The sequence below is a fragment of the Streptomyces sp. NPDC088400 genome (assembly GCF_044753355.1).
GTDB lineage: Bacteria > Actinomycetota > Actinomycetes > Streptomycetales > Streptomycetaceae > Streptomyces.
Genome location: NZ_JBIVMZ010000009.1, coordinates 1 through 57,671, shown reverse-complemented (window position 1 = coordinate 57,671; position 57,671 = coordinate 1). Strand labels below are relative to the sequence as shown.

Annotated in this window: 43 protein-coding genes and 1 other RNA gene (1 of these 44 running past the window's edge); 19 read left to right on the top strand and 25 right to left on the bottom strand. The window is 70.1% G+C overall.

The window, feature by feature from the left end:
* A protein-coding gene (locus ACIQD6_RS22820) for a SufS family cysteine desulfurase (protein ID WP_401885056.1) crosses the window boundary here: on the top strand, positions 1-187 show its 3' end. The gene continues 1,181 nt to the left of window position 1, outside the view; the window shows 187 of its 1,368 coding nt (coding positions 1,182-1,368); its start codon lies off the left edge, out of view; its stop codon occupies positions 185-187.
* An 88-nt stretch (positions 188-275) separates the two neighbouring features.
* Here ACIQD6_RS22820 and ACIQD6_RS22815 read toward each other — a convergent pair whose 3' ends face one another.
* From ACIQD6_RS22815 to ACIQD6_RS22800, 4 genes are all read right to left on the bottom strand, one after another.
* Positions 276-1,469 carry an acyltransferase gene (locus tag ACIQD6_RS22815; protein ID WP_401885054.1) on the bottom strand — a complete coding sequence of 398 codons (1,194 nt, stop codon included), beginning with the start codon at positions 1,467-1,469 and terminating at the stop codon, positions 276-278.
* Positions 1,466-3,643: a bifunctional polysaccharide deacetylase/glycosyltransferase family 2 protein gene (locus ACIQD6_RS22810; protein ID WP_401885559.1), complete on the bottom strand. Its 2,178-nt coding sequence runs from the start codon at positions 3,641-3,643 to the stop codon at positions 1,466-1,468. Before ACIQD6_RS22810 ends, ACIQD6_RS22815 begins: the two co-directional genes overlap by 4 nt.
* Before the next feature lie 234 nt (positions 3,644-3,877).
* The gene (locus ACIQD6_RS22805; RefSeq protein ID WP_401885053.1) at positions 3,878-4,369 is read right to left on the bottom strand and encodes a hypothetical protein; all 492 of its coding nucleotides are present in this window, start codon (positions 4,367-4,369) and stop codon (positions 3,878-3,880) included.
* 474 nt (positions 4,370-4,843) lie between these two features.
* Positions 4,844-5,809 (bottom strand): LysR family transcriptional regulator, encoded by a 966-nt coding sequence (locus ACIQD6_RS22800; protein ID WP_401885051.1) that lies wholly within the window; start codon positions 5,807-5,809, stop codon positions 4,844-4,846.
* 103 nt (positions 5,810-5,912) lie between these two features.
* On the opposite strand from ACIQD6_RS22800, the gene ACIQD6_RS22795 reads away from it, so the two are divergent.
* Positions 5,913-6,992 carry an MFS transporter gene (locus ACIQD6_RS22795; protein WP_401885050.1) on the top strand — a complete coding sequence of 360 codons (1,080 nt, stop codon included), beginning with the start codon at positions 5,913-5,915 and terminating at the stop codon, positions 6,990-6,992.
* Complete coding sequence (locus ACIQD6_RS22790) at positions 6,989-7,342, top strand: hypothetical protein (protein ID WP_401885049.1); 354 nt, start codon at positions 6,989-6,991, stop codon at positions 7,340-7,342. The genes ACIQD6_RS22795 and ACIQD6_RS22790 overlap by 4 nt, the downstream gene beginning before the upstream one ends.
* A gap of 63 nt (positions 7,343-7,405) precedes the next feature.
* Here the strand turns inward: ACIQD6_RS22790 and ssrA are convergent.
* The 5 genes from ssrA to ftsE form a co-directional block, all read right to left on the bottom strand.
* Positions 7,406-7,798, bottom strand: a transfer-messenger RNA (tmRNA) gene (gene ssrA, locus ACIQD6_RS22785).
* 158 nt (positions 7,799-7,956) lie between these two features.
* On the bottom strand, positions 7,957-8,436 hold the full coding sequence (gene smpB, locus ACIQD6_RS22780) for an SsrA-binding protein SmpB (protein WP_401885047.1): 480 nt from the start codon (positions 8,434-8,436) through the stop codon (positions 7,957-7,959).
* Positions 8,437-8,495: 59 nt separating this feature from the next.
* Positions 8,496-9,818 (bottom strand): S41 family peptidase, encoded by a 1,323-nt coding sequence (locus ACIQD6_RS22775; protein WP_401885046.1) that lies wholly within the window; start codon positions 9,816-9,818, stop codon positions 8,496-8,498.
* A gap of 67 nt (positions 9,819-9,885) precedes the next feature.
* Positions 9,886-10,803 (bottom strand): permease-like cell division protein FtsX, encoded by a 918-nt coding sequence (gene ftsX, locus ACIQD6_RS22770; RefSeq protein WP_401885045.1) that lies wholly within the window; start codon positions 10,801-10,803, stop codon positions 9,886-9,888.
* Between the two features lie 31 nt (positions 10,804-10,834).
* Positions 10,835-11,524 (bottom strand): cell division ATP-binding protein FtsE, encoded by a 690-nt coding sequence (gene ftsE, locus ACIQD6_RS22765; RefSeq protein WP_046503740.1) that lies wholly within the window; start codon positions 11,522-11,524, stop codon positions 10,835-10,837.
* Between the two features lie 296 nt (positions 11,525-11,820).
* On the opposite strand from ftsE, the gene ACIQD6_RS22760 reads away from it, so the two are divergent.
* Positions 11,821-12,015 (top strand): hypothetical protein, encoded by a 195-nt coding sequence (locus ACIQD6_RS22760; protein WP_401885043.1) that lies wholly within the window; start codon positions 11,821-11,823, stop codon positions 12,013-12,015.
* 148 nt (positions 12,016-12,163) lie between these two features.
* Here ACIQD6_RS22760 and ACIQD6_RS22755 read toward each other — a convergent pair whose 3' ends face one another.
* The 4 genes from ACIQD6_RS22755 to ACIQD6_RS22740 form a co-directional block, all read right to left on the bottom strand.
* The gene (locus tag ACIQD6_RS22755) at positions 12,164-12,838 is read right to left on the bottom strand and encodes a hypothetical protein (RefSeq protein WP_401885041.1); all 675 of its coding nucleotides are present in this window, start codon (positions 12,836-12,838) and stop codon (positions 12,164-12,166) included.
* Positions 12,839-13,108: 270 nt separating this feature from the next.
* A complete protein-coding gene (prfB, locus tag ACIQD6_RS22750; RefSeq protein ID WP_401885039.1) occupies positions 13,109-14,215 on the bottom strand; it encodes a peptide chain release factor 2 in 1,107 nt (368 codons plus the stop codon).
* Positions 14,216-14,927: 712 nt separating this feature from the next.
* Positions 14,928-16,169 carry a serine/threonine-protein kinase gene (locus ACIQD6_RS22745; RefSeq protein ID WP_401885038.1) on the bottom strand — a complete coding sequence of 414 codons (1,242 nt, stop codon included), beginning with the start codon at positions 16,167-16,169 and terminating at the stop codon, positions 14,928-14,930.
* Between the two features lie 165 nt (positions 16,170-16,334).
* Positions 16,335-18,071, bottom strand: coding sequence for a serine/threonine-protein kinase (locus tag ACIQD6_RS22740; RefSeq protein ID WP_401885036.1), 1,737 nt, complete (start codon positions 18,069-18,071; stop codon positions 16,335-16,337).
* Positions 18,072-18,711: 640 nt separating this feature from the next.
* On the opposite strand from ACIQD6_RS22740, the gene ACIQD6_RS22735 reads away from it, so the two are divergent.
* The 4 genes from ACIQD6_RS22735 to ACIQD6_RS22720 all read left to right on the top strand — a co-directional run bounded on the left by ACIQD6_RS22735 (position 18,712) and on the right by ACIQD6_RS22720 (position 26,649).
* On the top strand, positions 18,712-22,692 hold the full coding sequence (locus ACIQD6_RS22735) for an FHA domain-containing protein (RefSeq protein WP_401885557.1): 3,981 nt from the start codon (positions 18,712-18,714) through the stop codon (positions 22,690-22,692).
* A gap of 195 nt (positions 22,693-22,887) precedes the next feature.
* On the top strand, positions 22,888-24,303 hold the full coding sequence (locus ACIQD6_RS22730; protein ID WP_401885035.1) for an ABC transporter substrate-binding protein: 1,416 nt from the start codon (positions 22,888-22,890) through the stop codon (positions 24,301-24,303).
* Between the two features lie 4 nt (positions 24,304-24,307).
* Positions 24,308-25,660: a carbohydrate ABC transporter permease gene (locus tag ACIQD6_RS22725; RefSeq protein WP_401885033.1), complete on the top strand. Its 1,353-nt coding sequence runs from the start codon at positions 24,308-24,310 to the stop codon at positions 25,658-25,660.
* Complete coding sequence (locus ACIQD6_RS22720) at positions 25,657-26,649, top strand: carbohydrate ABC transporter permease (protein ID WP_401885031.1); 993 nt, start codon at positions 25,657-25,659, stop codon at positions 26,647-26,649. The genes ACIQD6_RS22725 and ACIQD6_RS22720 overlap by 4 nt, the downstream gene beginning before the upstream one ends.
* Positions 26,650-26,745: 96 nt before the next feature.
* Here the strand turns inward: ACIQD6_RS22720 and ACIQD6_RS22715 are convergent, their stop codons facing one another.
* On the bottom strand, positions 26,746-27,411 hold the full coding sequence (locus ACIQD6_RS22715) for a TetR/AcrR family transcriptional regulator (protein WP_401885030.1): 666 nt from the start codon (positions 27,409-27,411) through the stop codon (positions 26,746-26,748).
* Between the two features lie 172 nt (positions 27,412-27,583).
* Here ACIQD6_RS22715 and ACIQD6_RS22710 point away from each other — a divergent pair, with 172 nt between their 5' ends.
* Positions 27,584-28,582, top strand: coding sequence for an ABC transporter permease (locus tag ACIQD6_RS22710; protein ID WP_401885029.1), 999 nt, complete (start codon positions 27,584-27,586; stop codon positions 28,580-28,582).
* 16 nt (positions 28,583-28,598) lie between these two features.
* Positions 28,599-29,375: an ABC transporter ATP-binding protein gene (locus ACIQD6_RS22705; RefSeq protein ID WP_401885555.1), complete on the top strand. Its 777-nt coding sequence runs from the start codon at positions 28,599-28,601 to the stop codon at positions 29,373-29,375.
* Between the two features lie 91 nt (positions 29,376-29,466).
* Here the strand turns inward: ACIQD6_RS22705 and ACIQD6_RS22700 are convergent, their stop codons facing one another.
* On the bottom strand, positions 29,467-34,470 hold the full coding sequence (locus ACIQD6_RS22700; RefSeq protein ID WP_401885027.1) for an NAD-glutamate dehydrogenase: 5,004 nt from the start codon (positions 34,468-34,470) through the stop codon (positions 29,467-29,469).
* A 424-nt stretch (positions 34,471-34,894) separates the two neighbouring features.
* Here ACIQD6_RS22700 and ACIQD6_RS22695 point away from each other — a divergent pair, with 424 nt between their 5' ends.
* Positions 34,895-35,446 (top strand): DJ-1/PfpI family protein, encoded by a 552-nt coding sequence (locus ACIQD6_RS22695; protein ID WP_401885025.1) that lies wholly within the window; start codon positions 34,895-34,897, stop codon positions 35,444-35,446.
* A gap of 388 nt (positions 35,447-35,834) precedes the next feature.
* On the opposite strand, the gene ACIQD6_RS22690 is transcribed toward ACIQD6_RS22695, so the two are convergent.
* Both ACIQD6_RS22690 and ACIQD6_RS22685 read right to left on the bottom strand, forming a co-directional pair.
* Entirely contained in the window at positions 35,835-36,512 is a 678-nt protein-coding gene (locus tag ACIQD6_RS22690) for an HAD family hydrolase (protein WP_401885024.1), read from the bottom strand.
* A gap of 123 nt (positions 36,513-36,635) precedes the next feature.
* A complete protein-coding gene (locus ACIQD6_RS22685) occupies positions 36,636-37,139 on the bottom strand; it encodes a DUF6912 family protein (protein WP_401885022.1) in 504 nt (167 codons plus the stop codon).
* Between the two features lie 436 nt (positions 37,140-37,575).
* On the opposite strand from ACIQD6_RS22685, the gene ACIQD6_RS22680 reads away from it, so the two are divergent.
* Positions 37,576-38,007 carry an Rv3235 family protein gene (locus tag ACIQD6_RS22680; protein ID WP_401885553.1) on the top strand — a complete coding sequence of 144 codons (432 nt, stop codon included), beginning with the start codon at positions 37,576-37,578 and terminating at the stop codon, positions 38,005-38,007.
* Positions 38,008-38,141: 134 nt separating this feature from the next.
* Here ACIQD6_RS22680 and secA read toward each other — a convergent pair whose 3' ends face one another.
* On the bottom strand, positions 38,142-40,955 hold the full coding sequence (secA, locus tag ACIQD6_RS22675) for a preprotein translocase subunit SecA (RefSeq protein ID WP_401885020.1): 2,814 nt from the start codon (positions 40,953-40,955) through the stop codon (positions 38,142-38,144).
* A gap of 240 nt (positions 40,956-41,195) precedes the next feature.
* Here secA and ACIQD6_RS22670 point away from each other — a divergent pair, with 240 nt between their 5' ends.
* Positions 41,196-41,810, top strand: coding sequence for a GNAT family N-acetyltransferase (locus ACIQD6_RS22670; RefSeq protein WP_401885019.1), 615 nt, complete (start codon positions 41,196-41,198; stop codon positions 41,808-41,810).
* A 30-nt stretch (positions 41,811-41,840) separates the two neighbouring features.
* Positions 41,841-43,040 carry a winged helix-turn-helix domain-containing protein gene (locus ACIQD6_RS22665; protein WP_401885018.1) on the top strand — a complete coding sequence of 400 codons (1,200 nt, stop codon included), beginning with the start codon at positions 41,841-41,843 and terminating at the stop codon, positions 43,038-43,040.
* A gap of 116 nt (positions 43,041-43,156) precedes the next feature.
* Here ACIQD6_RS22665 and ACIQD6_RS22660 read toward each other — a convergent pair whose 3' ends face one another.
* From ACIQD6_RS22660 to mtnA, 7 genes are all read right to left on the bottom strand, one after another.
* Positions 43,157-43,918 (bottom strand): response regulator, encoded by a 762-nt coding sequence (locus ACIQD6_RS22660; protein WP_401885016.1) that lies wholly within the window; start codon positions 43,916-43,918, stop codon positions 43,157-43,159.
* Positions 43,919-44,160: 242 nt separating this feature from the next.
* Positions 44,161-44,853 carry a ribosome hibernation-promoting factor, HPF/YfiA family gene (hpf, locus tag ACIQD6_RS22655; protein WP_401885015.1) on the bottom strand — a complete coding sequence of 231 codons (693 nt, stop codon included), beginning with the start codon at positions 44,851-44,853 and terminating at the stop codon, positions 44,161-44,163.
* A gap of 315 nt (positions 44,854-45,168) precedes the next feature.
* Positions 45,169-45,891 carry a ComF family protein gene (locus ACIQD6_RS22650; protein ID WP_401885014.1) on the bottom strand — a complete coding sequence of 241 codons (723 nt, stop codon included), beginning with the start codon at positions 45,889-45,891 and terminating at the stop codon, positions 45,169-45,171.
* Positions 45,892-46,061: 170 nt separating this feature from the next.
* On the bottom strand, positions 46,062-47,939 hold the full coding sequence (locus tag ACIQD6_RS22645; protein WP_401885013.1) for an LpqB family beta-propeller domain-containing protein: 1,878 nt from the start codon (positions 47,937-47,939) through the stop codon (positions 46,062-46,064).
* A complete protein-coding gene (gene mtrB, locus ACIQD6_RS22640; protein ID WP_401885011.1) occupies positions 47,929-49,968 on the bottom strand; it encodes an MtrAB system histidine kinase MtrB in 2,040 nt (679 codons plus the stop codon). Before mtrB ends, ACIQD6_RS22645 begins: the two co-directional genes overlap by 11 nt.
* 1 nt (position 49,969) lies before the next feature.
* Entirely contained in the window at positions 49,970-50,647 is a 678-nt protein-coding gene (mtrA, locus tag ACIQD6_RS22635) for a two-component system response regulator MtrA (protein WP_401885010.1), read from the bottom strand.
* A 7-nt stretch (positions 50,648-50,654) separates the two neighbouring features.
* Positions 50,655-51,812, bottom strand: coding sequence for an S-methyl-5-thioribose-1-phosphate isomerase (gene mtnA / locus ACIQD6_RS22630; RefSeq protein WP_401885009.1), 1,158 nt, complete (start codon positions 51,810-51,812; stop codon positions 50,655-50,657).
* 194 nt (positions 51,813-52,006) lie between these two features.
* On the opposite strand from mtnA, the gene ACIQD6_RS22625 reads away from it, so the two are divergent.
* From ACIQD6_RS22625 to ACIQD6_RS22605, 5 genes are read left to right on the top strand one after another with little or no spacing between them, the layout of a single operon-like run.
* Positions 52,007-53,242 carry a glycerophosphoryl diester phosphodiesterase membrane domain-containing protein gene (locus ACIQD6_RS22625; RefSeq protein WP_401885008.1) on the top strand — a complete coding sequence of 412 codons (1,236 nt, stop codon included), beginning with the start codon at positions 52,007-52,009 and terminating at the stop codon, positions 53,240-53,242.
* Positions 53,243-53,246: 4 nt separating this feature from the next.
* Positions 53,247-53,933 carry a DUF4129 domain-containing protein gene (locus ACIQD6_RS22620; protein WP_401885006.1) on the top strand — a complete coding sequence of 229 codons (687 nt, stop codon included), beginning with the start codon at positions 53,247-53,249 and terminating at the stop codon, positions 53,931-53,933.
* Positions 53,930-55,165, top strand: coding sequence for a DUF4350 domain-containing protein (locus tag ACIQD6_RS22615; protein ID WP_401885005.1), 1,236 nt, complete (start codon positions 53,930-53,932; stop codon positions 55,163-55,165). The genes ACIQD6_RS22620 and ACIQD6_RS22615 overlap by 4 nt, the downstream gene beginning before the upstream one ends.
* Positions 55,162-56,145, top strand: coding sequence for an AAA family ATPase (locus tag ACIQD6_RS22610; RefSeq protein WP_401885004.1), 984 nt, complete (start codon positions 55,162-55,164; stop codon positions 56,143-56,145). The genes ACIQD6_RS22615 and ACIQD6_RS22610 overlap by 4 nt, the downstream gene beginning before the upstream one ends.
* 11 nt (positions 56,146-56,156) lie before the next feature.
* Positions 56,157-57,467, top strand: coding sequence for a DUF58 domain-containing protein (locus tag ACIQD6_RS22605; protein WP_401885002.1), 1,311 nt, complete (start codon positions 56,157-56,159; stop codon positions 57,465-57,467).
* Positions 57,468-57,671 lie beyond the last annotated feature (204 nt).

The window sequence follows — 57,671 nt, the reverse complement described above, 5'->3', positions numbered from 1 at the left end:
GGAGATCGCCGAGTGGCTCGACCAGGACGGAATCGCCATCCGGGCCGGTCACCACTGCGCGCAGCCCGCGCTGCGGCACTACGGACTGGAGAGTGCGGCGCGGGCCTCGCTCGCCCTCTACAACACCCCCGAGGACGTCGACCGGCTCGTCCAGTCACTGATGCGCCTGCGGGAGACCGCCGCCTGATCCCTGTCCCTTCCGAGGGGCCGGCTGCGGTGGTGCCTGACGGTGCCACCGCAGCCGGCCCCCGGAATCCGTTACGCGCTTACCCCGCCTACCGGCCGTTCGGCCACAGCCGTGGCCGGCGCCCGGCCCCCACGTCTTCGGCCCAGCCCATCACGAGGATCATCAGCGCGAGCAGGGGCCAGACGAGGACCAGCGTCAAGACCGGGTACGCCGCGTCCAGTTCCGTACCGAAGGCGTCGATGCCCGGCAGGTACCAGAGCTCGTCGATGATCGGGACCGTCGCCATGATCAGCAGGTTGTGCCAGAGATAGATCGTCACCGCGCGGTTGTTGGCGAGAGTGATCACCGAGTCGAACCGCGCCAGCCTGCCCGGGAGTTCCCGCCAGGACGGGGCGTACTGGAACAGGAGCACACAGAAACCGAGCGACCAGGTCGCCTGCGCGAGCGGGATCTCGTCCAGGTTCCAGCCCTCGTCGGTGAGATGACCCGAGGCCCACCACAGACCGAAGGCCATGGTGAAGAACACCAGGCAGACCGTGACATAGCGCGGGACCTTCTGGAGCATGCCGTCGTGGTGGGCGAAACCCAGCACCCAACAGGCGCCGAAGACCCCGAAGTCGGTGAGAGCCTCCCCCGTCTCGCCGGGGACCTCCACCAGGCCCGTGCCGAGGACGGCCGTCAGGAGGACCGGGAAGGCCAGCGTCGCCCACGGCACCCTGCGGAACGCCCACAGCAGCAGCGGCGAGGCCAGTACGAACCAGAGGTAGGCGCGGATGTACCAGAGCGGGCCCGCCGCCTGGTCCGCCCAGGACGAGTCCAGCAGACCGCCCGCGTCACCGCTCTCGGCGGGGTAGGGCGGGGCGCCGAACGGGACGAGGTAGTTGGCCAGTTCGGCGAACCACCACAGGCCCTCGTCCCTGGCCGGCCGCCAGCCCATCACGAACATCATCGGTACGACGACCAGCGCGAACGCCCACATCGGCGGCAGCAGTCGGCGCAGCCGGCTCCGTAGGACGCCCGGCGCCGGCCGCTGGGAGAGCGACCGGGCCATCAGCGATCCGGCCAGCGCGAACATCACGCCCATGGACGGGAAGAGGAATGTCAGCCAGGCCCAGCCGAACATGTGGAACACCACGACGCGGACCAGCGCGACCGTGCGCAGCAGGTCGAGGTAACGGTTCCGGCCGGACGGAGCCCGCGTGACAGGTGTGGCTGATGTGGTGGACGTACTCGCCCCCACGCCCTCGCCCGCGCCCGTATCCACGGAATGAGACGACGTCACGCGACCGGCCTCCGATCGGTGTCCGCGCCCGTACGGGGACCGACACCGGCACCCACACCGGCACTCGCGTCCGCGCCACGCCCCCGCGGCGCCGGGATCGAGCCCGGTGCCTCCACCACGCCCGTACGGCGCAGCTTCTGCCACCGCAGCCGGCCGCCGGTGAGCGCCGTGATCCAGGACTGGAGCAGCACCACGTACATGAGCTGCCGGTACAGGATCTGCTGGAGGGGCAGCGAGATCAGATGCCTCATCCGTTCCCGGTCGAGCCGGAAGGCGTACGCCGCGCAGACCGCCTGGACGAGCAGGACGCCGAACCAGGCCACGATCGTCTTCTGCGTGGGGCCGAAGACCAGGCCGTACAGCAGGAATACGTCGATCAGCGGCGCCAGCAGGGGTGCCAGCACCATGAACAGCGAGACCAGCGGCAGACCGACCCGGCCGAAGCGACCGGAGGGGCCGCGTTCGACGAGCGCCCGGCGATGCTTCCAGATCGCCTGCATCGTGCCGTAACTCCAGCGGTAACGCTGCGACCACAACTGCCGTACGGACTCGGGCGCCTCCGTCCAGGCGCGGGCGCGTTCCGCGTACACGACGTGCCAGCCGTCGCGGTGCATGGCCATGGTGATGTCGGTGTCCTCCGCGAGGGTGTCGTCACTCATCCCGCCGACGCGTTCCAGCGCCTGGCGCCGGAAGGCACCGACCGCGCCGGGGATGGTGGGCATGCACCGCAGCACGTCGTACATGCGGCGGTCCAGGTTGAAGCCCATGACGTACTCGATGTGCTGCCAGGAACCGATGAGGCGGTCGCGGTTGCCGACCTTGGCGTTGCCCGCGACCGCGCCGACGCGCGGGTCGCCGAAGGGCTGCACCAACTCGCGCACGGTGGACCGTTCGAAGACGGTGTCGCCGTCCATCATCACGACGATGTCGTGACGGGCGTGGGCGATGCCGTTGTTGAGGGCGGCGGGCTTGCCCTGATTCTCCTGGCGTACGACACGGACGTTCGGCAGCCGGAGCGCGTCGACGATGTCCGCGGTCCCGTCGGTCGACCCGTCGTCGATGACGACGATCTCGATGGGATGGTCGCTGTCCATCAGCGAGCGCACCGTGTTGGTGATGCACTCGCGCTCGTTGTACGCGGGCACCAGCACCGTCACCGGTTCGGTGACGGCTTCGCCCCAGCGGAAGTCACGGCGGCGCACCTTGCGCGCGTGCGCGAAGGACAGGACCAGCATCAGGCCGAACCGTACGAGGACGAGCACACCGATCACGGACAGCCCGACCACCAGGACACCGGTGATGTTGTCCGAGAGGGTCACGGCGCCGACCCATGCCTTGCCCTTCCAGAGTTCCGGTCCGGTGACCCGGGTGTGGGCGCTGGGCGCGCCGAGCGCTTCGGTGAGGTTGGTGAACGTGAATCCCTTGGCCCGCATTTCCGGCAGGTACCGGTCCAGCGCGGCGACGGTCTGCGAGCGGTCGCCTCCGGAGTCGTGCATCAGCACGATCGATCCCTGGTCGCCTTTGGGCGTGGCCCGCTCGACGATCGCGGCGACGCCGGGCCGCTTCCAGTCCTCGCTGTCGATGGTGTCGAGCACCGTGATGTAGCCGAGGCCGCCCAGGTAACGGGCGACCGGCCAGGACTTGTTGTCCATGGCGTCGGCGAAGGAGGAGTACGGCGGCCGGAAGAGCGACGTGCGGATGTCCGCCGCGCCCGCGAGTGCCAGCTGGTTCTGCGAGAGCTCCCAGTCGATACGGGAACTGGTCTGGTAGGAGAGGTCGGGATGGTTGAAGGTGTGCAGGCCGACCTCGTGCCCCTCGTCCACCATCCGTTTCACCAGCGCCGGATAGCGGGAGGCCATGGTGCCCGTGACGAAGAAGACGCCGTGTGCGTCGTACTTCTTCAGCTTGTCGAGGACCTTGGGCGTCCACTCCGGGTCGGGACCGTCGTCGAAGGTGAGGACGAGTCTGCGGTCCGGGATGTCCAGCGACTTGGCGGGGGTCGCGGCGCGCGCGTCGATGACCGGGCCGCCGTCGAGGATCCGGTCGGGCACCTGGTCGGTGGCGGCCGGGGGGCGTACGCGGTGGTCGGCGAGGATCTCGCTGTGCACATAGCCGCGCAGCATCAGCATCGCGAGCAGCGCGACGAGGATGAGTGAGGGCAGCAGATAACGCATGGGCAGCTTGCGCCGTTTGACGCTCCCGCTCTTGCCCCGGCGCGAGCCCTTCCGACCGCTCCCACTTCTCACGCCGCTTCCGCCGCTTCCGCCGCTCACGCCGCTTCCGCCGCTCACGCCGCTTCCGCCGCTCACGCCGCTTCCGTCGCTTACGGCACTTCCGCCGCTTGCGCGTCGGCCTTCAAGGTCCTGCCCGTCGTCGCGCCGACGGGCACGTCTGCCGGTGGATGTCATCTACCGCGCGCCTTCCGCGGCCATCGTCCGGCCGCCTTCCTGGACCGGCGTGGTCGCCACGGGCCCGGTGGGCTCGGCGGGCGGCGGGCTCGGCTCGGAGGGCGGGTCCGTCGTCCCGCCACCGGTACCACCGGTAGTGGCCGTGCCGCCGGTTCCTCCGGCGCCGCCTGTCCCCGTTCCTCCACTCGCGTCGCCGCCGGACGGGGACGACGATCCGGGCCCGGGGGTACTGCCGCCGGTGCCGGCCGTACTGCCCGTACCGGCCGAGGAGTTGGGCGGCTTCACCGAACTCGACGCCCCCGTACCGGGCTTGCCCGTGGTGCCACCGGAGCCGCCGGAACCGCTGCCCGAGGGCTGCCGCACGGTGACGGCGCCGTTCGCGTCCGTCGGCGAGGGCGTGACATCCGTCGCGCCGGGCGTCGCGGATGTGGTTGCGCCGACCGTAGGGGTTGGCTGAACCACCACCTTGTCCGCGCTCTCCTTCTCTGCCACCCCGGGTATCCGAAGCCAGGGAGCGCTGGAGTTTCCGCCGACCAGGGCGGCTATCACCGCCATCGCGTAGCAGGCACAGGCGAGGGACACGGCCCAGCCGGCCCGACGGAGTTTTTTACTCCGGCGACCGCTTGAATCAACAAAAACTGGACCATCGGGCGCATGTGAACCAATTTTCTGCACAGAATCCGCCTCCGAGACGGGAGAATCTCCCGCCGGGAGTTCGGAGAGCTGTCGCCCCAGCCCGTCGAGCTCGAACGTGACATCGTTCGGCTCATGTATATGCCCGGTACGGGCATCTTCTCGCCATTTTTCCATTGCAGTACGCACATCCCCCACCACTGAACGTCATGAGTGCGCGCATGGCCGGCTGCTTTTCTCCCTCGGCCGGGTCCCCACCCGGACCGAGCGCCCCCCTACCACACCGCACTCGGAAGGCGAATGTAGCGCACGCCGGTGCGTCCGAATGAACCTTCACGAGTTATCGCCCATCGCCGTGGCGACAGTGGTAGGGAGCCAACTGCCAAGGGGGCGTTCCAGCCAACCTTCACTTTTCGCCAGAGTGGCCGCAGCGGCACGCAGAGCGTCCACTCCAGGGTGATTCAGCCCCTTGCGCCACACTAGCCACACGGGTGACAGAGGTACGGGGTCCACCAGCGGACACAGCACCGCACCCGGCAATACCGGAAAATTCACCACAGCCAGGACGGGTGTTCGTTTCTTCGCCATGACCCGCCCGAACTCCTCCGCCCCCGCCGCCATCGGCGCCGGCGGGGCGATCTCGACGGAGCGGCCCGCGAAGAGCTGCCGCGCCAGCTCCGTCCACTCCGGCGTCGCCGGATTGCCCGCCCCCGCGTAGACGGTCTCCCCGGCGAGCGCGCCGAGCGGCACTTCGGTGCGGGCGGCCAGCGGATGATCGTACGGAAGCAGCACGGCCATCGGCTCGTACCGTACGAACTGGTACGACAGACCGGAGCGCAGCGCGGGCGTGAGACCGTCGACGTAGCCGAAGGAAGCGTCGATCCGCCCGGCGAGGATGCTCGTGGCGGCCCCGGTGAGACCGCTCTCGAAGCGGGCCATCAGCTCGTGGCGCGGGGCGAGTTCACGGGCGAGGGCCAGCACGCGACCGGACGTCATCCCTTCACTGTTGAGGTCGACGAGCAGCGGCCGCGCCTCCCCCGCAAAGGCTGCCAGCAGTTCGTCCTGAGCCGCCAGCACCCGCCGGGCGTACGGCAGGAGCCGTTCACCGTCGGGCGTCAGCGTCACCTGCCGGGTGGTCCGTACGAACAAGTCGGCGCCCAACATCCGCTCCAGCCGCCGGATATCGCGACTGAGAGCCTGCTGAGCGACGTAGAGCCGAGCGGCGGCCCGGGTGAAGTGCAGGTCTTCGGCGACGGCCAGGAAGGAACGGAGCAGCCGGGGATCGATGTCTCGGGGCATGCCGTATTCAACCGGGGGCGGCCCGCGTTTCACAACACCCATGCGTGAATGGCCTCTGATCAGGTGTTGGACCGGACACGGAGAGTGCCACGAGGGTGAGGACATGCCGCATTCACCCGACGCCCCCTCGCCGCTGATGACCGTCACAGGTCACACCCTGGTCCTGGCCCAGAGGCACGCCCCGGACAAGGGCTCCAGCCGAAGCACAGGCTCCGACGCAGACTCCGGTACGACCCCCGGCACGGACACCCCCGCCGGCCCCAACGGCCGCCGCACGAGCCCCGGTCGGCCCACGAGCCCCGGCTCCCGCACTCGCGCTGCCCCTTACAGGCGGCTCTTCGCGATCCCCGGCACCCGCGCCTTCACCGCCGGAAATCTCCTCGCCCGGCTCCCGATGGGGATGTTCGGCGTGAGCGCTGTGATCATGATCGCCGGGTCGCGCGGCTCGTACGCCCTGGCCGGCGCCGTCACCGCCACCGGCCTCGCCGCCACCGCCCTGGTCGCGCCCTGGACCGCCCGCTTGGTCGACCGGTACGGACAACGGCGTGTCGCCGTCCCGGCCACCGCGATCGCCGTGCTGGGTTCGCTCGCCCTGCTGCTGTGCGTACGGTACGGGGCGCCCGACTGGGCCCTCTTCGTGTCCTACGCCGCCACCGCCACCACCCCCAACACCGGCGGCATGTCCCGCGCCCGCTGGGCCCATCTGCACCGCGAGCGCACCCCCGAGAACGCGGCGGCCCTGCACACCGCCAACTCCTTCGAACAGGCCGCCGACGAACTCTGCTTCATGCTGGGCCCGGTGCTCGCCGCCCTCCTGTGCACCACGCTCTTCCCGGAGGCGGGCACCCTGACCGGCGCGATCCTGCTGCTGACCGGCGTACTGATCTTCGCCGCGCAGCGCTCCACCGAACCGCCCGCCACCGGCCGTACGGACCTGGCGCGCACCCCGGTCCTCTCCCCGCGATGGCCGCGCTCCTCACCGTCTTCCTCGCCACGGGCGCGGTCTTCGGCTCGACGGAGGTCGTCACGCTCGCCTTCGCCGACGACCGCGGGCATCAGGCGTGGGCGGGGCCGGTCCTCGCGCTCCAGGCCGCGGGGTCGTGCGCGGCAGGGCTGTTCCTCGGTTCCCTGCGACCTGCCCGACGCCTCGCTCACCGGCTGGTGTTCTGCGTCGCCGCGATGACGGCGCTGCTGACCCTGCCGCTGCTCGCCGCCTCCACGGACCTGGGCCCGGGCACACTGGCGCTGCTCGCCGGCGGGCTGCTGGTCGCGGGCGCCGCGACGGCGCCGATCATGGTGACGGGCATGACACTCGTCCAACGCCTCACCCCCGAGGGACGGCTGAACGAGGGGATGACCCTGGCGGTCACCGCCCTGCTCGCCGGCATCGCGGCGGGAGCGGCGACCGGCGGCCGGACCGTGGAGTACACCGACCCCGCCCACGGATACGCCGTACCACTCTGTGCGGCGGCACTCGCCCTGCTGACGGCGGTCGCCGCCGCGCGCCCGATTCGTGGGGCGGTCCCCGCCTGACGGCACTACGGCACGACGAAGGCCCCGCTGCCGGAGCAGCGGGGCCTTCGCCTCACATGGGAATTGTGGAGATGGCGGGAATCGAACCCGCGTCCAACGGTGCGGAACCAGGGCTTCTCCGAGTGCAGTCCGCTGCGATTTTCTCGGCCCCGGAGATCACACGGACAAGTCTCCGACGGGCTCAGTCACTGTTTGATTTCCTTCTGTGCCCCGTGACCGGGCTCAGAAGTTTAGTTCCCTAGTTGATGCCAGGATCCGGGTCGGGAACAGCCCCGGGCTGACACTCCATATGGAGCTTTCGTCTAGCTGCTAATTAGGCAGCGAGAGCGAAGGCTTCGGAGGAATCGCGCTTAGAAGTGGCGATTATTGTTTGCGACATATGGTTAACGAGATCATTGCCGCTTCCTCGACTCGCTTCCCCTGCTTCGACATCCGCTGTCGAAACCGATCATCCCCATGTTGATTTTTCAAATGCCAGCTTCCGGGCGTGTACCCGCTGTGGGGTACGGGACCCATCGTACGTGACCAACGCACGACGGTGCCAGCCTATTCCGCCGGGGCGGGTGCCGACCGGCCTGAGCGGGCGGCGACGGGGCGGGCGGGACTCCGGCGGGTCAGGCCCGTTCCCGCCGCTTCGCCGCCGAGATCGCCCGGTCCGTCTCGCGCCGGTCCTGCTTCTCCCGCAGCGTCTGACGCTTGTCGTACTCCTTCTTGCCCCTCGCCAGCGCGATCTCGATCTTCGCCCGGCCGTCCTTGAAGTACAGCGCCAGGGGCACGATCGTGTGACCCGTCTCCTGCGACTTCGACTCCAGCTTGTCGATCTCCATGCGGTGCATCAGCAGCTTGCGCTTACGCCGGGCGGTGTGGTTGGTCCATGTGCCCTGGCTGTACTCGGGCACATGGACGTTGTGCAGCCACGCCTCGTGCCCGTCGATCTGGACGAAGCCGTCCACCAGTGAGGCCCGCCCCTGACGCAGGGACTTCACTTCGGTACCCGTCAGCACGAGACCACACTCGTAGGTGTCGATAATGAGGTAGTCGTGCCGCGCCTTCTTGTTCTGCGCGATCAGTTTGCGCCCTTTTTCCTTAGCCATAGTCCCGCCATTTTCGCACCCCGGCGCAACTCCTTTACGCCTGTCCTTACGGTGCTGCCCTACGGCGTGCCGCCCAGCCCGCTCAGTACCGTCCTGGCCCGCTCCTGGGCGCGCTCGCTCACCTGCAGATCCGGCGTGACGCCCCGGCCGTCCACACCGTGCCCGGAAGGCGTGCGGTAGTGGCCGACGGTCAGCTCGGCGACGGAACCGTCGGCCAGGGTGCTCGGCATCTGGACCGAGCCCTTGCCGAAGGTGCGCGTACCGACGGTGACGGCGCGGCCACGGTCCTGGAGGGCTCCGGTGACCAGCTCGGCGGCACTCATCGTGCCGCCGTCGACCAGCACCACCACGGGCCGGCCGGTGTCACCGCCCGCGTCCGCGTAGAGGGCGCGCTGCTCGCCTCGTATGTCGTACGTGGCGACCAGGCCGCCGTCCAGGAAGGCCGAGGTGGCCTTGACGGCCTCGGTGACCAGTCCGCCCGCGTTGCCCCGCAGGTCGAGCAGGACACCGGCGCCCTTCGGGGCCTCCCGGACCGCGTCCCGGACCCGCTCGCCCGAGCCCTTCGTGAACGACTCGACCTTGATCCGCAGCGCCCCGCCCTCAATCGTGTCGACCGACACGGACTCGGTGGCGAGCCGGGCCCGGCGCAGGCTCTCCGTCCAGCGGTGCCCGTCGCGCTCCAGGCCCACGGCGACAGACGTACCGACGACGGAGGCCCCGGCCGGAGTGCTCCCGCCACCGGTGCCGCTCCTGGCGCCGTCTTTCCCGTCGCTTCTCTTGCCGCTCTTCGCGGTGGCGTCCTCGCCGCTCTTCGCGGTGACGTTCTTGTCACTCTCCGCGGTGACCTTGTCGTCCTTCGCGGTGACCTTCTCGTCGTCGCCACGCAGCAGCGCCATGACCTCCGTGACGGGCCGCCGGGAGACGCCCGCCCCGTCGACGTCCCGGATGATGTCACCGGGCCCGATACCGGCCTTCGCCGCGGGGCCGTCGGGCGCGACCCGGGTCACCTGGATCAGTCCGCCGGCGGCCCGCCGGGCCCAGAGCCCGACTCCGGTGTACTCACCGTCGAGGGCCTGCTCGAACTCCTCGTACTCCTTCTTGTCGTACACCGCGCCCCAGCGGTCACCGCTGCGGCTGACGACTTCCTCCGCCGCTTCCGTGGCGGACTTGCCGTCGGCCACGGCCTCGGCCGCCGCTCTCGCGACTTCGTCGCGGTCGGCCGTCGAGGCCACGGACCGGGTCGGTCCGTCGGACGGCGTATCCCCTTCGCGCGGCAGGGAGTTGGTGGCGACACCCGTGGCGAGCACGCTCGCGAAAAGCAAAGTCAGGGCCGCCCCGCGGCCTGGACCGCGGGACATTCGGTGCGACTCGGAGCCCGACATGGCGTTGAGTCTAGGACAACCCCGGGCGACCCAACGGTACTTGTCGGCACCACGCCAAGGGCACTTGTCACACCCTGAGGTACTTGCGCAGCGCGAGGAAAGCGGCCACGGCCGGCATCAGCAGACCGATCGCGATCACCAGCGGCAGCTTGGCGAGCACCGCGTCCCAGCCGATGAAGTTGACCAACTCCATCTTGTCGGCGAGGGCGAGACCGTTGTCGATCAGGAAGTACCGCCCCAGGAGCAGCATGCCGCAGGCGACCACACCGCCGATCAGTCCGGCGAACGCGGCCTCCATGATGAACGGCATCTGGATATAGAAACTGGACGCGCCGACGAGCCGCATGATCCCGGTCTCACGTCGGCGGCTGAACGCCGATACGCGAACCGTGTTCACGATCAGCATCAGCGCAATGACCAGCATCAGCGCCATCACACAGAGCGCGGCGATATTCATGCCGTTCATCAGATCGAAGAGGTTCTGCAGGATATTCCGCTGGTCCTGGACGGACTCGACACCGTCCCGGCCCGCGAAGGCGGTCGCCACCACCTTGTACTTCTCGGGGTCCTTGAGCTTGACACGGAAGGACTCCGGCATCTGGTCCGGCGTGATCGTGCTGGCGATCGGGGAATCGCCGTACCGCTCCTTGTAGTGCTTGAACGCCTCGTCGGACGTCTCGTGGTGGACGGTGTCGACGATGTCCATCTTGTCCAGATCGGTTTGGATCTGCTTCTTCTGCTCGCCCGTGACCGCGCCCTTGGTGCACTTGGGCGCGGTGGTCGCGTCGTTCTTGCTGCAGAGGAAGATGGAGACGTTGACCTTGTCGTACCAGTAGTCCTTCATCACGCTGACCTGCTCGCGCATGAGCAGCGCGCCGCCGAACAGGGCGAGCGAGAGGGCCACGGACACGATGACCGCGAAGGTCATCGTGAGATTTCGGCGGAGACCGACGCCGATCTCCGACAGGACGAACTGGGCGCGCATGGCGTCCTTTCAGCTTTCGGTACTTCGATGCTCAGTGCTGGTAGCCGTAGACGCCGCGCGCCTGGTCGCGCACCAGACGGCCCTTTTCGAGCTCGATCACGCGCTTGCGCATCTGGTCGACGATGTTCTGGTCGTGAGTCGCCATCACCACGGTGGTGCCGGTGCGGTTGATGCGGTCCAGCAGCTTCATGATGCCGACCGAGGTCTGCGGGTCGAGGTTGCCGGTCGGCTCGTCCGCGATCAGCAGCAGCGGGCGGTTGACGAAGGCCCGCGCGATCGCGACGCGCTGCTGTTCACCACCGGACAGCTCGCCGGGCATCCGGTCCTCCTTGCCGCCGAGGCCGACAAGATCGAGGACCTGGGGGACGGACTTGCGGATCTCGCCGCGGGACTTCCCGATGACCTCCTGCGCGAACGCCACGTTCTCCGCCACGGTCTTGTTCGGCAGCAGCCGGAAGTCCTGGAAGACCGTGCCGAGCTGGCGGCGCATCTGCGGCACCTTCCAGTTGGACAGGCGCGCGAGGTCCTTGCCGAGGACATGCACCATGCCGTGGCTGGTGCGCTCCTCACGGAGGAGCAGCCTCAGGAAAGTCGACTTACCGGAACCGGAGGAGCCGACCAGGAAGACGAACTCCCCCTTCTCGATCTCAAGGGAGACATCACGCAGGGCGGGGCGGTTCTGCTTCGGATAAGTCTTGGAGACGTTGTCGAATCGGATCACTGATGCACACCACGGTCGGCCGGGAGTAGGTGAGCGAGACCTTACGCGAACCCGACTGACCCGCGCAGTCCGCATCCGCCACCGAGGCCGGTTCCGGAACGGGCCGACGCCCCGTCTTGGGCGATTTATCACAGATCGGCCGGGGCCGCCACCCGTGACGGTCTTGGCGGAATCCGGTCGGCCGCGCCGAAAGCGTGGGGAACTGGCAAAGTAGAAGGGGGAACGGTCGTGTTCCCCGGAGCGTTGAGCGGAGTAACACTGACAGCGGCTCCGCCGCGCGGTGAGGAGGAATGCGCATGACCTACGACCGATTGGTGTGCGCCAACTGCGCGGGACCTGTCAGTGAGGGCAGGTGCGCCGTATGCCGTGCCAACAGGGAGCGCCTCCAGCACCAGGGCCCCTTGGGGGGTCTGAGCCCGGTGGCTCTGCTGACCCTGCTGGTGCTGCTCGTGGCGGCGATGGCGCTGGTGGCAGCGCACCAGCCCGCCTGACAGCCGGCCCTCACCCGGGCACACCGAAGGGCCCGGACGCTTTCCGCGTCCGGGCCCTTCTACGTACCCGAAGTACATGACGTACCTGATGTACGTGTGTGTCCCGCGCGCCGCCCGTACTCAGACGCCGCGCGGGTCCCGCCGCTGACTACGCGACGGTACGGCCACCGGCCAGACGCGGCAGCATCCGGAAGCCGATGCCACCGGCGATCATGGTCGCGGCACCGATGAGCAGGAACGCCGTCTCGGGGGCGCCGGTCTCGGCGAGCTCCTCCTTGGCGGCACCCTGCTCCACCGGCTGCGAACCGGCCGAGTCGGTGTCGGTGTTGTCGGCGCACTCGGCACCGTCCAGGTCGACGGTGCAGGTGCTCGCACCGTCGTCACCGTTGCCGCCACCGGTACCGCCACCGTTGCCGGGGTCGGTCGTGGAGGGGCTGGACGGGTCCTCCGAGGGCTCGCCCGGCTCCCCGGTCGGCTCCTCGGTCGTCGGAGGAGTGGGCTCCTCAGTCGTCGGAGGAGTGGGCTCCTCCGTCGGGGGGGTCGGCTCCTCGGTCGGAGGAGTGGGCTCCTCGGTCGGCGGGGTCGGCTCCTCAGTGGGCGGGGTCGGCTCCTCGGTCGGAGGGGTCGGCACCTCGGTCGGCGGAGTCGGCGTCTCGTCACCGATACCGAGACCGACGTCGGCGTTGATGCCGTCCTCGGAGATACCGAGACCGACGTCGATGCCGGTGGCCTGAGCGGCACCCGCAGCGGTCAGCGAGGCACCCGCGGCGATCACCGCGCAGGCGGCGATACGCGCTACGCGGATGCGCGTCTTCTTGGTCATCTGCTTGCTACCCCCAGTAGCTCATACGTCAATTGGTGCAGCGTCCGGGGCAGCGGCCGCTGGGGGCCCTGTCACTCCGCCCCCGATCTCACGCGCCCCATCAATTACGCATGCCGCGTCAGCTTTCCGACTTTTCATATACGCGTCAAGGTCATTGCGCGCGCAATGACCGGTATCACGCCGGTTGTCCGGCATGCGGGGATGCAACTGTGACATAAAAGGGAACTGCCGCCCCTCGGACGGCAGTTCCCTTGTCGACAAAGCGTGAATTTACTTGTCCTGCTGCTTGCGCCAGCGAATTCCGGCTTCCAGGAATCCGTCGATCTCGCCGTCGAGCACGCCCTGGGGATTGCCCACTTCGAAGTCCGTCCGCAGATCCTTGACCATCTGGTACGGGTGCAGAACGTACGAACGCATCTGGTTGCCCCAGGAGTTGCCGCCGTCCCCCTTGAGCGCGTCCATCTTGGCCTGCTCCTCCTGGCGGCGGCGTTCGAGCAACTTCGCCTGGAGAACGTTCATGGCGCTCGCCTTGTTCTGGATCTGGGAGCGCTCGTTCTGGCAGGAGACCACGATGCCGGTCGGCACGTGCGTGATCCGGACCGCGGAGTCGGTGGTGTTGACGCCCTGCCCGCCGGGGCCCGAGGCGCGGTAGACATCCACGCGCAGCTCGGACTCGTCGATCTCGACATGGTCACTGGACTCGACGACCGGAAGCACCTCGACACCCGCGAAGGAAGTCTGCCGGCGGCCCTGGTTGTCGAACGGCGAGATACGGACCAGACGGTGCGTGCCCTGCTCCACGGAGAGCGTTCCGTACGCGTAGGGAACCTTGACCACAAAGGTGGTCGACTTGATGCCGGCCTCTTCCGCGTACGACGTCTCGTACACCTCGGTGCCGTAGTTGTGCCGCTCGGCCCAGCGCAGATACATCCGCTGAAGCTGCTCGGCGAAGTCCGCGGCATCGACGCCGCCCGCCTCGGCCCGGATATTCACCAGCGCCTCACGCGAGTCGTACTCGCCGGACAGGAGTGTACGGACCTCCATCTCGTCCAGCGCCTTACGCACCGACTCCAGCTCCGACTCGGCCTCGGCACGGGTATCGGCGTCGTCCTCGGCCTCGGCCAGCTCGAAGAGCACCTCAAGATCGTCAATGCGCCCGCGCAGCGCCTCCGCCTTACGGACCTCGGCCTGGAGGTGCGAAAGCTTGCTCGTAATCTTCTGCGCCGCGTCCGGATCGTCCCAGAGGGACGGGGCCGCGGCCTGCTCCTCGAGCACAGCGATGTCTGCCCTCAGCTTGTCGAGGTCCAGGACGGCCTCGATCGACCCCATGGTCGAGGAGAGGGACTTCAGCTCTTCGGATACATCGACGACTGCCACGGGTCCAGCGTAACGGCTGAGCGCGGGAACCCTCCCCCGGCCATTTTTTTTGGGGCTCGGTTCGCCTCCGGGGCCGGGTGGGACGGGCGTGGAGCGGGCTGAAGTTCAACAGACTCGGTGCGAAGGCCGACGTCTCCGCACCGCCGCGCGCTGCCTTCTTTTTCAGGGCTCGGTTCGCCTCCGGGGCGCCGCAAGCCGCTGTCGACGGTCGACCGTGCTCGCCCCCTCGTTCCTCGGGGCGTGCGCGCGCTCTCCCTTACGACAGCGGCGCGCCCCTTCGGCTCACTCGCCGGCGGACGACCCAACCAGAACGCCCAGGCACCCCAACCCCAGACCCGCACCCACACCCCAACCTCAGCCCCCACCTCACCCCACCAGCCCGGGGCGGAGAGACCACCCCAGCCCCACACCACCGGGCTGGGGCAGAGATCCCTACCGGGGGCGGCCGTACGGAACCAAGAGCCGGCCCGCAGACAAGGAACCGACGGGAGGGGGACGGGGTCGCAGGAGGTGACGTGTCCGGACGTAGAGCGTGATTTGTGCCGCTCACGAACCCGCACCCGAAAAGCACACCCGCACGCGGCGTAAATCATGCAGTCCGGACATGCGCCTCCGGAGGCCGCGGCCCCCGCACCCACCACACACCGCACCCCCGCCGGACGGCACACCGCACCCGCACCCCGCCGGACGGCGCACCGCACCCCGCCAAGACCTACGGCACCGGCGACGTGGTCTGCCGAGAATCCCGCGGCGCCCCACCCGCCCCGTCCCCACTCACCGCAAGCCACCCGCCCGCCCCCACCGCCGCAAGCAGCAGCACCGCCACCACCCCCAGCGTGATACGCCGCTTCCGCACCGCCCCCGCCTTGTGGCGGGCCGAGCCAGGTCTGCGCTGGCTGGACGAGCGGGGCGCGCGGGCGGTGCCGCGCGCGCCGCCCGCGAGTTCGTCCGGGCCCGGGACCCGCATGCTCGTATGCGTGTCCCGGTTGGAGTCGGGGGCCGCGCCGGGGACCAGCGGGACCGCGCCGCGACGGCGCGGCTCCTGGGGCTCGGCCGGGCGAGCCCGGGGCTCCTCGTACGGCTGCTCGGTGGGCTCCGCGTCGGGCTCGTCCACGTCCAGCGGCGGGATGCCCGCCAGGCCCGGCAGATGCTCGCGCAGCCGGTCCGCCAGCTCCGAGGCGCGCAGCCGCGAGGCCGGGGCCTTCGCCAGGCACTGGAGGAGGAGCTGCCACAGCTCCTCGGGGATGCCGGGCAGCGGGACGACGGACTCGGTGACGTGCCGGCGCAGTACGGCCCCGGGGTGGCCGCCGCCGAACGGCGTGAAGCCGGCGAGCAGCTCGTACAGGACGGTGGCCAGCGCGTAGATGTCGACGGCGGCGCGTGGCGGCAGGCCCTCCACGATCTCGGGGGCCAGATAGTCCGGGGTACCGATGATCTTGGTCGCCTTGGTCCGGCGCGGGGTGTCGATCAGCTTGGCGACACCGAAGTCGGTCAGCAGCGCGGGGTGCGAGCCGCCGGGGCCGAGCGGGCCCTCCATGTCGAGCAGGATGTTCTCGGGCTTGACGTCGCGGTGGACGACCCCGGCGGCGTGCGCGGCCGCGAGACCGTCGGCGACATCGGCGATGATCGCGACCGCGGCCTCGGGGGCGAGCCGGCGCTCGCGGTCGAGGCGGGTGCGCAGATCCGTGCCGCGGACCAGCTCCATGACGAGCGCCAGGTCGTTGCCGTCCACGACGAGATCGTGGACGCCGACCACCCGGGGGTGGTCGAGACCGAGCAGGGCGGTGCGCTCCTGGACGAAGCGTCCGACGAGTTCCTGGTCGGACGCGAGGTCCTCGCGCAACAGCTTGATGGCGACGGGCCCTTCGGGTCCCTCGCCGAGCCACACCGTCCCGGCACTCCCCCGCCCCAGAATCTGATGGGCGGTGTACCGGCTGCCGATATTCCGTGCCAAGACTGCTCCCTCAGCGGCTGGCGTTGCCCATCAAAGTACGCGGATGTCGGGGCGTCCCGCGCCCAGGTCGGCCCCGACCCCCACACATGTGGGGGAAATGTGATGATCCGGGGGCCCCGCCCCCGGATCATCGCGCGAACCCCGTCCGTCAGGCTTTCGCCTCCGTCAGGCCTGCTCGCCCAGCCTCGAGACCCACTCCGAGACGGACGAGACCGCGTCGCTGATCGCGGCCCAGTAGCTCTGGCCGGTGTCGACCCACTCCGGAAGCGGGGTCAGTTCCCAGATGAGCCAGCCCGCGATGATGAGCAGGACGATCGTGAACAGGCAGCCCTTGAGGCAGCCGAGGCCCGGGATCCGCATCGGGTTCGCGCTGCGCTGCCTGGGCTCGCGCGGCGGGCGCGGTTCACGGCGCTGGCGAGGCTCCGGGGGCTGCTGCGGCGGCGCGTACTGCTGTTGCGGGGCCGGGGCGTACTGCTGCTGGGGCGGCGGAGCGTACTGCTGCGGCGGCGGTCCCTGCTGCCGGCGCTGCTGCTGACGCGGGGGCGGCGGCTGCTGGCCCTGGTGCCGCTGCCCCTGGGGCGGTTGCTGTCCTTGCGGGGGCGGGGCGCCCTGCGGGCGGTGCGGGCGGCGGCGCAGCGGGTCCTGGCTCGGGTCGAGGTACTGGACCTGGGTCTGTTCGTTGCGGTCGCGGACGCCCTGCATCTGGTTCTGCCAGGGGTGCGGGCCCTCGGGGTCGCCTCCCGACGGTACGGGTGGCATGACCGAGGTCGGGTCGGCCCCGGAACCGGGCCCGCCCGGCCCGCCCGGGCCGGTGGCGGGCATGACGTTGGTCGCCGCGTTCGGGTCGTACGCGCCCGGAGCACCGGGGGCGCCGGGAACGGCGGTGGAGGGCAGGACGCTCGTCGCCGCGCCGGGGTCGTACGAACCGGCGTTGCCCGGCAGCACCTGCGTCGCGTCGGCGGCGCCCGGGGTGTCCGGTACCGGCGCGGGCGCCGGGTCCGGCGCGAGCAGTGCGCCGACGCCCAGCGCGGCATCGACCTGGGCGGGCGTGGAGTGCACGCCGACGCCGGCGGCGACGGTCCGCAGGGCACGGGCGAGGTTCACGGCGCTGGGCCGCTCGTCCGGGTTCTTGCGCAGGCACCTCTCGATGACCGTCCACAGCGGCTCGGGCACGGTGGAGGGGCGGCGGGGCTCCTCGCTGAGGTGCCGCTGGAGCACCTCCAGCGCGGTCGAGCCGGCGAACGGCGGCCGGCCGGTGACCAGTTCGTACATCAGGATGCCCGCACCGTAGATGTCCACGGCGGACGTCTGCGGCCGGCCCTCGGCGGACTCCGGCGCGACATAGGCGGGGGTGCCGACGAACTCGTGCGTACGGGTCAGGCCCGGGGAGTCCGCGAGGCGCGCGATGCCGAAGTCGGTGAGCATCGGGTGCAGTTGGCCGCCGTCGTCCTTGAGCAGGACGTTGGCGGGCTTGAGGTCCCGGTGCACGACGCTGTCGGCGTGGCTGGCGGCGAGCGCGTCCGCGATCTGGGCGGTCAGCAGAGCCGCCCCGACCGGGCTGAACGGGCCGTTCTCCCGCAGATAGCGGTGCAGGTCGGGGCCCTCGACCAGGTCCATGACGAGCGCGAGGAGATCGCCCTCGACGACCAGGTCGCGGGTCCGCACGATATTGGGGTGGGTGAGGCGGAGCAGGACGGAGCGCTCGCGCAGGAAGCGCATCACCACGTCCGCGTCGTGCGCCAGTTCCTCCTTGAGGACCTTGATCGCCACCGTCTCGCCGGGCTGGCCCGGTACGGCCGCCTCGGCCCCGGCCGTCTCACGCTGACTGGCTCGCCAGACGGTGCCCGTGGCGCCGCGTCCGAGCGGCTCCTCGAGCAGGTACTTGCTGCCTACGGGCCGCACGTCATGCGCTCCCTGCTGGTCGGGGTCGTCTCAGTCTTCTCGTCGTCCCGGACGCACCGGGACTCCGGCCCACTGTAGACCGGCCGGGAAGTGCGTGGAGGCGACGCGTGCCGGACGGTTTTCGCCCCGCACACCCCTTCTCCCACTCCGTTTCCGGTCGGTTCCCACTCCGTTTCCGGTCGGTCCGGACCTGAGGAGGCCTTGCCGAACAGGTCAACAGCCGGTCATCTTCCGGTCCCGGCCCCGTCCCGCTACGGTCGTAGACCGATGACGCGCCGGTCGCGTCCGAAAGAAAGACGTTCACAGTGCGCGGTTGGTTGCGGTCGGCCGGTCCCGTCGGCAGGTCCGAGGACGTCACGGAGGACGTCACAGACGATCCCGATCCGCATCGAACAGCACCTGAAGTCTGACTCGAGCAGGCGCTTTTGCGCCAACAGCGGGCCATTCAAGATCACTTATAGCTGGTCGCCGGGCGTGTTGTCAGCGGCAGGTGCGAAGATGCCCCCAGCACGAGAGGTGTGGAGCGGGGAGTCGCACCGTCCGTGCCGACCTGTACCGGGCGACGCGTCCGTGCGTGGTGGGGGGAATCACAGGGCTCTCCCCTGCCGGGCACCCCGCGCAGAAGGGACCGCTGACGGCGATGCAGATCCGGCTGACCGTCCTCGCGCCGCGCAGCGGCCATGCCGCGGGGCGCGCGTGTGACGTGCTCGTCACCGCCCCTGCCGGGACGGCGCTGGCCGCTGTCGCCTCCGGCCTCGCCACGGCGGCCGCGGGGCCCGACACCTCGGGCACCGTCGTCCTCTACTCGGGCCGGGAGCGGCTCGACGCCCAGCGCCGCACCCTGGGCGAGCCGCCGCTGATCGACGGAGCGGTGCTCTCCCTCCAGGTCCCCGGCGAGGACGACGCTCCCGCCGAGGACGCCGCGGTCCAGCTCCATGTGGTCGCGGGTCCCGACGCGGGCGGGGTGCACCTGCTGCACGGCGGGCGGGTGAAGATCGGCCGTTCCGCGGACGCCGACGTGCCCCTGGACGACCCGGACGTCTCACGGCTCCACTGCGCGGTGACGGTCGGCGACGACGGCCGCGTCTCCGTCGCCGACCTCGGCTCCACGAACGGCACGACGCTGGAGGGCGAAGAGGTGGGCGAGCGGCCGGTCCGGCTGGCCCCCGGCGCGCTCCTGCGGCTCGGCGAGTCCGCGCTCCGCCTCACGGCCGGCGACCGCCCGGCCACGCTGCCGACCGCGTCCGACGGCGAGGGCCATCTGCGGATCGCCCGCCCCGGTACGGACGGCGCGGATCCGCTCCCGTACAGCGGCGTGAGCACCGGCGCGGGCGCTCCCGGTGCGCCGGCGGGCACCGGTCACGGGGGCCCGGACCCGGCGCACGCCGGCGGAAGCGGGAGCGGCCGGGCGACGGGCACGTACAGCTCCGGTGGGTACGGCGCGGACGGCTCCGGTGGGTACGGCGCGGACGGCTCCGGATACGGCCGTACGGGCGCCTCGCCCGGACCGCAGTACGGCAGCGGCCCGCGTGAGCCGGCGGCGGCGCACGGCGGGGCCGCCTCCGGCGGTCGGGGTGCGGCCCGGGGCGGGGACACCCAGGGGCGCGGGTCGGGCCATGGCGAGGGCCCCCTGATCCAGGCGTACGGACCGAGGGCATCGAGCCCGATCCCGGGCCGGGCCCCGGGCCCGCAGTACGGCGGCCCGCAGTACGGGAACCCACCGGGCGCCCCGCGCGTGCCCGACCCGCGCGCCTCCGACACCCGCCGTTCGGACACCCGCGGTTCAGGTACGCGCGGTCCGGACCCACGCGGTTCGGACCCACGCAGCTCCGACACACACAGCTCGGACACACACGGTTCGGATGCCCGCGGTTCCGACCTCCGCGGTTCCGACCTCCGCGCTTCCGACGTCCGGGACTCCGGGAGCCGTGGTTCCGATACGCACTTCGGCCGCGGTCCCGCCCTCGGCGCCCCGGACGGGACGCACAGCAGGGCGGCCGGACCCGGCCGGGCGGACGGCTCCGAGTGGCGGTCGGACGGCGAGACCGATGACGAGGGGCCGCGCTCCCACAGCCGTACGACCGGTTCGCGTCGCCAGGGCACGCCCACCCGTGGGACGGAGCTGCCCGACGTCACGGCCCGGCGACGCGGCGGCATAGGCGCCTGGGCCCGGCGGCTCGCCGGTGGCCGTGACGAGGAGGAGCTCCCGGAGAGCGCCCCCGGCCCCCGGCACCCCGCCGGGTCCCCCGGTCGCGCGCCCCTCAAGGAGACCTGGCCCGATCCGGCCGCGGTGCTGCTCACCGCGCTCGGCCCCGGCCCCCGGCTGTGGGAGCGGGACAGCCGTCACGCCGAGACGCTCGTCGTCCGGCTGGGCACGGCGGACCGTCCGGCCACCGACGGCGCGCGTTCGGTCCTGGCCGCCGTGCCGGTGACCGTAGGGCTGCGCGAGGCCGGTTCGCTCGGGCTCGCGGGTCCCCGGGAGCGGCTGACGGGGCTGGCCCGCTGGACGGTGGCCCAGCTCACCGCGCTGCACTCCCCGGCCGATCTGGAGATCGTGGTGATCAGCGCGGACCGGACGAGGAGCCTGGAGCAGCGCAAGCAGGACTGGGGCTGGCTCGGCTGGCTGCCCCACACCCGGCCCTCCCACGGCCAGGATTGCCGGCTGCTGCTCGCCTACGACCGGGACCAGGCGGCGGCGAGGACCGCCGAGCTCTCCCGTCGGCTGGACGACGGGCCGCTCGGCCCCGGCTGGGCCTCGGCCGGCCCGGTGGAGGTCGCGCAGGCAGCCGCTCGCCATGACGGGCCGCACACGGTCGTGATCGTCGACGGCGACCCCGGTTCCGCCGCGCTGCGCGAGTCGGCGGCACAGCTGGCCGGTGCCGGATCCGCCGCCGGTATCCATCTCGTCTGCCTCGCCGAGACACCGGCCGCCTCTCCGCTCTCCCCGGTCACCGCGACCTACGAGGAGGCGTGCGCGGTCTCGCTCCCCTTCCGGGAGTGCGGGGCCGTCGCCCTGCTGAGCGGCGATGTGGCCACCGCGCTGCGGCTGCTGCGTACGGCGGTGGGGCAGCCCGCGGGGCACGGCACGGTCGCCGTCGTGGACGCGGTGTCCCCGGCCTGGGCCGACCGCTTCGCACGGGCGCTGGCGCCGTTGCGCGCGGCGGCCGGAAGCGGTCGGGGCCGCCCCGCCGCGGTCCTGCCGCAATCGGCCAGGCTGCTGGACGAGTTGGGGCTGGCCCGTGCCACTCCGGCGTCACTGATGGCCCGTTGGGCGTCCGCCGCCGACCGTACGGGCGACTGCACGGCCGTCCTCGGCTCCGGGCCGCACGGCCCGGTGAGCGTCGATCTGACGGACGAGGGCCCACATCTGCTGATCGAGGGCCCGGCGGGCAGTGGCCGTACGGAGCTGCTGCGCTCCGTCGCCGCCTCCCTGTCCGCCGCCGGCCGGCCCGACCGGCTGGGGCTGCTGCTGGTCGACGGCGCCGGGGGCGAGCGGGGCGAGGGCCTGTCGGCCTGTACGGAACTGCCGCATGTGACCGATCATCTGGTCGCCTCCGACCCGGTGAGAATGCGCCATTTCGCGCAGGCGCTGGGGGCCGAGCTGAAACGGCGCGCCGAGTTGCTCGGGCGGCTGGACTTCACCGAGTGGCACAGCCGTCACGAGGGGTCGGAGCGGGTGATCGGACAGCGCGCGCCGAGCGCCGCCGAGCAACGGGCGGCCCGGCGGGGCGAGTCACGCACGGACCAGTTCCGTACGGACCAGCTCCGCGCGGACCAGACGCGTGTGGACCAGACGCGTGTGGACCAGCAGCACACGGACCAGCAGCGCGTGGAGCAGCCGCATACAGACCAGCAGTTGGGCGATCAGCGCGACGAGCTGGATTCCCAGACACGCGGCACCCTCAGGCTCCGGACCCCGTCGGCCCGTACGGATCAGTTCCGTACAGATCCCGCCCGTACAGATCAGCCCCATGCGGAACAGTCCCGCCCGGACCCGTCCCGTACGGACAAGGGCCGCCCGGACCCGTCCCGCCCGGATCCGTCCCGTACGGAACAGACCCGTGCCACGGAACAGCCCCAGGGGATCGCGCTCCTGCCCCGACTCGTCGTGCTCGTGGACGACTTCGACGCCCTCGTCGCGCCCGCGCTCGGCAGTCCGGGGCGGCCCGCCGCCGGTTCCGTCGTACGGGCCCTGGAGGCCGTGGCCCGCGACGGCGAGCGCCTCGGCGTGCATCTCGTCGCGACCTCGGCCCGCCCGGACCGTACGGTCGACACGGAGCTGGCGCAGGGCGCGCGGCTGCGGGTCGTACTGGACACGCCGCCCGCCGTGCCCGCGCCCGACGAACCGGCGCCGGGGCGGGGCCGTCTGGGCCATCCGGACGGCCGGGTCACCCCGTTCCAGGGCGGCCGGGTCACCGGCCGTATTCCGCGTACGGGGACCCTGCGGCCCACCGTGGTGGTGCTGGAATGGGAGCGGATGGGCGACCCGCCGACCCGCCGGCCGGTCAGGGAACTGGGTAACGGTCCGACCGATCTGGCGCTCCTCGCGAGCGCCCTGGAGCGGGCCGCGCGGTCGGTCGACGCCGTCCCTGTCGCACCACTGGACCCGGCTCGCCCATGAAGATCCCTTTACGTCCCTGGGACGACGTCACGAGCCCATCACGATCTTGGAGTTGACACCTGATCCGCTATTGCGGCGCCCGGTCACGCGGCGTAGGACTGTGCGCACGGGACGCGAGCAGAGCCGCCACGTCACGGCCGCGAAGCCGGTCCCGTATGCGTGGATCCATACGCACACGGGAGAGACGGGGCAGTGATGCGCACAACTCGCGGAGCAGGCAAGACTCTTGGCGCCGCCGGTGCCGGCACCAGCAGCAGGGCCGCCGGTACCGGTACGCGCAGAGCGGCGGTGGCGGCCGTCGCCGTCGGCGCCCTGGCCCTTACCGGCTGCGGCGGTTCCGACGACGGCAAGGGCTCGGACGACGGTGCGAGCAAGGAGCCCGCCGCGACGGTCCAACTGCCCAAGCTGACCGGCGAGAACATCCAGGTCGCGGCCGTCTGGACCGGACCCGAGCAGGCGAACTTCACCAAGGTCCTGAGCGAGTTCGAGAAACGCACCGGCGCGAAGGTCACCTTCGTCCCCGCCCAGGATCCGATCGTCAACTTCCTCGGCACGAAGATCGCCGGTGGCAGCCCGCCGGACATCGCGATGCTGCCGCAGGTCGGCGCGATCCAGCAGGCCGTCGAGAAGAAGTGGGCCAAGCCGGCCGGAGCGGCCACCAAGGCCCAGCTCGCGAAGAACTACGGCAAGGGCTGGCAGGACCTCGGCGCGGTGGACGGCACGCAGTACGGCGTGTATTTCAAGGCCGCCAACAAGTCCCTGGTCTGGTACAACAACGCGGCGTTCGAGAACGCGGGCGCGTCGGCCCCCAAGACCTGGAAGGACTTCCTGTCGACGGCCGAGACGATCTCCGCCTCCGGTGTCACTCCGGTCTCGGTCGCGGGCGCGGACGGCTGGACCCTCACCGACTGGTTCGAGAACATCTATCTCTCCCAGGCGGGCCCGGAGAAGTACGACCAGCTGGCCCAGCACACGATCAAGTGGACCGACCCCTCCGTGAAGGAGGCGCTGACCACGCTCGGTCAGCTCTTCGGCAAGCCGACTCTGATCGCGGGCGGCGCGGACGGCGCGCTCCAGACGGAGTTCCCCGCGTCCGTCACACAGACCTTCACCGGCGGCGACCAGCCCAAGGGCGCGATGGTCTTCGAGGGTGACTTCGTCGGCGTCAACATCGGCGAGACCGAGGCCAAGATCGGTACGGACGCGAAGGTCTTCCCGTTCCCGGCGGTCGGCGCCGACTCCCCCGTGGTGACGGGCGGCGACGCGGCCGTGGCGCTCAAGGACACCAAGGGCGCGCAGGCGCTGCTGACGTTCCTGGCGTCCACCGACGCCGCGAGGATCTGGGCGGAGTCGGGCGGCTTCGTCTCGCCGAACAAGTCCCTGGACACCGCCGCGTATCCGAACGACGTCCAGCGCGACATCGCCGAGGCGCTGATCGCGGCGGGCGACGATTTCCGGTTCGACATGTCGGACCAGATGCCGCAGTCGTTCGGAGGTACGCCCGGCAAGGGCGAGTGGAAGGCGCTCCAGGACTTCCTGAAGAACCCGAAGGACATCGCGGGGGCCCAGCGTCAGCTGGAGTCGGCCGCCGCCAAGGCGTACCGGAGCTGACGCGATGACGTCGGCGGACACAGTCACGGAAGGCACCGCACCGGTGCCCCCCGTCACGGACAAACGTAAGAGCGTGACCGGCACACGCAAACTCGTCGCGGCCGGCTTCCTGCTGCCCGCGCTGGTGCTGCTGGGCGCGCTCGTGGTCTACCCGATCGGGTTCTCGGTCTACCGCTCCTTCTTCGACAAGTCCGGCGAAGGCTTCGCCGGGCTCGACAACTACATCGAGATATTCACCGACGACACCATTTTCACCGCGGTCAAGAACAACGCGATCTGGGTGATCGTGGCGCCCACGGTCGCCACGGCGCTCGGTCTGATCTTCGCGGTACTCACCGAACGGGTGCGCTGGGGCACGGCGTTCAAGCTGATCGTCTTCATGCCGATGGCGATCTCGATGCTCGCCGCGGGCATCATCTTCCGGCTGGTGTACGAGCAGGACCCGAACCGCGGTGTCGCCAACGCGGTCTGGGTCGGGGTGCACGACACCTTCAACGACTCGGCCGGCTTCCCCAAGGCCCATCCGCTGCCGGTGCATCCGCTGAAACCGGGGGACGGCGGTTCGTTCCTCACCAAGGAACCGGTGAGCGCGGGCACCGAGGTCCAGCTGCCGCTGGTGGGGGTGGCCCCGGCGAAGATGCCGTCGGACGCGCGGCCCGCCACGGCCGCGAAGCCCGAGGACGGCCGGGTCACCGGCACCGCCTGGCTCGACTTCACCAAGGGCGGCGGCGGGAAGCCCAACGTCGTCGACGCCAAGGAGCTGGGCCTCAAGGGCATCAAGGTCGAGGCGGTCAAGGACGGCAAGGTCGTGGCCTCCACGACAGCGGGCGCCGACGGTACGTTCAGCCTTCCGGAGGCGGCCGACGGCGCGCAGCTGAAACTGCCCGGGAGCAACTTCCGCGAGCCGTACAACGGCGTGGACTGGCTCGGTCCCTCGCTCGTCACTCCCGCCGTCATCGGCAGCTACCTGTGGATGTGGGCAGGGTTCGCGATGGTGCTGATCGCGGCGGGCCTGGCGAGCGTGCCACGCGAACTCATGGAAGCCGCCCGGGTGGACGGCGCGAGCGAGTGGCAGGTCTTCCGCCGGATCACGGTGCCGCTGCTGGCTCCGGTCCTGGCTGTCGTCATGGTCACGCTGATGATCAATGTGCTGAAGATCTTCGACCTCGTCCTGATCATTCCCCCGGGCTCGTCCCAGGACGACGCGAACGTACTGGCACTCCAGCTCTACCGCTCGTCGTTCGGTACGGACGCGGATCTCGGCGTGGGCAGCGCCATCGCCGTACTGCTGCTCCTGCTGGTGATCCCGGTGATGCTGTTCAACGTACGGAGGATGCGAAGGGAGACGCGCCGATGACCACGAACGATGACGGTACGAGGGTCGCGGCGGAGTCGAAGACGGTCACGGCGGTCGGGACGAACGAGGCGGTCGAGACGGTCGAGACGGTCGAGACGGTCAAAGGGATCGGGACGAACGAGGGCGCGGTCAAGGCCGAGCAGTCTCTCGCGAGCCGGATCGCGGCCCGCGCGGGCGGCGGGGTGGCGCGGGTCTTCCTGATCCTGGTCGGTCTGTTCTGGCTGATGCCCACGATCGGGCTGCTGCTCTCCTCGCTGCGCGACTCCACGGACATCGCCGCGAGCGGCTGGTGGAAGGTCTTCACCGCGCCCGCCGAGCTGACCACCGCGAACTACTCGCAGCTCCTCGACAACGACATCATCACCAACTCCCTGCTGTCCACGATCGTGATCACCGTCCCCTCGACCCTCCTGGTCGTGGTGATCGGCTCACTCGCCGGATACGCCTTCGCCTGGATGGACTTCCCCGGGCGCGACTGGTGGTTCCTGGTGGTCGTGGGACTGCTGGTGGTGCCGGTGCAGGTCGCGCTGATTCCGGTCTCGAAGCTGTTCGGTGCCATCGGCATCTTCGAGACGACATTCGGCGTGATCATGTTCCATGTCGCCTTCGGTCTGCCCTTCGCGATCTTCCTGCTGCGGAATTTCTTCGCGGAGATCCCGAGGGAACTGCTGGAGGCGGCCCGGCTGGACGGCGCGGGCGAGATACGGCTGTTCACACGGGTCGTGATGCCGCTCGGCGGTCCCGCGATCGCCTCGCTCGGCATCTTCCAGTTCCTCTGGGTCTGGAACGACATGCTGGTGGCGCTGATCTTCGCGGACTCCAAGAACCCGCCGATCACCGTCGCGCTCCAGCAGCAGGTACGGCAGTTCGGCAACAACATCGATGTGCTGGCGCCCGGCGCCTTCGTCTCGATGGTGATTCCGCTGGTCGTGTTCTTCGCGTTCCAGCGGCAATTCGTGACGGGCGTGATGGCCGGGGCCGTCAAATAGCCGTATGACAGGTGCTGTTGATACGGCGAGTTGAGTTGATACGGGGAGGGGCGGCCGCGCGACGGCCGTCCCTCCCCGTCACGTCGCCCTCGGTGATCACCGGCTGAGCGCGGCCACCGCCGAGGCAGCCAGGTCGTCCAGATATCCCTTGGGCAACTCGCCACGGACCACCACCAGCCGCCAGTAGAGCGGTCCGACGATCAGATCCAGCGCCCGGTCGGCGTCCGCGCCTTCGGGCAGCTCCCCGCGTTCGACCGCCGCGCGGACGATCACCGCAGCGATGCCCTGCTGCCCGTCCAGCAGCGCCGCCTTGATCGCGTCCGAGATCTCGGGGTGGCGGGCCGCCTCCACCAGGAGATCCGGGATGACCTGCGAGGCGACCGGGTGGCGCAGGGCGTGGGACGCGACTTCGAGCAGCGCGCGGACGTCGCCGTACAGCGAGCCGGTCGCGGGGGCGGGCAGCCCCTGCGCGGCGAACGCGGAGACCAGGTCGAGGACCAGCGCGAGCTTGGACTTCCAGCGGCGGTAGACGGCGGTCTTGCCGACACCCGCGCGGCGGGCGATGCCCTCGATGGACATCCGGGCGAAGCCGACCGCGGCCAGTTCCTCGAAGACGGCGGTGCGGATGGCGTCGGTCACGTCCTCCCGGAGCACGGCGGCGCCGGCGGGGGCGCGGCGCGGCGCGCGCGGGTCCGTGGTCCGGGGGGCGGTGGTCCGGGAGTCAGTGGCCCGGGGGTCGGTTGTCCGGGGGTCGGTAGTCATCGGCACCGAGCATAGCGCCACGACGACGTCACGACGATACGGTTGCGTTGCGACGTAACCCGCCCTACCTTTGGCGTTACGACGATACGGGCCCGTCCCGTCGTACGTGATGTCTCAGCCACAGCAGAAGCGACCAGCACCAGCGCGACAACCAGCGACGAACGTGAGCCCGATGATCACACCGACCGCGCCGGTCCCGGACTCCTCCCCGGACCTCGCCCAGGAACCCGCCCGTAAGCCCACCGCCACCGCCACCGCCAAGACCGGGACCAAGACCGGGACCGAGGCCGAAACCGGGAGCGGGACCGACTTCACCGCACTCGCCGTACGCCACGGGCTCACCGTGAGCGGCGCCCGGCCGACGCTGCCCGCGTACGTACGGCAGCTCTGGTCACGGCGGCACTTCATCACCGCCTTCGCCACCGCCCGGCTGACCTCGCAGTACAGCCAGGCGAAGCTCGGCCAGATCTGGCAGATCATGACCCCGCTGCTCAACGCGACGGTCTACTACTTCATCTTCGGCGTGCTGCTCCAGACCAAGCGCGACATACCGGACTTCATCCCGTTCCTGGTGACCGGCGTCTTCATCTGGACGTTCACCTCGAACTCGATCACGGCGGGCACCCGCGCGATCTCCGGCAATCTCGGCCTCGTACGCGCCCTGCACTTCCCCCGCGCCTCCCTGCCGATGGCGCTCGCCCTCCAGCAGCTCCAGCAACTGCTGTTCTCCCTGGGCGCGCTGGTCGTGATCCTGGTCTGCTTCGGCCAGTACCCCGGGCCCGCCTGGCTGCTCGCGCTGCCGGCCCTGCTGCTCCAGTCGCTGTTCAACATGGGCCTCTCGATGGCCGTGGCGAGGCTGGCCGCCAGGACTCCGGACATCGCCCAGCTGATGCCGTTCCTGCTGCGCACCTGGATGTACGTGTCCGGCGTGATGTTCAGCGTCGACCGGGTGACGAAGGGCGACGACCTGCCGCATGTCGTAGCGGTGGCGCTGCAGTGCAACCCGGCCGCCGTCTACATCGACCTGATGCGCTTCGCACTCGTCGACAGCTACACCGACGGTCAACTGCCCCCGCACGTCTGGGCCATCGCCGCCGGCTGGGCGCTGCTCGCCGGAGTCGGCGGATTCCTGTTCTTCTGGAAAGCCGAGGAGGAGTACGGCCGTGGCTGACTCAACCCCCGATGCCATCCCGTCAACCCCCGATGCCGTCCCGACCGTCGTCGCCGACGGCGTCCACATCACCTATACGGTCCATGGCACCCGTGGCGGCCGGGGCAGCGCCACCTCCGCCCTGAGCCGCATCGTGTCGCGGCGCGGCACCCCCGGAGCACGCGAGGTGCACGCCGTACGGGGCGTCAGCTTCGCCGCGTACAAGGGCGAGGCGATCGGGCTGATCGGCTCCAACGGGTCCGGCAAGTCGACCCTGCTCAAGGCCGTCGCCGGACTGCTGCCCACGGCTCGGGGCAAGGTCTTCACTCGGGGCCAGCCCTCGCTCCTCGGCGTCAACGCGGCGCTGATGAGCGACCTGACCGGGGAACGCAATGTCATCCTCGGCGGGCTGGCGATGGGCATGTCGCGCGAGCAGGTCCGGGCGCGCTACGACGACATCGTGGAGTTCTCCGGGATCAACGAGAAGGGCGACTTCATCTCCCTGCCGATGCGGACGTACTCCTCGGGCATGGGCGCCCGGCTGCGCTTCTCGATCGCCGCCGCCAAGAGCCATGAAGTCCTGCTGATCGACGAGGCGCTGTCCACCGGCGACGCCACGTTCCGGCGCCGCAGCCAGAAACGCATCGCCGAACTGCGCGAGCGGGCGGGCACGGTCTTCCTGGTCAGCCACAGCAACAAGACGATCACCGAGACCTGCGACCGGGCGCTCTGGCTGGAGTCGGGCGCGCTGCGGATGGACGGCCCGGCGGCGGAAGTCGTCGCGGCGTACGAGGAGTTCACCCGCAAGAAGTGACCGTACGTCCGACCATTACGCGTCGGGGCGCCCGGCTCGTCACGAGCCGGGCGCCCCTCCTGTCACTCGGGATCCCTCACGTCACTCCGGATCAGCGGTGCGTACGCAGCAGCGTCCTCATCGTCCGCATCGCGACCGACAGATTCGCCAGGTCGAACGCGTCCGAACTCTGGATCTCCTCCAGCGTGGCCCGCGAGCGGCCCAGGATCGCCGCGTTCTTCTGCTCCCACGCCTTGAAGCGCTCCTCGGGCGTCGAACTGCCGTCGCCCGCGGTCAGGATGTCCGACGTCAGCCCGGCGTGCGCCGCGTACAGATCCTCACGGATGGAGGCGCGGGCCATGGACTGCCAGCGGTCGGCCCGCGGCAGCTCCACGATCCGGTCCATCAGCTGGCTGATCCGCAGCCGGTCGCCGAGGTCGTAATACACCTCGGCGACGGCCAGCGGGTCCTGTTCCGTACGGTCCGCGATCGCCACGATGTCCAGCGTCGGGAAGGCGGACGAGAATCCGGCGACCCGCAGGGCGAGCTCCTCGGGCACGCCCGCGCCGGTCAGCTCCGCCAGGATGCCCTGGTACCAGTCCAGTTCGGCACCGCGCAGCATCGTGGGCAGCTGCGCCCAGACCCGCTCCACGCCCGCGGCGAAGAACTCGATGGTCTCGGCGATCTCCAGGGGCTGCGGGCGGTTGCCCAGCAGCCAGCGCGTACCGCGCTCGACCAGCCGGCGCGAGTGCAGCCGGATCCGGGTCTGGACATCGGCCGCGACCTGGTTGTCCAGCGCCTCGACGGCGTCCCAGACGCCGCTCAGACCGAAGATCTCCCGGGCCGCCGTCTGCGCCCGTACGATCTCCTCGATCGACGCCCCGGTCTCCTCCCGCAGCCGGTGCAGGAAGGTCGAACCACCGGTGTTGACGGTGTCGTTGACCAGCACTGTCGTAATGATCTCGCGGCGCAGCGCGTGCGCGTCGATCTGCTCGGCGAACTGCTTCATCAGCGCTTCGGGGAAGTACGCGTGCAGCAGCTTGCGCAGGTACGGGTCGTCCGGCAGCTCCGTGTGGATCAGCTCCTCCGCCACCGTGATCTTGGTGTAGGCGAGCAGCACCGCGAGTTCGGGCTGGGACAGGCCCCTCCCGGAGTTGAGCAGTTCCCGGATCTGCCGTTCGGCCGGGAGGAACTCCAGCGCCCTGTTGAGGTCCCCGTCCCGCACCAGCCGCCGCATGAACCGCTGGTGGGCGTGGAGGAGGGAGGGCGCCTGGGCGGAGGCGTTGGCGAGCGCGGTGTTCTGCGCGTAGTTGTTGCGCAGGACCAGCGCGCCGACCTCGTCGGTCATCGCGGCGAGCAGCTTGTTGCGCTGCTTGACGGTCATGTCGCCTTCGGTGACCAGGCCGTTGAGCAGGATCTTGATGTTCACCTCGTGGTCGGAGGTGTCCACGCCCGCGCTGTTGTCGATGGCGTCGGTGTTGACCTTGCCGCCGTCACCACCGGTGCCGAGCCGGGCGAACTCGATCCGGCCGAGCTGGGTCAGCCCCAGGTTGCCGCCCTCGCCGACGACCTTGACCCGCAGGTCCTCGCCGTTGACGCGGATCGCGTCGTTGGCCTTGTCGCCGACGTCGGCGTCCGTCTCGGTGGAGGCCTTGACGTACGTACCGATGCCGCCGTTCCACAGCAGGTCGACGGGGGCCTGGAGGATCGCCTTCATCAGGTCGGCGGGCGTCAGCTTGGTGACACCGGCCTCGATACCGAGGGCCTCGCGCACATGCGTGTTGACGGGGATCGACTTGGCGCTGCGGGGGTGGATGCCGCCGCCCTGCGAGAGCAGGGACTTGTCGTAATCCGCCCACGAGGAGCGCGGCAGCTCGAACAGGCGGCGGCGCTCGGCGTACGAGGTGGCCGAGTCCGGGTGCGGGTCGATGAAGATGTGCCGGTGGTCGAAGGCCGCGACGAGCCGGATGTGCTCGGAGAGCAGCATGCCGTTGCCGAACACGTCGCCGGACATGTCGCCGACACCGACGACCGTGAAGTCCTGCGTCTGGGTGTCGTGGCCGAGTTCGCGGAAGTGCCGCTCGACGGACACCCAGGCACCGCGTGCGGTGATGCCCATGCCCTTGTGGTCGTAGCCCGCGCTGCCGCCGGAGGCGAAGGCGTCCCCGAGCCAGAAGTCGTAGGCGACCGCGACCTCGTTGGCGATGTCGGAGAAGCTCGCCGTGCCCTTGTCGGCGGCGACGACCAGATACGTGTCGTCCCCGTCGTGGCGGACCACGTCGGACGGCGGCACGACCTCGCCCGCGACCATGTTGTCCGTGATGTCGAGCAGGGCCGAGATGAAGATCTTGTACGAGGCGATGCCCTCGGCGAGCCAGGCGTCCCGGTCCGCCGCCGGGTCGGGCAGCTGCTTGGCGACGAAGCCGCCCTTGGCGCCGACCGGCACGATCACCGTGTTCTTCACCATCTGCGCCTTGACCAGGCCGAGCACCTCCGTACGGAAGTCCTCGCGCCGGTCGGACCAGCGCAGACCGCCGCGCGCGACCTTGCCGAAGCGCAGGTGGACCCCCTCGACGCGCGGGGAGTACACCCAGATCTCGTACGCGGGCCGGGGCGCGGGCAGGTCGGGGATGGCCCGCGGGTCGAACTTCATCGACACATAGCTGTGCTGCCCGCCGTCCTGCGACTTCTGGAAGAAGTTGGTCCGCAGGGTGGCCTTGACGAGGGTGAGGAAGGACCGCAGGATCCGGTCCTCGTCCAGGCTCGCGACCTGGTCCAGGGCCCCGTCCAGCTCCTCCAGCATCGCCTCGGTCAGCTCCGTACCGGCGCGCTGGCGGCCGGGCGACATCCGGGCCTCGAAGAGGGAGACCAGCAGCCGGGTGGTGTGGACGTTGGTACGAAGGGTGTCCTCCATGTAGTCCTGGCTGAACGTCGAGCCGGACTGGCGCAGGTACTTGGCGTACGCGCGCAGCACCATCGCCTGCCGCCAGTCCAGACCGGCCCGCAGCACGAGCGAGTTGAAGCCGTCGTTCTCCGCGGCCCCGGTCCAGACGGCGGCGAACGCGTCCTGGAAGCGCTCGCGGTCGTCCTCGGTCAGGTAGTCGCCACCCGCGCCACCACCCGCGCCCGCAGGCATCCGCAGACCGAAGTCGTAGATCCAGGCGTGGTTACGGTCCGAGCAGCGCAGCTCGTACGGACGCTCGTCGACGACCTCCACACCGAGCCGCTGGAGCACCGGGAGGACGGCCGAGAGGGAGACCTGCTCGCCCGAACGGTAGATCTTGAAGCGCCGCTCGCCGGGACCCGCGTCGACGGGCTCGTACAGGGAGAGCGAGAAGTCCTTCTCCGCCTGGGCGAGCGCCTCCAGATGGGCGAGGTCGGCGACGGCGGCCCGTGGCGAGTGGTCGGCCTTGTAGCCCTCGGGGAAGGCGTTGCCGTACCGGCGCAGCAGCTCGGCGGCGCGCTCCTCGCCGCATTCGGCGTTCAGCGCCTCGCCGAACGCGTCGGCCCAGGAACGCGCGGCCTCGACCAGCCGGGCCTCGATACGGTCCGCGTCGGCGTCCGTGAGCTTGGTCAGCTCGGTGCCTGGCGGGACCCGGACCACGAAGTGCAGCCTGGAGAGGATCGATTCTGTATTCCAGGCGGTGAAGTCGACGCTGGTCCCGCCGAGCTCCTCCTTGAGGATGTCGACCAGCCGGAGCCGGACACCCGTCGTGTAGCGGTCACGCGGCAGGTAGACGAGGGCCGAGTAGTAGCGCCCGTACTCGTCCTGGCGGAGGTAGAGCCGCAGCCGCCTGCGCTCCTGGAGGTAGAGCACGCTGGTGACGATCGAACGGAGCTGGTCGACGGGCGTCTGGAACAGCTCGTCGCGCGGGTACGTCTCCAGGATCTGGAGCAGATCGCGGCCGTCGTGGCTGTTGGGCGAGAAGCCCGCGCCCTCCAGGACCTCGGCGACCTTGCGGCGGATCACCGGCACCCGGCGCACGGACTCGGTGTACGCGGCCGAGGAGAAGAGCCCCAGGAAGCGCCGCTCGCCGACGACATTGCCCTTGTCGTCGAACTTCTTCACCCCGACGTAGTCGAGGTACCCGGGCCGGTGGACGGTCGCGCGGCTGTTGGCCTTGGTGAGGACGAGCAGCTTGTGCTCACGGGCCTTGGCGCGGGCGTCGGCGGGCAGTCGGCTGAACGAGGGACTGATCGGATGATCGTCGTCCTCGCTGTGCTTGGGGTCGGAACGCAGGACACCGAGCCCGGTGCCCGGCACAGCGGCCAGGACATCGCTGTCCGTCAGCTGATACTCGCGGTAACCGAGGAAGGTGAAGTGGTCCGCTGCGAGCCAGCGCAGCAGCTCCCGGGCCTCGTAGACCTCCTGGTCGCGCAGATCGTCCGCGGTCGGCTCGTCGGCGAGCTCGTCGGCGATGCGCAACGCGGAGTCGCGCATCTTCTCCCAGTCCTCGACGGTCTCGCGGACGTCGGACAGGACGCGCAGCAGGTCGGAGGTGATCTGCTTGAGATCGCCGCGGTCGCTCTCGCGGTCGACCTCGACATGGATCCAGGACTCGGTGAGCGCGTCGTGCGGACGCTCCTCGGCGGCCGTCCCCTCGGGCAGCACCTCGATCAGCTTGCCGGTGACATCACGGCGTACGACGATCTGTGGGTGGATCACGGCATGGATGCCGCGGCTCTGGCGGGAGAGCTCGTTGGTGACGGAGTCGACCAGGAACGGCATGTCGTCGGTGACGACCTCGACCACGGAGTGGCTGCACGTCCAGCCGTTCTCCTCGACCGTCGGGGTGTGCACCCGTACGTTGGCCGTCCCCTGCGGGCGGTGCGCGGCCAGCCGGTAGTGCGACTGCGCGGCACCGAAGACATCCACGGGGTCACGGCCGACCAGGTCCTCCGGAGCCGTGTGCAGGTAGTAGCGCTGGAGGTACGCGAGGAGCGTCTCCCGGTCAGGGCCACCACCCCCGTCGCCGGACCCGCCGGCCCCGACCGAGGCGTCGCCCTTGCGGGGACTGCCCCCTGGCCCCCCGGCACCCCCCACCGGGCTGTTCTCAGCGACCCGGGCCGCCTGTTCGAGCAGCTCGGCCTTGGCTTCGTCCAGCTTGGTCTGCATGTCCTCTGGCTCCTGTCGCGCGCCCTTGCGTGACGTAGGTGAAGGATGCGACACAACGCCACGACGCGGGGTTTCCGCTCGGAGTCGACGTTATGCCGCGGCGGAAGATGTCCGGGGCTTTATTTGCCAATTTTGACGGTCCACCCGGATCGGGGTGATCAGCGACCGCCCGGGCGCTGTAACGCTCCGGGCGCGGGCCGGGGGCTTCGCTGCCCCCACGGCGTATAGCGCTGATCACGGGGACAAGGCTATCTCCCCCCACCCGGGCGCCGTCATGAGCCGTATGTGTACAAAAGCTGGACCCCGATTTGGACGCTCCGCACAAGCCAAAATCACCCACGCGCGGCGACCCGGACGAGAGCGACCAACAGGACGACACTGGTCGACAGATGGACACATCGCCACATCCTTCCCGGGAGCAGTCATGGCAGCCAAGGTTCTGATCGTCACCGGCGATGCCGCCGAATCCCTCGAAGTCCTCTATCCGTACCAACGCCTGCGCGAGGAGGGCTACGAGGTCCATATCGCCGCCCCTACCCGCAAGAAGCTCCAGTTCGTGGTCCACGACTTCGAACCCGGCTTCGACACCTACACGGAGAAACCCGGCTACACCTGGCCGGCCGACCTGGCCTTCGCCGAGGTCGAACCCACCCAGTACACCGCCGTGGTCATCCCCGGCGGGCGCGCCCCCGAGTACCTGCGGGGCGACCCCGAACTCCGCAAGATCCTCAAGTCCTTCTTCGACGCCGACAAACCAGTGGCCGAGATCTGCCACGGCCCGCTCCTGACAGCCGCGATCGGCGAACTCGCCGGCCGCCGCGTCACCGCGTACCCGGCCCTGGAACCCGACATGCAGGCGGCCGGCGCCACCTTCCAGGACACGGAGGCGGTCGTGGACGGCAACCTGATCTCCTCCCGCGCCTGGCCGGACCACTCGTCCTGGATGCGCGAATTCCTGAAGCTCCTCCGAACGTAGCGGTGCGCCGTCCGGCGGGGGGCCGTGGTTGTGCGCCGTTGTGGTGCGGGCCGGTGGTTCGGGTGCGGTGTGCCGTCCGGCGGGGCATGGTCCGGGTGCGGGTTGTTGCCGGGTGCCACAGACCACCCGCGCGCGCCGGGGCCGTACCTCCGCCGGGCCGCAGACGGGGATCAGGCGGGAGGGGGTCGGGGTCGTAGGAGGTGCGTGTCCGGAACGTAAAGCGTGATTTGTGGCGCACACCGGCCCGCACCCTAGAAACAAACCCGCACGCGCCGTAAATCATGCAGTGCAGGACACGTACCTCCGGAGGCCCCGGCCCCCGCACCCACAACGCACCCCGCACCCGCACCCCCCGCCGGAAGGCGACACCGCCGAGGCGGCGGCAGCTTCAGGCCAAGTCCCCCGCCAGAGCCACCGCCTCCGCCAAGCTGTCCACCACCGGCACCCCCACCGCCTCCAGGCTCGCCCGACTGTGCGACCCACCGCTGTACAGCACCGCACGCGCCCCCACATGCGCCGCCGCCACCGCGTCGTCGACCGCGTCGCCGATCACCACCGTGCGCTCCGCGGATATCCCGCCGCCCCCGCCCTGCGCGGCCAGCGCCGCCAGATGCCGTTCCATGTGCAGCGCTTTGCTGCCGCCCGACGGCCCCGTCCGCCCGTCGACGCGGAGGAAGTGGCTCTCGATTCCGTACGCCCGCACGACCGGCACCAGCTCGTCGTGCCCGTACATGCTCAGCAACGACTGGCTGCGCCCCGCCAGCCGCCACTGCGCCAGCAGTTCCTCGACGCCCTCGGTCAGCCCGCAGCCGGCCCGCCGTTCCGTGTAGTGCCGGTGGAAGCACTCGTCCATGACGATCCACTCGTCGTCGGTCGGCAGGCGGCCCATCAGCCGCTCGTAGAACACCGGGATCGGCACGCAGTACAGCGCGCGGTAACGGTCCAGCGTGATCGGCTCCAGGCCTATCTCCGCGAACGCGGCATTCGTCGCCCCGATGACCGCCTGGATGTCATCGAGGATGGTCCCGTTCCAGTCCCAGACGAGATGCGTGCTCTGCTTCCCCATGCCAAAACCGTACCGGCAGGGTCTGACAACGCCCCGGCGAGCGGCCAGGCCCCAGGCCCTGTCCGGCCGATCTTTGCCGGGCCCGACAAGACCGACAAGACCGACGAGGCCGACCAGACAGTCCTAGATGAGGTTCGGGATCTCCTGGATCCCGTACCAGAGCAGTTCGTGGTCCTCCGCGCCGTCTACCGTGAACCGCGCGTCGTCGTCGCCGTGGTCCGCCGCGCCCAGCGCGTCCGCCGCGGCCGAGACGTCGGCGTGCGCCTCGTCGGAGTCGACATGCACCGCCGCCGCCTTCGACAGCGCGATCGCGGAGGCGATCCGTACCTCGCCGAGCCCGGCGGCGTCCGGCCCCCGGTCGGGGTCGGCGACGGCTTCCCTGTCGGGTACGTCGGCCGCGACGACGACCCGGCGGCGACCGGCACTCGGATCCGCGGCGAGCAGCCGCAGCGACCCGGCGGCGGCCCGGTTGAGGGCCGCGTACTCCAGTTCCTCGATGTCGTCGGAGACGTACCACTCGCGCAGTCCGGGAGTCACGGCGTACGCGGTCAGCGGCCCTGGGCCCAGCTCGCCGGTCTTGTGCGCCTCTGCGAGACCGGACAGGGTCAGGGGGACGTAGACGCGCATGAGCAGGCCACTTTCGTAGTCGGGGAAGCATCTAAGGATACGTCCGGGAGTCCCTCTTCGGGGTGACGCTCCAGGAGCCCTGAGGCGTCCACCGGGAACCGCACGCCACCCCGCTGTCAGGCCTCGCACGGCGCCACCATCACTCGGATAGGTGAATTCGCCGTTCCGTGAGCCGAGCCCGCACCGGCCTTGCGACGGCCCCCGGACGGCCCGTAAAAGATGCCCCACCAGAAGTTACTGCCCGGTATCCGAGCCGGGCGGGCAGAGCAGAACGGGGGCGATCTGCATGAACACGACCGATAACGCCACTCCCCTCGGCGCCGCGACGGACCAGGCAGCGGCCAGGACCATCGCCACGGCCGGGACCACCACGGCGGGCAGGACCACCGCCGCCAGGACCACCACGAGCAGGAGCACCACCGTCGGCACCACCGCCGTGGACAGGCCGGTCGTCCCGGCCCGGCCCCCGGTCCGGCCGCCGTCCCGGCGCGATCAGCGCAGGCCCGGCACCGTACGCCCGCAGCGGCGCCCGCAGATCCCTCCGCACGAACTCTTCGCGGAGCGCCTGCTGGCCGTCCTCAGCGGCCAGAAGCCCGTGCACTGGATGCTCGGCCAGACCGTCGGGGACGCGTACGAACAACTCGTCCGCCTCGCACCCGGCACCCCGCTGAGGGCGAGAGGCGTACGCCCCGTGATCCACACGTGCCGCGCCTTCCAGCCGAGGACCGGCGTGGTGGAGGCCTCCGCCAGCGTCGCCGCGGGCGAGCAGCTGCGCGCCATGGCCTTCCGCCTGGAGCAGAGCGCCGATCTGCGGTGGCGCTGCGCGGCGGTCGAGCTCGGCGGCGAGCGCGTCACCGCCGGGACATGAGCACGGCGCGGGACATGAGCACAGGGCGGGACACGAGTACGGGGCGGGACACGAGTACGGGCCAGGGCACGCACGGCGAAAGTGCGCGCCCCGGCCCGTACCGGGATCAGCCGGTCCCGCTGGACCGGCCGGTCCTACTTCTTGCGACGACCGCCCTTCTGCGCCTTACGGCGCTCGGCACGCGTCATCCCGTCCGACGTGGAGCGCGTCGGGCCGTCCGCGCTCTGGAAGTCGCCCTCGACGATGCCGCCCTCCCCGTCCACCGTGGGAGCGGAGAAGTGCAGCCGGTCGGGCCGCTGCGGAGCGTCGAGCCCCTTCGCGCGGATCTCCGGCCGGGAGGCACCCGCGGGGACCGCGTCCTCCTTGGTAAGCGACGTGCGCTCGGCCGAGTCCTGCACCGGGACTTCCTCGACCTGCTGCTCGACCTGAACCTCCAGGTTGAACAGGTAGCCGACGGACTCCTCCTTGATGCCCTCCATCATGGCGTTGAACATGTCGAAGCCCTCGCGCTGGTACTCGACCAGCGGGTCCTTCTGCGCCATCGCCCGGAGGCCGATGCCCTCCTGGAGGTAGTCCATCTCGTAGAGGTGTTCGCGCCACTTGCGGTCCAGGACGGACAGCACCACACGCCGCTCCAGCTCACGCATGATGTCCGCGCCGAGCTGGTTCTCCCGGTCCTCGTACTGCTCGTAGATGTCGTCCTTGATCGACTCCGCGATGAACTCGGACGTGATCCCGGCGCGGTCGCCCGTGGCGTCCTCCAGCTCCTCGACCGTGACCTTCGTCGGGTAGAGCTGCTTGAAGGCACCCCACAGCCGGTCCAGGTCCCACTCCTCGGCGAAGCCCTCGACGGTCTCCGCCTGGATGTACGCCTCGATGGTGTCGTCCATGAAGTGACGCACCTGCTCCTGGAGGTCCTCGCCCTCCAGGACGCGGCGGCGCTCGCCGTAGATGACCTCACGCTGCCGGTTGAGGACCTCGTCGTACTTCAGGACGTTCTTACGCGTCTCGAAGTTCTGGACCTCGACCTGCGACTGGGCGGACGCGATCGCGCGGGTCACCATCTTGTTCTCGATGGGAACGTCGTCCGGCACGTTGGCCATCGCCATCACGCGCTCGACCATCTGGGCCTTGAACAGCCGCATCAGGTCGTCGCCGAGCGACAGGTAGAAGCGGGACTCGCCCGGGTCGCCCTGACGTCCGGAACGGCCTCGCAGCTGGTTGTCGATACGGCGCGACTCGTGCCGCTCGGTGCCCAGGACGTAGAGCCCGCCGAGGTCCTTGACCTCCTCGAACTCCGCCTTGACCGCCTGCTCGGCCCGCTCCAGAGCGGCCGGCAGGGCCGCCGCCCACTCCTCGACATGCTCGACGGGGTCCAGGCCGCGCTGCCGCAGCTCGGCCTCCGCCAGGTCGTCGGGGTTGCCGCCGAGCTTGATGTCCGTACCACGCCCGGCCATGTTGGTGGCGACGGTAACGGCACCCTTGCGGCCGGCCTGGGCGACGATCGTCGCCTCCCGGTCGTGCTGCTTCGCGTTGAGCACCTCGTGCTGGACACCGCGCTTGTTGAGCTGCTGCGAGAGGTACTCGGACTTCTCGACCGAGGTGGTGCCGACCAGGATCGGCTGCCCCTTCTCGTGCTTCTCCGCGATGTCGTCGACGACCGCCGCGAACTTGGCGACCTCGGTGCGGTAGATCAGGTCGGACTGGTCCACACGGACCATCGGCCGGTTCGTCGGGATCGGCACGACGCCCAGCTTGTAGATCTGGTGGAACTCGGCGGCCTCGGTCATGGCCGTACCGGTCATACCGGAGAGCTTGCCGTAGAGGCGGAAGAAGTTCTGGAGGGTGATCGTGGCAAGGGTCTGGTTCTCGTCCTTGATGTCCACCCCTTCCTTCGCCTCGATCGCCTGGTGCATGCCCTCGTTGTAGCGGCGGCCGGCGAGGATACGGCCGGTGTGCTCGTCGACGATCATGACTTCGCCGTCGATGACGACGTAGTCCTTGTCGTTCTTGAACAGCTCCTTGGCCTTGATGGCGTTGTTCAGATAACCGACGAGCGGCGTGTTCACCGACTCGTACAGGTTGTCGATACCCAGCCAGTCCTCGACCTTGGAGACACCGGGCTCATGGATGGCCACGGTGCGCTTCTTCTCGTCGACCTCGTAGTCGCCGGTCTCCTCGATGCCCTTGAGCTGGTTGCCCGCCTCGCCCCTGGTCAGCCGGGTGACCAGCTTGGCGAAGTCGCCGTACCACTTGGTGGCCTGGTCGGCGGGGCCGGAGATGATCAGCGGCGTACGGGCCTCGTCCACGAGGATCGAGTCGACCTCGTCGACGATGGCGTAGTTGTGGCCGCGCTGGACCAGCTCTTCCTGGGACCACGCCATGTTGTCGCGCAGGTAGTCGAAGCCGAACTCGTTGTTCGTCCCGTACGTGATGTCACAGGCGTACTGCTCGCGGCGCTGCGCGGGCGACATGTTCGCCAGGATGCAGCCGACCTCGAGGTCCAGGAACTTGTGGACGCGGCCCATCATCTCGGAGTCGCGCTCGGCCAGGTAGTCGTTCACCGTGATCAGGTGGACGCCCTTGCCGGACAGCGCGTTGAGGTACGCGGGCAGCGTGCCGACGAGGGTCTTGCCCTCACCGGTCTTCATCTCGGCGACATAGCCGAGGTGCAGCGCGGCGCCGCCCATCAACTGGACGTCGTAGTGGCGCTGGCCGAGGACCCGCTTGGCCGCCTCACGGACGGTCGCGAAGGCCTCGGGGAGCAGGTCGTCCAGGCTCTCACCGTCGGCGTACCGCTCTTTGTACTCGGCGGTGAGCGCCTTCAACTCGGCGTCGGAGAGAGAGACGAAGTCCTCTTCGATGGAGTTGACCTGGTCCGCGATGCGGTGCAGTTTGCGCAGGATCTTGCCTTCGCCTGCACGCATGAGCTTGTTGAAGACGGACACTGAGGTTGGTCTCCTTGCCGGTCGGGCCTGGCACGTGGGTCGTGTACGGACACGGGCGCGGGCACGGCAGGCGGGCCCCACCGCAACGGCCATCGTAAGCGAGGACTCGGCCGCGCCGGGAGGGCTGCCGTCACGCAGGCCTGCTGTTACCCGTAAAGAGAACGCGCGGGACCCTCGGAAGGTGCCGGTGAGACCCGAAAAGCACTCGTGACGAAGGCACCCCCTCGACAGAATCCCGGCATGGAACCCGTCATACTCACGACCGGCCGCCTGCGGCTGCGCGCCCTGACACCCGCCGACACCGACGACGTCAACGCGGCCTGCCAGGATCCGGACATCCAGCGCTGGACGACGATCCCCTCTCCGTACGAACGCCGGCACGCGGAGGAGTTCATCAAACTGCTGGCCCCGGCCGGATGGCGGAACGGCACGGAGTACACCTTCGGTGTACAGCGGCGCGAGGGCGGCCCGGTGATCGCCGCGGTCAGCCTGCACCACCCGCGTTCCGGCACCTGGGAAGTCGGCTACTGGACCGCGAAGGAGCACCGGGGCCTCGGCTACATGACGGAGGTCGTGACGGCGGTGGCCCGCTTCGCCTTCACGACGCTGGGCGCGCTGCGGCTGGAGTGGCGTGCCGAGGTCGGCAACGCGGGTTCCCGCGCTCTGGCCGAGAAGGCCGGTTTCGCGGTGGAGGGCGTCCTGCGCGCCGGTCTGCTCAACAAGGGCATCCTGCGCGACTGCTGGATCGGTGCGCTGCTCCCGTCCGATCTGGGGCTGCCGACCGCCTGTCCTTATCTGCCGGCCCCGCCGCGGGACATCGCCGCCGGGCCCCGGGAAGCACCTGGCCGGACCTGACTGTCAGTGCCGCCGTCTATCGTGCGGACCATGACGACTGTGCCGCCCGCCACCACCGAACTGTCCCCCGACGAGGCCCGCCGGATAGCTCTGCGCGCCCAGGGATTCCTCGGCGCCCCGGACCGGCGTGGAGGAGTGCGGGGCGTGCTGCGCCACCTCGGCGCGGTCCAGCTGGACACGATCTCGGTGCTGGCGCGGTCGCACGAGCTGATTCCGTACGCACGGCTGGGCGCCGTCGGCCGTAAGACGGTCGAGGACGCCTACTGGACCCCTTCGGCGCCCGCGGGCGCGCCGCCCTCGCGGCCGCACGCCTTCGAGTACTGGTCGCACGCGGCCTGCGTGCTGCCCATCGAGGAGTGGCCGCACTTCGCCTTCCGCCGCCGCGCCTACCGGGCCCGCCCGCACTGGTACCACGAGCTGGCGGACGGGACCTACGACGCGGTGATCAAGCAGCTGCGGGCGGAAGGCCCCCTGACCGCCACGGAGCTGGGCGGTGCCAAGAACGGCGGGCTGTGGTGGGACTGGTCGGAGGCGAAGGTCGCCGTCGAGCGCGCGCTGATGTACGGCGAGGTCGTGTGCACCGGGCGGCGCAGCTGGAAGCGGGTCTACGACTTGGCGGAGCGCGCCATTCCCGGCGATCTCCTGCATGACGACCTGGATGACACGGAGTGCCTGCGCCGGCTCGTGCGGCTCGCGGGCCGCTCGCTGGGCGTCGGCACGCGCGCCGATATCGCGGACTACCACCGGCTCAAGGGTGAGCAGGTCGACGCGGTGATCGCGGACTCGGGGCTGGTGCCGGTGACGGTCGCGGGATGGGGGAAGCCCGCCTGGGCCGATCCGGAGGCGCTGGCGACCGTCCCGCGCGGGCGGCACCGTACGACACTGCTGTCGCCCTTCGATTCCCTCGTCTGGGAGCGGGCCCGGACCGAGCGGATATTCGGCTTCGCCCACCGGCTGGAGGCGTACGTTCCCAAGCCGAAGCGGGTGTACGGCTACTTCGCGATGCCCCTGCTGTCCGGCGGCAGGCTGCTGGGCCGCGTCGACCCGGCGCGCGAGGGGAAGACGCTGGTGGCCAAGCAGGTGTCCCTGGAGACCTCGAAGGGCGTGCTCCCGATGGCGCAGGCGCTGCGCGAGGCGGCGGAGTGGGTCGGCTGCTCGGACGTACGGGTGGAGCGGGTCGACGCGCCCGACCTGCGCGGACCCCTGACCGAGGCGCTCGCCGCGGGCTGAGTGGGCACGCGGCGGGGCAAGGGCGGGGCGGGCCGTGCTGCCGCAGGGCTCAGGCCACAGACCCCGGACCGGCCACAGACCCCGGGCAGGGCGGGGCAGCGGACGTGCAGGGCCGGTCAGCGGATCTCGAGGATCTTCTCCCGCATCGCGTAGACCACGGCTTCCATCCGGGAGTGCAGCTGGAGCTTCTCCAGGATGTTGCGGACGTGGTTCTTCACGGTGTTCTCGGAGATGAACAACTCCTTGGCGATGTCACGGTTGTTCATCCCCGTGGCCACCAGCTTGAGGACCTCCAGCTCGCGGTCGGTGAGACGCGGCGCCGGGACGAGTCTGCGCTCGTCGGTGCGCTGGATCATCGACTTGAACTCGGTCAGCAGCTTGGACGCCATGGACGGGCTGATCTGTGACTGGCCGTCGGCCACGGCGCGGATCGCGGTGGACACCTCGTCGGTGGAGATCTCCTTGAGGAGATAGCCGGTGGCGCCCGCCTTGATCGCGTCGTAGAGGTCGGCCTCCTCGTCGCTGATCGTCAGCATGATGATCTTGGCGCTGGGGGCCACCTCCTTGATGGAGGTGCAGGCCTCGATACCCCCGCGCCTGGGCATCCGTACGTCCATCAGCACGATGTCCGGGAGCAGGTCGGCGGCCTTGTCGACGGCCTCGGCGCCGTCGCCGGCCTCCCCGACGACCTCGATGTCCTCCTCCTGTGCCAGGACGATCTCCAGCCCACGGCGGAAGAGCGCGTGGTCGTCCACGACCAGGACCCGGATCGGCTCCTTGCGGGAGCCCTCCGGCTCCATGTCGGTGTCGGACCGGCCGCCGCCGACCATCTGGCCGGCATCGCCCGCGCGGTGCACCGGTCCGAAGCTGTCCGACATCGTTCCTCCCCCTGATGGCCGTGGCCCGAGAATTCATGAGAGCCCGCCAACCGCAGCCCGCAGACCAGTTGTTGGCTTGCGACCCCATGATTTCATGCCGGGAGGGTGGAACGGTGATCCTTGCGCAGACACGATGGTGCCCCTGAGGGCACAAAGGTCTCTCAGGGGCTCCACCGGAGCATGGATCTCAGCCGAATTCCGGCCCGTATTCAGCCATGACCCCGCCGTGTACCGGGCGGATCTCAGCCGCCGAGGGCGCCTCCGGCGCCACCCGCTTCGGAGTCGGCCAAGGGATCTGTCCTGAGGTGGATGACGCCGTAGTCGTAGGCATGACGCCGGTAGACCACGCTGGGTTCCTTGGAATCGGAATCGACGAACAGATAGAAGTCGTGACCGACCAGCTCCATCTCGTAGAGCGCCTGATCGAGTGTCATCGGTGCGGCGACGTGGTTCTTCTCACGGACCACCAGCGGTCCTTCGCCCTGCACCCGGAGCGAGCCGACCATCGTGGTGGGGACGGCGTCGGCGGCCGCCTCCTGCGCCGCGGTCTCGCCGGTCGAGTTCAACTGGGCCACGCCAGGAACCACATCGACGACCTCGGCTGCCGACAACCGCCCGTTGCCCCGGCGGTCGTGGCGCTTGTCGTGCTGCTTGCGCAGCCGCGCCTCCAGCTTTCCGGTGGCCAGGTCGAGCGCCGCGTACGGATCGGCGGCCGCCGCCTCCGCACGGATCACGGGGCCACGGGAATGGAGCGTGATCTCCACCCGGTCGCACCTGTCGGCCTGACGCGGATTGTGTTCCTTGGACACCTCGACGTCGAGGCTGATCACCTTGCCGTCGAGCTTCTGGATCTTGTCCAGCTTCAGCTTCTCGGCCACGTGCTTGCGGAACCGCTCCGGCACCTCTGTCTTGCGGCCCTTGACGACGATGTCCACGCAGAACTCCGTTCCCGGATCACTCCGCCTCGCTGCGGAGTTACTCCCTGTTGCACCAGACCCCAGTTGGTCACCAGGGCCTCGGACTTGGCGACTTTCACCTCCTCCTCCCCCGTCGGCGCGCTCTCATCCCTCCAGCTTTCGAGGTTTTGAAAAAGCGCCGAAGCACACCAGCCCATTCGCTGAGTCACGGCTTCCGCCATTCCTCATAACCGAACATAGCCCTCCCGGGCCGTTGTCGGCACCCGCTACCGGCACGTACCTCTGTTCAGCTGATTTTCTTCCCTCTTTACCTGCAACGATGCGGGCTCCCGGTCAGTTCCGGTTTATTTCGAAAGAGAGCGGCGGAGCGGCGACAACTGCCGCACTCACCTGTACGAATCCGGGAATGCCCGGCCCTGTCGCGGCACGCAGTGCCCGCGCCGCCTCGACGAGCGAGGCGCCCGTTGTCATGAGATCGTCCACCAGCACCACCCGGCCGCCCTCCAGCAGCCGCGCGCCCCCGACCGGGACCTCCAGGGCCCCCGACAGATTCGCCAGCCTCTGGCGGGCGCCGAGGCCCGCCTGATCGGCCACCGCACGCCGCTGCCGTAACAACGGCAGAACCCGGCACGGCCTGCCTGTACGCCGCAACTCACCGGCTGCGGCCAGCGCGATCCGGCGAGCGGCGTCATGCCCGCGCGCCCCGACCGCACGCCGCGTGGACGGCACCGGTACGAGCAGCAGCGGCCCGACGCTCGTACCCGGCGGCGCGGCGGCCTGCACGGCCCCTCCCAGGGCCCGGCCCAGCGGCCCCGCGAGGCCGAGCGCGCCGCGCTCCTTGTGCGCCAGCAGCACGGCCCGTACCGCGTCTTCGTACGGCGCCGCCGCGTGGACCGTCGGCAGCCCCACCGGCTCGGGCGCCGGACGCACCCGGCAGGGCCACGTGCCGTACAACGCCCGGCCGCAGTCCTCGCACAACGGCGTCCTGGGGCTGCCGCAGCCGCCACAGGCAGCCGGCAGAACCAGGCCGGTGATCTCCCGCCACCACCCGCGCATGGGAATCACTGTGCCAACGACGGAGGCACCCGGCCACCCCTGTGGACAACTCGTCCGGGCAAAGGTCCGGGCAAGCCCCCGCGCAGAGCCCGCACCGGCCCGTGCCCCGAGCCCTCGCCGGAAGGACCGGGGTGTCCCGGGTGCGTCCAGGCCGTCCGGAAGTGCTCCCGTCAGCCGGGGTAGACCGGCGACGAGCCCACCTCGACCATCGTCTGCCAGTTCGCCCCGCTCGGCAGCCGTACGATCCCCGCGTCCTGCGACGCGGCCACCAGCGGCTGCCGGTCGTCGTCCGCCGCCGCGATCGCCGTCACCTGGTTCACCCCGGGCAGCACGCCCGCGGCCGAGGTCGACCCGTCGGCCTGGATGTAGCGCACCTGCTGCACCCCACCGGCCTCCTTGCCGACCACCACCAAGCGACTGGGCCCCGCCCAGGACACCGCGGTCACCGTCTCCAGCTGCGGGGCCGCCGACTGGAGTTCGGCCACGGACACCGTCGGTCCGGCCGGGGAACTGTGCCACTCCACCCGCCCGATCCGCAGCGTGGTCCGCCCCTCCTTCGACAGCAGCAGCGCGATCCGGACACCGTCCGCCGAGACCCGCAGCCCCTTGATCCGCGCCCCTTCCAGTCCGTCGACCGTGACGGTCTCCGGGGTGCCGGTGCCCTCCTCGAACCGCAACAGGCGCGGCTCGGCGGGATCACGGTCCGCGACCCACAGATCGCCGCGCCCGTCCCAGCTCGGCGCTGTCAGCCGGTCGTCCTTCCCCGGGCCGTTACTGGACACCAGCGGATCGCCCAGCTCGCCGTCCGAGAGGATGGACGACACGTAGAGCGACTTGGCGTCCTCCGTGACACCCGCCGCGTGCTTCTCGTCGCGTGCCACCCCGACCGTTCCGAGCTTCACGTCGCCGTTGCCGAACGGCCCGATCACGGGTGTCCGTTCGGCCTCCTCGTCGCCGTCGGCCCGCAACAGCGACAGCTGTCCCTGGTCGTCGACGAAATACGGATTGTCGGGACGGCCGGTGGTGCGGTCGGGCGCGAACTCCTCGGCCTGGTCGCCGCTGAGCACACAGAGCGAGGACCCGTCCGCCAGCAGCTCGACCTGCCCGACCGGGGTCGACGTCAGATCCCGCAGCGTGAAGAGCAGCTGCGCCGCCATCTTCCGGCACTGCGTACGCCCCGCCTTCGACGCCTTCTCGTTCAGCGGTACCTTCAGCGCGTTCCGGTCGTCGAACTCCAGTGTTCTGGTGCCCTTCTCGAGCGCCGTCCCGGCGGGGAAGGGGGAGTCGACCGCCGTCCTCAGCCAGCGCGTCGGCCCGTCCAGCAGTACCTTCACCGCCTGGGTGACCGGGTCCATCCGGGTCGTGGGATCTATCCGCTGACGGACATAGACGGGATCGGCGACCAGCCAGTTCTCGCCGGAGGCGAAGTAGTACTTGTTCACCGAACGGTAGTTCCGCTGGAAGTCGGACTCACCGAGCACCAGCCCCTGCGGCAGGCTGTCGATGCGCCACTCCTTGCCGTCCGCCCCGTTGCTCTGCTGCACCAGGTGGATGGTGCCGTTGTACGAGGAGGGCTCGGCCGGATGGTAGGCGTGCGTGGCGTCCACATCGGCGATCCGGTCGCCGTACAGCGGATACGTGCGTCCAGGGCCGTCGGCTCCCGCCGGATCCCTGGGGCCCGCGGGGTCGGGCGCGGCGCGCAGCACCGTCGTACCGGCCCCCGGCTCCCAGTAGTCGGACGCCGCCTTCGTGAGGTACTTCCTGGCCATCGCGAAGTCCGGGTCGTCACTGGTCATGGCCTCCAGGAAGCCGTCGACGATCTCGTCGGGCTCGGCCTTCTCACGCGGCGGCACGGCATAGACCCGCACCTGGGACTCACCGGCGGGCGATGCCTTGACCGGCTCCACCTCGCCGCTGTCCGGGACGGAGGCGCACCCGGTCAGCAGCAGGGCAAAAGTCCCCAGCAGTACGGTCAGCGCTGTTGGCCTCTTCACCGCCGGCCTCTTCACCGCACCCCCCTGGCCGTACCGACGGCGGTCAGCGCCCACGTATCGTGTCCTCCCGCTCCGGAGCCTCATGTGCTGTGTCGTTGGTCTCCCGGTCGGGGGGCCGCTCGCCGGCGGGACGCGACACCACCCGGGCGCCGCTGCCCGGCAGCGCGGCCGGGTCCACCGCGGCCGCTGCACGGGACGAGGCGGGCGCAGCGGGCGGTGCGGCCAGCGCGGAGCCGGCCACCCCCGGCTGCACGGGCACGCTCGCCAACCGGTGCGCGCTCTCCTTGAGCTCCTGCGCTCCGGCGCTCTCCCGGTTGCGCCGGGAGTCCTCGGGCTCCAGCGGTATGGGCGAACCGCGCAAGGCCTCGTCCGCCGTACGCGGCAGGGTCAGCCGGAACTGGGAGCCCCCGCCCGGCTCGCCCCACGCCTGCAGCCAGCCTCCGTGCAGCCTCGCGTCCTCGACGGCGATCGACAGCCCGAGGCCGGTGCCCCCGGTGGTACGGGCACGGGCCGGATCCGCCCGCCAGAAGCGGTTGAACACCCGGGTCGCCTCGCCGGGCTTGAGCCCCACACCGTAGTCGCGCACGGCGACCGCGACGGCCCCGCCCGCCACACCCATCCGTACGACGACATCCTTGCCCTCACCGTGCTCCACGGCGTTGACGACCAGGTTGCGCAGCACTCGCTCGACCCGGCGGGCGTCGGCCTCCGCCACCACGGGCTGCTCGTCCCCGACGACCCGGATCCGGCTGCCCTTGCGCTCGGCCAGCGGCTCGGCGCCGCCGATCACCCGGCGTACGACCTCACGCAGGTCTATCGGCTCGGCCTCCAGCGCCGCCGCGCCCGCGTCGAAGCGGCTGATCTCCAGGAGATCCGCCAGCAGTGACTCGAAGCGGTCGAGCTGGTCGCCGAGCAGTTCGGCCGAGCGTGCCGTCACGGGATCGAAGTCGCTGCGCGCCTCATGGATGACGTCGGCGGCCATCCGCACGGTCGTCAGCGGCGTGCGCAGTTCGTGCGAGACGTCGGAGACGAAGCGCCGCTGCATCCTGGAGAGCTCCTCCAGCTGCTGGATCTTGAGCTGGAGGTTCTGCGCCATCTTGTTGAAGGCCTCGCCGAGCCGGGCGATGTCGTCCTCGCCGGTGACCTTCATCCGCTCCTGTAGACGGCCGGTGGAGAGCCGCTCGGCGATCCCCGCTGCCATCCGTACGGGGGTCACGACCTGCCGCACCACCAGCCAGGCGATGGCCCCGAGCAGTACGACCACGAAGACCCCGGCCGTGGCGAGTGTGCCCTTGACCAGGTTGAGCGACTGCTCCTCCTGGGTCAGCGGGAAGAGGTAGTAGAGCTCGTACGCGTAACCGTCGACGTCGTTCAGCCGCTTGCCGACGATCAGCCCCGGCTCCGGATCGCGGTCCTCGGTGGCACCGGTGTACGTGATCTTGGCGTATCTCTCGTACGGCCCGGTGCCCTGCGCGACCGCGGTCCGCAGATCCGCCGGGACGCTGGCGAAATCCACTCCGCCCGAGACCCGGGGCGCCCGGCTGGTGGCGTCATCCGAATCGGGACTCAGCGCCACCACGTTGAAGGCGCCCGGACCGCCACTGGCGAGCTGCTCGACAAGGTCGGACCGCCAGTTGACGGAGTTGCTCCCCGGCCTGCCGCTCGTCCCGTCGCCGTCCCGGCCGCCGAGCGCGGCCGGTGCGTCGGCCTTCTCCTTCGCGACGGTGAATCCGCCGGCCGCCTGGCTCTGCGCCGCCTTCTCCTTGGCGTCGAGCAGGCCGTTGCGTACCTGGCCTATGACGACGAACCCGAGGAGCAGCACGACACCGAGCGACATCAGCAGCGTCGCCGCGACGACCCGCAGCTGGATGTTCCGCCGCCACAGCCGCACGGCGGGCAGCAGCGGACGTCTCACCCAGCGCACCAGAAGCCGCAGCACCGGCCCGCCCGGCGAGCCGTCCTGAAGCAGCCGGCCGCTCTGGAACAGGCGGCCGAACCTCACGAGCGCACGCCCCGGCCCGGCAGCCCGCCCCGCACGGACTCCCGGCTCACCGGGCTTCGGAGCAGCGCTGCCGCCGGACACGTCAGCTCGGTCCTGCCTTGTAACCGACACCGCGGACGGTCACCACGATCTCCGGCCGCTCCGGGTCCTGCTCGACCTTGGAGCGCAGCCGCTGGACATGCACATTGACCAGCCGGGTGTCCGCCGCGTGCCGGTAGCCCCAGACCTGCTCCAGGAGCACCTCGCGGGTGAACACCTGCCACGGTTTGCGGGCCAGCGCGACCAGAAGATCGAACTCGAGCGGTGTCAGGGCGATCGACTGCCCGTCCCGCTTCACCGAGTGACCCGCCACGTCGATGACCAGGTCACCTATGGCCAGCTGCTCCGGCGCCGGCTCCTCCGACCTGCGCAGCCGTGCCCTGATGCGAGCCACCAGCTCCTTGGGCTTGAACGGCTTGACGATGTAGTCGTCGGCCCCGGACTCCAGCCCGACCACCACATCGACCGTGTCACTCTTGGCCGTGAGCATGACAATAGGCACGCCGGATTCGGCCCTGATGAGCCGACACACCTCGATGCCGTCCCGGCCGGGCAGCATGAGATCCAGCAACACCAGATCCGGCTTGGCCTCACGGAAGGCGGCTAGCGCCTTGTCACCGTCCGCCACGAACGACGGCTCGAAACCTTCACCACGCAGCACAATGCCGAGCATCTCGGCCAGTGCGGTGTCGTCATCGACGACAAGGACGCGTCCCTTCATATCGACATCATCCCATTAGCTCATCGTTACCTGGGCGTGACCTGGCACACAACTCCGCGATTCCGTCCCTGGTCACCGGGGACAGCACGCCAAATTCGGTGACGATCGCCGTCACCAGTTCCGGGGGTGTGACGTCGAAGGCCGGGTTGTACGCCTGCGTTCCCAGCGGCGCCACCGGCACCCCGCCTCCCGCCTCCGCTCCCGCCGCGGCGGCCCCCGGCGCCACGAGTTCGGTCACCTCCTGCCCCGGCCGCTGCTCCACCTCGATCGAAGCCCCGTCCGGGGTGTTCAGGTCGACCGTCGTCGTGGGGGCGACCACGACGAAGGGCACATGGTGGTACTTGGCCAGTACGGCGAGCGGATAACTCCCCACCTTGTTCGCCACCGAGCCGTCAGCGGCGATCCGGTCGGCCCCGATCAGAACGGCGTCCACCTCCCCCGCCGCGAAGAGCGAACCAGCCGCGTTGTCCGTGAGCAATGTGTACGCCATCCCGTTACGAGCCGCCTCATACGCTGTCAGCCGGGCGCCCTGAAGGAGCGGACGCGTTTCGTCCACCCACAGACGCCGTAGCCGGCCGGCCCGGTGAGCCGACAGCGCCACGGCGAACGCGGTGCCCTCCCCGCCCGAGACAAGCGCCCCGGTATTGCAGTGAGTCAGGATCCGGTGGCTGCCACCCGGCAGCAGTTCATCGAGGAGCGTAAGCCCAAACTCAGCCATCTGCGTGCTGGCCTCGGCGTCTTCCCGGTGCAGCCGCCTCGCTTCGGCGAGCGCCACAGCCGCCGCCTGCTCGGGACCTGCCCCACTCTTTACAGCCGCCCGGTACGCGTCACGGGCCCGCAGCACCCCGTATCCCAGGTTCACCGCGGTGGGCCGCGCCCGGGCCAACTGCTCCGCCGCGTCCTCCACGTCGTAGCCCCGCGCCGCGGCGAGCGCCACCCCGTAGGCGCCGGCGACACCCAGCAGCGGAGCCCCCCGAACCGCCAGCGTCCGGATCGCGAGCACCAGAGCGGGAACATCGGTGCAGACCCGCTCGGCCTCCTCGGCCGGAAGCCGCGTCTGGTCGAGAAGTACCAGTACGGGCCCTTCCGGTGGTTCGTCCCAGCGGATCGAAGGAAGCATGGACGGCTCCACGCCGAACGGCGTTTGTGCGTGCTCATCAGCCATCCGCTCAGTCTGCCCGTTGCGGCACGGACAATGAAGGCGAGGACGGAGACGAGAAGGAGATACGGCCCCCGGTCCACCAGGACGCGGCGCGTGGCACGATGGCTGCCAGCCTGCCGCTCCGCTCCGCGGACAGGCGCCGCTGAAGCGCCGGCTCGCCGAGCAGGCCGCCTAACCAATCCACGAGGTGGACGACCGTGAACGACACTCCGGGCTGGGCCTCGCCCGGATCTGCCCCGTCCGACGGCCAGGACGCCACCGTGCCCAGGCCCGCCGAGCCCGCCGACGACACCGGTTCCTCCTCGAAGTGGTCCAGCGCCCAGCCCCCGGCAGGGCAGTGGTCCCCGCCGAGCGCCCCCGGCGCCGGGCCCTCCGCGCCCCGGACCGCACCGGGCTGGGGCGGCCCCGCCCAAGGCGGCGGACCGGGCCACGGCTGGGGGCGGCCGCCCGCAGCCAAGCCGGGTGTGATCCCGCTCCGCCCGTTGGGTGTCGGCGAGATCCTCGATGGCTCCGTGTCCACTCTGCGCGCGCACTGGCGCACGGTGCTGGGCATCAGCCTCGTCGTCGCCGTGATCTCCCAGATCGGCGACATACTCGTCCAGCGCTACCTCCTCCCCCAGCCGGTCGAGGTCGATCCCAACGCCGACCCCTCGGAAGCGCTCCGTCAGGCTCTCGACTCTGCACAGTCGAGCCTGATCGCCCTGGCCCCGTCGCTCGTCATCACGATCATCGGCACGCTCTTCACCACAGCGGTACTCACCATGGTGATCAGCCGGTCTGTGCTGGGACGCTCCGTCACACTCCCGGAGGCGTGGAACGAGGCCCGTCCCCGGCTTCCCCAACTGCTGGGCCTGACCCTGCTGCTGCCGCTGATGAGCCTGGTCATCATGACCGCCGGTATTCTCCCCGGCGTGCTGGTGGGGTCCGACGCAGGCGTCGCGCTCTCTCTTCTCGGCGGGCTGGCCGCCTTCGCCGTCATCCTCTGGCTGATGATCCGCTTCAGCCTCGCCTCTCCCGCGCTCATGCTCGAACGGCAGGGCGTACTGGCCTCCATGCGCCGCTCCGCCAAGCTCGTGCGAGACGCCTGGTGGCGGACCTTCGGCGTCCTGGCCCTCACCCTGCTGCTGACCTTCCTGGTCTCGCTGGTCATCGGTGTACCGTTCGGCCTGATCGCCGCAGCGGTGGACAGTGACGGCCTCGGCGGACTGCTCACCGGCAGCGTCCCGGACTTCGGCTGGCCCTACCTGATCATCACCGGCATCGGCACGGTGATCGCCTCCGCGATCACCTACCCGATCTCCGCCGGCGTGACCGTCCTCCTCTACGTGGACCAGCGCATCCGCCGCGAGGCTCTCGACCTCGAACTGGCGCGAGCCGCGGGCGTACCGGGCTACGGCTCCGACCAGCCGGGCTACGACACGTCCGGGAACTGATGCCGTGACCATCACGGGGGGAGCGACGACACGGCTGCTGATCCGGGCAGCCGACGACATACCCGTGGACACGCCCCGCGTCCCCGCCCGTGAAGCGGCGGAGCGGGAACTGTCCGAGCCCATGTACCACGAGCACGATCCGAACCTCCTCCAGCGCGCACTCGACAGCTTCTGGGAGTGGATCGGCAAGCTCTTCGACTCCGTCTCCGGCGCGGCCCCCGGCGGTCCACTCGGCCTCGCCGTCATCGCTCTGATCGTCGTGGTCCTCATCGCCGCCCTGTGGTGGCGGCTGGGCACACCCCAGCGCATACCCCGCACGGCGGAAACGCTCTTCGCCGACGGCCCCCGCAGCGCAGCTGAGCACCGCGCCACCGCCGAGGACCACGCCACCGCCGGCCACTGGAACCAGGCCGTCCAGGAACGGATGCGTGCCATCGTCCGCTCCCTGGAGGAACGCGCCCTGCTCGACCCGCGCCCCGGCCGTACCGCCGACGAAGCCGCCGACGAAGCCGGGCGCCCGCTCCCCGGCCACGCGGACCGACTGCGCACGGCCGCCAGGGAGTTCGACGACGTCACATACGGAGGCCGCACCGCGGAGCAGCGGACATACCTGCTCCTGTGCGAGCTCGACATCGACCTCGAGCATGCGAAACCGCACCTGAGCACCACATCCGGGGGAACCGCCGAGTGACCTCCACGATCAGCCCCACTTCGGTCTCCCCCACCGCCCACCAGGTGTGGACACGGGGCCGCGGACTGCTCCTCGCGCTCCTGATCCTCGTGGCGGCCGGCATCACCCTGGCCACTGTTCGCTCCGGGGACCAGCACGGCCGCCTGGACCCGCGGTCCGCCGACCGGTACGGCAGCCGCGCCACCGCCGAGCTGCTCAGGAACAGCGGAGTCTCCGTCGACGTCGTCACCACACTGGACGAAGCCACAGCGACAACCGGCTCCGACACCACTCTCCTGGTCACCAACCCCAACCTGTTGACGCCGGATCAGCAGCGCTCCTTGCGCGCCGCGACGGCCCCCTCGGGTGGCCGCACCGTCCTGCTCGCCCCCGGCCCGCCTTCCATGGACGTACTGGCCCCCGGCGTGCGTACGAGCACCCCCGCACCGGTCTCGGCACGAGCCCCTCGCTGTTCCCTGCCCGCCGCCGACCGCGCGGGCACTGTCGACATCGGTGGCGAACGGTACGTCACCAACGCACCCAGCACCGACGCCTGCTACACGAGCGACGGCATGCCGACCCTGCTCAGAATCACGAACACCGACTCGGACACCGACTCGGGTACGAGCACGGCCACAGACGCCGGTGACACTGTCCTGCTCGGCTCGCCCGACCTTCTGTACAACGACCGCCTCGACAAGCAGGGCAACGCGTCGCTGGCCCTGCAACTCCTCGGCTCCCGGGCTCATCTCGTCTGGTACCTCCCTTCACTCAGTGATCCCTCCGCTTCCAAGGGCAGCGGTGACGACGGTGGTGGTGACAGCGGCTTCCTCGCTCTGATCCCTTCCGGCTGGCTCTGGGGCACCTTCCAGCTCTTCCTCGCCACGGTGCTCGCCGCTGTCTGGCGTGCCCGCAGGCTGGGGCCTCTCGTGCCCGAACGGCTCCCCGTCGCCGTCCGGGCCTCGGAATCCGCCGAAGGCCGCGCCCGCCTCTACCGCAAGGTGAACGCCCGGGACCGTGCCGCGTCCGTCCTCCGCTCGGCGACCCGCGACCGGCTCGCGTCTCTTCTCGGCGTCCCTCCCACCAAGATCCACAGTCCCGAAACGCTGATCCCCGCCGTCTCCGCCCAACTCCCGGACACCACGCAGGACCTACACACCCTGCTCTTCGGCCCGACCCCGGACGACGACGCCGCTCTCATCCGCCTGGCGGATCAACTCGACGTCCTCGAAAGAGAGGTACGCACCTCATGAGTGCCCCGACCACAGAGACCGCTGAGAACTCGGACAACGCCCGCGCTTCCCTGGAAGCCCTGCGTGCCGAGATCGCGAAGGCGGTGGTCGGCCAGGACCCCGCCGTCACCGGGCTGGTGGTCGCCCTCCTCTGCCGCGGCCATGTGCTCCTCGAAGGGGTACCCGGCGTCGCCAAGACCCTCCTCGTACGAGCGCTGGCCGCATCACTCGAACTCGGCACCAAGCGCGTCCAGTTCACCCCTGACCTGATGCCGAGTGACATCACCGGCTCTCTGGTCTATGACGCCAGAACCGCAGAGTTCTCCTTCCAGCCCGGTCCCGTGTTCACCAATCTGCTGCTGGCCGACGAGATCAACCGCACGCCACCCAAGACCCAGTCGTCGCTTCTGGAAGCGATGGAGGAACGCCAGGTCACGGTCGACGGCACTCCGCGCCCGCTGCCCGATCCGTTCCTGGTGGCGGCCACTCAGAATCCGGTCGAGTACGAAGGCACTTATCCCCTTCCCGAAGCCCAGCTCGACCGCTTCCTCCTCAAACTGACCGTGCCGCTGCCGTCCCGCGAGGACGAGGTCAACGTCCTGACCCGCCACGCGGAAGGCTTCGACCCGCGCGACCTCCAGGCCGCGGGGGTACGGCCCGTAGCCGGGCCGGCCGACCTGGAAGCAGCACGAAATGCCGTCGCCAAGACATCCGTCTCGCCCGAGATCGCGGGCTATGTCGTCGATATCTGCCGTGCCACTCGTGAATCCCCCTCACTCGCGCTCGGCGTCTCCCCTCGAGGAGCCACCGCCCTGCTTTCCACCGCCCGTGCCTGGGCCTGGCTCACCGGCCGGGACTATGTCATCCCGGACGATGTGAAAGCCCTGGCCCTCCCCACACTCCGTCATCGCGTCCAACTCAGGCCCGAGGCCGAGATGGAGGGAGTCACAGCCGACTCCATCATCACCACGACCCTCGCCCACGTCCCCGTACCCCGATGAGACGGTGAACCGTGGCCCTCACCGGACGAACCGCACTCCTCGCCGCCCTCGGCTCTCTCCCCGTCGGATTCTTCGCCCCCAGTTGGGCGGGAATCCTTGCTGTCAACGCGCCACTCTCACTAGCAATTCTGTGCGACTACGCCCTGGCTGCACCAGTGCGAACGCTCCAATTCACCCGAAGTGGTGATACTTCAGTTCGACTTGGTGAGAGCGCCGAAGTCCACCTCACCGTCACCAACCCGTCGGGACGCCGTCTCCACGCCCAACTCCGCGACGCCTGGCCGCCCAGCAGTTGGCTCGCCGGCACCGAACAGGCCGCATCCCGGCACAAGGTGAGCATCCCCGCAGGGGAGCGCCGCAGGCTCACCACGCTCCTCCGCCCCACCCGCCGCGGCGACCGGCACGCGGAACGTGTCACGGTGCGCTCGTTCGGGCCGATGGGTCTGGCCGCCCGCCAGGGCAATCACGAGGTGCCCTGGACTCTGCGCGTCCTGCCGCCTTTCACGAGCCGCAAGCACCTGCCGTCCCGGCTTGCCCGGCTACGGGAGCTCGACGGCCGTACCAGCGTGCTGACTCGTGGCGAAGGAACCGAGTTCGACAGCCTCCGCGCGTACGTGCCCGGCGACGACACCCGGTCCATCGACTGGCGGGCCACCGCGCGCCAGTCGACCGTCGCCGTACGGACTTGGCGCCCCGAACGCGACCGGCACATTCTTGTCGTACTCGATACCGGCCGTACATCGGCCGGGCGGGTCGGCGACGTCCCCCGTCTCGACGCGGCCATGGACGCCACGCTCCTGCTCACCGCGCTCGCCGCACGCGCCGGTGACCGAGTGAGCCTCCTTGCCTACGACCGCCGCATTCGCGTCCAGGTCCAGGGCCGTACGGCAGGTGATGTCCTGCCCGCCATGGTCAACGCCCTCGCCCCACTCGAACCGGAGCTTGTGGAGACGGACGCGCGAGGCCTCGGCGCGGCCGCGCTCAAGAACGCACCGCGCCGGTCCCTCATCGTCCTGATCACCAGTCTCGACGCGGCTCCTGTGGAGGAAGGGCTCCTTCCCGTCCTCCCGCGACTCACTCAACGCCACACAGTCCTCGTGGCTTCGGTCGCTGATCCTCATGCCGAGGCAATGAGCACAGGCCGTGGCACAGTGGACGCGGTCTACGAGGCAGCTGCAGGCTCCCAGGCACAGACTCAGCGGCGCCGCACGGCAGAAAAGCTGCAACGTCATGGCGTCACGGTCGTGGATGCCACCCCGGAAAAACTGGCTCCGGCCCTCGCCGACGCCTATCTCGCGTTGAAAGCCGCAGGACGCCTCTAAGGACGGGGTGGTCGCCGAACCGAGCCGGCTACCACCCCCGATCAACGCTGAAACGGGGGTTGTTCGTGGCCGGATGAACAGGAAACGGGAAATGGGTTGTGAACGCAGAAATGCCCCGCACCATGACTGGTGCGGGGCATTCCCACAATAATTGTTCGGCGGCGTCCTACTCTCCCACAGGGTCCCCCCTGCAGTACCATCGGC

Bases quoted from the DNA above. Each gene is read 5' to 3' on its own strand.
- ACIQD6_RS22665 (WP_401885018.1), top strand. From the start codon at position 41,841: ATGACGACTGTGCCGCCCGCCACCACCGAACTGTCCCCCGACGAGGCC.
- ACIQD6_RS22800 (WP_401885051.1), bottom strand. From the start codon at position 5,809: ATGCCCCGAGACATCGATCCCCGGCTGCTCCGTTCCTTCCTGGCCGTC.
- ACIQD6_RS22710 (WP_401885029.1), top strand. From the start codon at position 27,584: ATGATCACACCGACCGCGCCGGTCCCGGACTCCTCCCCGGACCTCGCC.
- ACIQD6_RS22775 (WP_401885046.1), bottom strand. From the start codon at position 9,818: ATGTCGGGCTCCGAGTCGCACCGAATGTCCCGCGGTCCAGGCCGCGGG.
- ACIQD6_RS22795 (WP_401885050.1), top strand. From the start codon at position 5,913: ATGCCGCATTCACCCGACGCCCCCTCGCCGCTGATGACCGTCACAGGT.
- ACIQD6_RS22670 (WP_401885019.1), top strand. From the start codon at position 41,196: ATGGAACCCGTCATACTCACGACCGGCCGCCTGCGGCTGCGCGCCCTG.
- ACIQD6_RS22735 (WP_401885557.1), top strand. From the start codon at position 18,712: ATGCAGATCCGGCTGACCGTCCTCGCGCCGCGCAGCGGCCATGCCGCG.
- ACIQD6_RS22650 (WP_401885014.1), bottom strand. From the start codon at position 45,891: ATGCGCGGGTGGTGGCGGGAGATCACCGGCCTGGTTCTGCCGGCTGCC.
- ACIQD6_RS22790 (WP_401885049.1), top strand. From the start codon at position 6,989: ATGACGGCGCTGCTGACCCTGCCGCTGCTCGCCGCCTCCACGGACCTG.
- ACIQD6_RS22690 (WP_401885024.1), bottom strand. From the start codon at position 36,512: ATGGGGAAGCAGAGCACGCATCTCGTCTGGGACTGGAACGGGACCATC.
- ACIQD6_RS22730 (WP_401885035.1), top strand. From the start codon at position 22,888: ATGCGCACAACTCGCGGAGCAGGCAAGACTCTTGGCGCCGCCGGTGCC.
- ftsX (WP_401885045.1), bottom strand. From the start codon at position 10,803: ATGCGCGCCCAGTTCGTCCTGTCGGAGATCGGCGTCGGTCTCCGCCGA.
- ACIQD6_RS22660 (WP_401885016.1), bottom strand. From the start codon at position 43,918: ATGTCGGACAGCTTCGGACCGGTGCACCGCGCGGGCGATGCCGGCCAG.
- ACIQD6_RS22810 (WP_401885559.1), bottom strand. From the start codon at position 3,643: ATGCGTTATCTGCTGCCCTCACTCATCCTCGTCGCGCTGCTCGCGATG.
- ACIQD6_RS22700 (WP_401885027.1), bottom strand. From the start codon at position 34,470: ATGCAGACCAAGCTGGACGAAGCCAAGGCCGAGCTGCTCGAACAGGCG.
- ACIQD6_RS22760 (WP_401885043.1), top strand. From the start codon at position 11,821: ATGACCTACGACCGATTGGTGTGCGCCAACTGCGCGGGACCTGTCAGT.
- ACIQD6_RS22695 (WP_401885025.1), top strand. From the start codon at position 34,895: ATGGCAGCCAAGGTTCTGATCGTCACCGGCGATGCCGCCGAATCCCTC.
- smpB (WP_401885047.1), bottom strand. From the start codon at position 8,436: ATGGCTAAGGAAAAAGGGCGCAAACTGATCGCGCAGAACAAGAAGGCG.
- ACIQD6_RS22725 (WP_401885033.1), top strand. From the start codon at position 24,308: ATGACGTCGGCGGACACAGTCACGGAAGGCACCGCACCGGTGCCCCCC.
- ACIQD6_RS22715 (WP_401885030.1), bottom strand. From the start codon at position 27,411: ATGACTACCGACCCCCGGACAACCGACCCCCGGGCCACTGACTCCCGG.
- ACIQD6_RS22610 (WP_401885004.1), top strand. From the start codon at position 55,162: ATGAGTGCCCCGACCACAGAGACCGCTGAGAACTCGGACAACGCCCGC.
- mtnA (WP_401885009.1), bottom strand. From the start codon at position 51,812: ATGGCTGATGAGCACGCACAAACGCCGTTCGGCGTGGAGCCGTCCATG.
- ACIQD6_RS22685 (WP_401885022.1), bottom strand. From the start codon at position 37,139: ATGCGCGTCTACGTCCCCCTGACCCTGTCCGGTCTCGCAGAGGCGCAC.
- ACIQD6_RS22755 (WP_401885041.1), bottom strand. From the start codon at position 12,838: ATGACCAAGAAGACGCGCATCCGCGTAGCGCGTATCGCCGCCTGCGCG.
- mtrA (WP_401885010.1), bottom strand. From the start codon at position 50,647: ATGAAGGGACGCGTCCTTGTCGTCGATGACGACACCGCACTGGCCGAG.
- ACIQD6_RS22720 (WP_401885031.1), top strand. From the start codon at position 25,657: ATGACCACGAACGATGACGGTACGAGGGTCGCGGCGGAGTCGAAGACG.